Genomic DNA, 41,313 nt, shown 5'->3' with positions numbered 1-41,313 from the left:
AATTGGGGTTCGAGGGATCTTATGACAGGGTTGCGGCGTTCGCGAGGACCTGGAAGGAGGGTCAATTAGACCGGGTCAATCCTGCCAGCAAACGAACAGCTGTCAAAAAGAATTTCACCCCAACCACGCTCTAACGCCTTTTCCAAATGGGTCTTCCGTCTTTTAGATCCGGACGGATCTGGAGCAAGCAGCACGCCGAAATTAATTGGAATGTGTTGCTGGAATAGGTTTTTGAGCGTGACACCGCTATTTCGTTTTAATGGCGTCTCACTAGGATTGCCAGTTTTACTATGGCCTTCATCATAGGTATCAACACATGTCTCGCTGGGATCGAGCTGCTTTTGTCTTTCACCCGCAGTTAATTTAATGAAGCTAGCTGTTTCATACGTTGAGTCAACGCGCCATGCGATGTTATTGTTCTTATTCAACAGCGCCTGTCGTTTGGCTGACATGCGCAGGTTCGATCCCATGATGCCTGGGATAAAAATGATCGGTATCACCTCCGTAGGTGGTATGTGCACGACCTGGGTTCTCTGATCAGCTAGCGGTGTACAAAAGCCACTTGCACATTTTCGTGCGTTAAATGGGTCGATTGGTAAATGCTGGCCGTCTGCCATGGTTTCCTCACTTTTAATCTAGTAATTCGATGTCGTAATGAGCGAAGGCTTCTTTGGTACGGAAGCGCTCAGTCAGCCCGTCGCTACCAGATAGGCCTTCATAGATAGTTCCGTCCTCTACTGTTATGCGGTAGCGCTGGTTGGGTAAAGGCGTTTTGGTTTGTAGATCGCGTAACTGAACCTGCTGATCATGCTCGATGTCGCTGTGTGGCAGCCTGAGTGTTTCGCTGGTGGAGTCGCCAGCGCCTAGCTGGACATACTCCGCGCATTTGACCGTGTAATTGGCTTTGCATTCATCGACAATCTGGCCATCGACATAGCTAGTCTTGGCGCCCTGCGAAATCAGCTGCAGTGTGGGCGCTTCTAAGCGTACGCATTCATTGGATATCAGGTGGATGCGCTTGAGGGATTTGATGATGATCTCACCCTCGTGCGCTTCGATCTGGATATTGCCGGCTCCAGCAATCAGGCGCATACCTAGCCTAGCGGCGAATAATTGCACTGCCTGAGTCGCGCGCAGAAACAGGCTGCGCCCCGCTGAAGCCTGATGGTCGCCTATGCTGCTAGTCTCGAAATTTTTCTGTGTGCCGACCAGCACCGTGTCTGCACTACTGATCAAAACGCCCGCATCGCCATGCGCTGCAATGAGTGGCGCACCACCCATGGTGCCGGTGTCAGTCGCTCCAGCGCTGCTCTGCGCGATGTTGGATGCGCTGTCCCAGTGCTCAATTTTGCTGACCAGATCCGCAACGCTTGCTCCTTGCGCGTGGGCTAGTTCGTGCCCCGTAGCCAGACGGTCCAGCTCTTTGCGCACGCTCTCGGCATCGCGCGTGACGGCAGTTAGCGCCTGCCGTTCAAGCTGTCGACTTGCCCTGCTGCCCGCGACCAGATAAACGCCCTGCCCGCCACGTAAGGCCACAGCCTGATCCGAACGTAGTTCCGCGCCTTCGCCCCGAGGTTCTGCGCTGCCATTCAAACGGGGAGTGGTGAGGTAGCCGAGATTGAGTTCGCTCGCGCCATGATCGCTGGCCAGTTGTGCACTGATCTGCCCTTCCGTGTCATCCAGCCTTAGCTGATTGCCGCGCGTTCCACCTAGCTCGCGACTGCGCAAGCCGGACAGCGCCGCATTGCCCGGTAGTGTACCGGTGCGGCTGAAGGCAGGCGGTGGCGCCGCGCCGTTGAACAGTTGGCCGATGATGACGGGCTTGTCCGGATCGCCGCCAAGAAAATCCACCAGCACCTCGCTGCCGACACGTGGTAAATGCAGTGCGCCACATTGCGCAAGATTGCCCGCACCATCGCCTGCCCAGTTAGAGACTACGCGCACCCATGCCGAATCCGACTCGCCGTCACTAGCGCCTATCCCGCCAGCATGTTGATGATCTTCAGCGCGCGTGGCTGGAAAGCGGATCTTCACGCGGCCGTATTCGTCGCACCAGACCTTGTGTGGTTCCGGTCCGACTACCATGGCACTCTGCAGGCGTGGCTGTGGCATATCGGCGCGCACGTCGTAAGCTGCAACGATCGGCGTTCCTCGGCGCACGCAGCGAAAGCGCGTCAGGAAGCGCAGGGGCTGGCCGTGCTGCTGAAACACACGATAGCGGCCAGTGCTCCAGCCGCTGTCCGCGAACAGGCGGGCGATACGTTCATTCATTTCTTTGGGCAGATTATTGTCGGCCGCAATCTCCTGTGCGGAAATGACGAATTCGCGCTGTTCTACGGCATGACTGTCCAGTTCCGCATGACCGCATAGTTCTACCCATGTGCCCACTGCCAGATCGCGTACGGTACCCTCGCAGCGAAAGTGCTTGGCTGCGTAATCATGGCTATGCAGTTGTAGCGCTGTCTGACTATCGAAATCTGCCTTGTTGTCACTCCAATGCGGCGCTTGTACCAGATGGCTTTGCAGTTCATCCGCCAGTCGGCTGCCTAACTCACCCTGATCACTGGCGCTGGCGGCGGCGCTGCGCATGTCGTCGCTTGCGGATGGTTGCAGATAGTCCCAGCTGAAGTTGTGTACCTGTGCGCTTTGCAGTGTTCTAACGGCGCTCCATCCGGTGATGGCATCGCTCTCCATGGTGGCGAGGTCGCGCTGGAATGCTACGGTACCAGCCACATTGCGCGGTAGGCGCATGCTGTCATCGAACAGCGCCAGCGTGTGCACAGGCATGCCGGAACCATGCAGGTGTGCGGGGAGATCAGCGTCGCCAAGGCCGGACTGGAAATACCACGCGATACCGCGTCGCTTCATGAGTCGGCGTATGAAGCTGGCATCCGATTCATTGTGCTGGAAGGTGAATTCGCGTGCCGGATGATCGCGGCTGGCCAGTACGCTATCGATCTGCAGCGCAAAGCTACCACGCATGACGCTGATCTTCTGCTGCCATTCGTTCACCAGCGTGGTGATGATGTCGAGTTCGTTCATATTGCGGAACACCCGTGTGTTCAGGCGTCGCTCCATAATCTGCAGGGCATCGGTGATAGTCAGTTCATAGGTGGCCAGTGCGCCGTCGCTTTCGCCGCTGGCCGCGCTGGCAACAATGCCGCAAATGCTACGCAGCTCACCCGTTGCCGTGACGATCTGGATTTCTGCCGGTACGCCGATAAAGTCTTTGAGCGCAAGCATGGCCGTGTCGGCGACGCAGAGCAGATGATAGGTATGGCCGTCAAAAATGGCCTCGTGGCCGACTAGCCGCTGCGGTAATAGCAGATCGTCGTGTACGCCATCGGCCATGGCCAGTCGCAAACGCAAGGGGCGCTGCGCCGATGTGAGGCGCGTGAACATGTCGTACAGACCAGCAATGGCACTGTCCAGATTCATGGGGCCTCCCCAGTTACTATGGTAGCGAGCGCGTAGCGCATGGCCCCGAAGTGGGGGCCGCGTGCGCGCAGTCCTAGATGGTAGCCATAGCCGAGAGCGGTCTTGCCGAGACGGCATTGACAGGCTTCTTGCTGCTCCAGAAAGAGCAAAACTTCGCACTGAAGACTGCTCAATTTGAATACAGAAATAAAGCACTTCAAAGCGCGCCATCCCTCCTGCTCCGGCAGCAATTGCATGTATTGCTGTCGCTTCAGTGGGCCGATAGTCAGGCGGATGCGGCGCTGGAAATTGGGAATCCGGCGGCCAATAGTGAGTGTCCGGCCAAGCCTATGTTTCCGGCTACCCAGTTGAAATGCTTCCTCGCTGCGCAGTCGATAGTGGTCAGGCAAAAACTGGCTAACTTCGATCGGCAAACGGAAGTAGTCAGCGAGCGCAGTCCGGAGTGCGGTGGCTGATGTCGCGGGGCGTTGCAGTATCGCTGCATAGCTGGCGATGGCTGCATCGGGTATGCCGCCTAGCTGCCCTGATCCGGCAGGCACTCCGGTAAATGTCATCAGCAGGGGCAGTAATGCCGGCTTATTCTCCGCTGTGTTGGTGCGGAAAATGCGGCTACGGTTGCTGGCGATATAGTGCAGTTCGATAGACCTGTGAAACAGCATATCGTAGAACGCCTGTGTGCTTTCCATGCGTCCTATGCTGTGCGTTTCCATCAGTCGATAACTAGCAGCATAGGGTAGTTCGCCGGTCGAGCCGAACAGGCTGGGTAGTGTGGGCGTGAGAGTGATTCTGGGTAGCTGGTCTGCGCTTTTCCCGGTAGCAGCGGCGTAGTCGAGCGCAATACCATCGACCTGGCTGGTGGCAAAGCCAAGCCGGATACGGCTTTGAAAGCGGATACGGCTGCTTAGCCGGTCACTAGCACTGTGCCCCAGCCAGCTGTCGAGCAGCCTCACCGCCTGCACGAATTCGAAGCGATACGGGGCACGTGCGAGCCGCGCTATTACAGTATGTTCTGGTAGCCGCTGCGTGCTGGACATAGCATCAGTTCCTTGCCGGTTTGTGCGGATCGCAAGCTTAGGCGAACAAAGGTGTTGAGCTGGGTACTCAGGCCGAATAGGTGATCAAGTAACTGGCTGAACAGATACAGGCCACTGGTGTGATACGCATCTTCATTGACGGTGATGGCTATGCGCATGCCGAACAGATAGCCACGGGTTGCGGCGCTGCGGTAAGGCAGAAAATCTGCACTGGCATTTAGGGCAATCAGGCCAAGGATCTGGCTGCGTCTGACGGGATCTTGTACGGGGTCATGCAGTACCAGCATTTCTTTCAAAGGTGCGAGATCGGGATGTAGCAACGTTTGCTGGCTGCTGGCAAGGTGGGAAATCAGACGCCAGTAGTCGGAGGCTGCAATGCGGCGCGGCGGAGTCGGCTGACGCAGCATGCGGATGGGATAGGCGCCCTGCCCTTTGGTCAGCTGCAAATCGCCATCGGCATGATTTAGCGGCAGACGTGCGCATAGGTCCCGATTGGTACAAGTCAGGTCGACGGAGACGGTGCTGATATCCGTATCCAGCGGATCGAGTGCATGGTCGACAAAGGCAATCCGGGTTTCATAGCCGGGGCTAATCTCTGCCAGATGTTCGTCGCGACGGGCGAACCAGTGGCGTCCCGTCTGATCACTGGCTTTGCCATGTTCGAGCGAATAGTAAGGATGGTATTCCTCCATGCGGATGCCGCTGCGTGATGTCTTCACCGCAGTAACCCGATCGACGCTGTAGATTTCGTAGTCGGCCGGATGCTGGGCGTGGGCCAGCAGAAGGTATTCGGATTTGCTGTAATCCTGATAGACGGGGCAGGCGCTGATGGAAAACAGATTCACCACGGGCGTGCAGCCGGTGAGCAGGTGATGCGCCGCGAGAGGCATCAGGGTCAGGGCGCTTGCGCTGCTATGCCTATCTTGTGCGAGCAGAAAGTGCAGTGTAAATGTCTGACAATTCGCTGCTAGTTGCGGCCGGATTTCGTCTAGCACGATATCGAAGAAATTGTACTTTTCCGGATAGGCAAAATATTCCAGTAACAGCCTAGCCGTAGGGTGGGCTCTGGGCTCATCTGGTGTAGCAGCCTGATCTTCGGCAAAGCCTACGGGCCGCAACGGGAACTGTCTGAGCGCGCGCCAGTTCGGGCTCTCCGATGCTTGCAGGTAGACGGCGGCACAGCGCATGAACAGGCTATCGCGCAGCGTCGCAGCAAAGGCGGGATCGGCATCGATAAACAGGCGCAGATAGGGCAGCGTGCAGTCCGGCCCGGTAGAAATGGTCAGCGTGATCTCCCCGCCTAGCGGCTCCGTCGCCACGATGCCCGCGGGTAGGCTGATCTGCTGCCGGAAGCTGGCCTGCTGTATCTGCGCCGAACCCAGTTGGAGTTCGTAGACGGTGCGGAACTGGCAGCGCGTATGGCCTATCCGTGTTGATAGCAGTGTGGTGCCGCGCGGGATCACACTGTTTGCCGGCGATGCGGCCTTGCTGCAGTCGAAGTACGCGATGGTGAGTGGCGGTAGTGGCCGCACGGCTTGTGGATAGATGACGGAAAGCAGGTCGCTGGGTAGCTGTTGCTGGCTTTTATCCAGACACTGCTGCGTGCGTGCATTGGTAAAGCTGATGGCATCAAGCAGGGCACGGGTTTGCGGATGCTCGGCGCTGCCACTGCTCAAGCCGAGACTGGCGGCCTCTGCTGGGAAGCGCTGGGCGAATTCGCGCGCGATGCTCTGCTGATCGATACGCTCGCGCTCGTAGCGGTGCAGCAGTTCCGTGAAAGGCGAGGTCATACGCTCAGCCACCGACTAGGCGAACAGTGTAGTGCTGTGCGGCAGGTTCCAGCACGCCGCCAAACTTTACCGGCGTGGTGTCAGATGCGTCTCTCAGTTGTGCCTGCAGGATGAAGCCGAGCCGGTTAATCGAACTGGTTTCTGCGTGCAGTTGAACCTGCAGTTTGGTCAGACGGGGTTCGTGGCGCTGTATGGTCCGCTGGACGGCGGCGCAGATCGCGCGGCGGTCGGGTTCGCTGGCGATGCACAGGGCTGAGAAGTCTTGCAGACCGTAGCTGAGGATAGAGGTCTGTAGAGCGGGATGGCGGCTGAGTAGCGTATCAGGCAGTGCCTGCCGTGTGTTCAGCAGATCTTCCAGTGCGCGGGCAATCGCGTTTTTCTGTTGCTGCCGGCTCCATGTGTGATCGGCCGGCGCTGCGTCATACAGCACGGCCCACAGATCTGCTGCAACAGTGTTTGCCATCTGCCCACTCTCCCCGAAACGATGTTGCACCGAGCCAGAGACAGATTATTCGCGTTGTTTCCTCTTCTTAAGTTGTGAATGCTCAATAAATTGGCTTGCCGTATCAGCGGCGCGCCGTCAGCAGCACCAGTGCAATGCCACCGAGGATGGCCAGCGAGGCGGCGATCAGGCGCATGGTGATGGACTCGCCCAGAAACAGGATGGCACCTGCGGCAGCGATCACGGGCACGCTCAGTTGTACGGTCGCAGCCGTGGTAGCTTTCAGGTATGGCAGCGCGGTGTACCAGATCGCGTAGCCGACACCGGAGGCCAGCGCGCCCGACAGCAGCGCATACAGGTAGCCGCTGGCATCGTAGCGGGCATCGTGCAGCATGACCAGACTGAGCAGGATGGCCATGGGCGCTGCGCGCAGGAAATTGCCGGCTGTGACTTTGAGCGGATCACCGCCCGCTTTGCCGCGCAGCGAATACACGCCCCATGCCACACCGGCACCCAGCATCAGCAGCGCTTCCGGCAGGGGCGGCGCGGACAGCCCCGGCAGCAGCAAGCCCAGCAGCCCCGCCGCTGCCAGTAGCAGGCCAGCCATCTGGGCAGGACGCAGGCGTTCGCCGCGCCACAGGCCATAGCCGATCATGCTGGTCTGCACGGCGCCGAACAGGATCAGTGCACCGGCCGCGGCCGGCAATTGTCGATACGAGAAGGAGAACCCGACAGCATAGGCAAACAGAGCCAGTGCCGAGCGCCAGTTGCCCTGCCCCGGCTGGGGGCTGGCACGCAGGCGTACCAGCAGCCACAGCGTCAGCGCGCCGGACAGCATGCGCAGCGTGGTAAAACTGGCAGCGTCGATTTGCGTGTGTGCCAGTGCTGCACGGCATAGCAGGGAATTACCGGCGAAAGCAGCGAGTGCCAGCAGAGTGAGGATGGCGAGACGGGCAATAGGCATGGGCGACCCCGGAGTCGGTAAGTCGCCCAGTATGGCTTGCCTATTGCGTCAGCACAATAGAGCGCAGGCGGGTTTTATTCGCTCGCTGCTGTGAACGATCAGTAGTTAATGAGACAAATTGCCCGTTTTTGGTTGCTTTCATCCAGAAGTTTATGACACAAATTTCAGGAGTTATTGAGACAGTTTGCTAGGCCGATTGCATTTCACGAATAGACGCGAAGCGATCATAGAGCTCTCTGTTCGTTTACGTGCTGAATTGACTAACTCCGATTGACCCTCCCTCCACTGTCTTTCGAACGCCGCGACCCTGTAGTTAGACCCCTTGAATCCTAAATTGATAAGCTCCTCGTGGAGCTGCCTAAGGCTGCGTCTCTACTTAGGGGATTTGGCCGCCTCGGTTTTGAGCCAGCCTGAAAGCTGGAAGGCGTATGGATCGGTGGCGCTGGTGGTTTGGCTCCGGATAGGCGGGCTCGGTGATTTCCGAGCGCAGATAGCGCCGGACGGTGTTGCGGGAGATGCCGAGCCTTTTGGCGATTTCCCTGAGCGGGATCTGGTCTCGAAGGTGGCAGCGTCTGATTATTCCTAGTAATGCCACGTCAAGAGTAAGCCAAAGACTGAGGTTAGCAAACAAGAAGAAAACGATGACTCAAAGCTCATCGTCATCCTCACTAGGATCCTCATCTACATAGTCCAAGTCGTTGGCTCCAACCTCACTTAGGCGCGCCAGCAAAGCACTAAATGCCATGTCTTCTTTCAGGTTGTCTTTTTCATACAGGTCTACAATCACCAAAATCGGGTTGTAAATTAACACGTATTGCATTTCGCTCGCTAGACCGGCGCGCACATCAATAAATCCGATCTCCTTAAGTAGTCGCATCCGAGCGCGCCATGTAATCTCTCCTCGCGGCCCGCCGAAGCCGGACTCAAACGCTAACTCACGGTCACTTCGAATTTCGACAATTCCTTCGTCATAGACACGGCACCAGAGAGCTAAATATGTATTGAACAAAGGAAAGCCTTTACCCCCCAGCTGGTCCATCACACGGCCGATTAGATTCATGGTTCTGGGAATTGTGGTAAAGCCAACTCTTTCCTTGCGTAACCAAAGCTGAGCATCCTCTACTTCAGGCCACAAGCGGTCACGCAGCGCGAGACGCTTATCTTTAGCGGAGCGGACTTTTTTCTTGACCTTAAGTTTGAGCATATTCCCTTAGTTCTGTAAGTTTGTGGTAGATTCTACCTTAATTCCACAAGATAAAACAACGAAAATTGAAGTGTACGGATATTTATACATACTATAGACCTATAAGAATCAATAACTTAAATTACTCCACGTACTCCATGTACTTCATGTACTTCATGTAATCCCTAGTTCTCTATGTATCAACGCATTGCTTGACAAAATCGTGGTGATATGCTACGCCCAATAACGCACGAAACGCTTGAGATCTCTGAACAAGACTCGTTCTTAGTCCACAATTGGTTGGTCGAAGAAAGCGCAACAATCGTGATACCCCCAGTTCTTTTGCTTTGGCAAAAGAACACTAAAAAAGCCCTGATTAGGGCTTTTTTTTTGCCCCAAAAGAGAATATGGCAAAATTTACAAAAAAGCCACTATCAAGCTCCGAACTGTATCAAAAACTAGTAGATAAAAATTTGTTAGTGCAAGATGGTGACAAGAGCTTAGTGTATGAAAGTTTGGAGCGCATTGGCTATTATCGCCTCACCGGCTTTTGCATTCCATTTATTCAAACGCCCCCGGAGAAGCCAAAATCCTTTAAGGCGGGAATATCTATACACACGATCCTAGCGACTTATCACTTCGACACAGGCTTACGGGGCATAGTATCGCTAGCACTTCAGAAAATTGAAATCGCTTTAGCTGTGAGCATTTGCAACACTCTTTGCGTCAAACATGACGCACGCTGGTATGCAAAGGAAGACCTCTTTACTAGTAAAGACACGCACGACAAGATTTTCGCAACAGCAGCCAAGTACATAAAGTTCGATGTAAAAAATTATGTCGGGGAACATAACAATCCAAACGAATATCTTAAACACTACTATGGAAAATACCACGAACCTAGACTACCTCCCGCATGGATGCTAAGGGAGTGTGCAAGCTTTGGCTTCTGGTCGCACGCATTTAAAGGACTTAAGAAAGAACACCGAGATAGCATTTCTATTCATTGGAAATACCCGAACAGAAAGCCCATTCAGTCTGTGGTATTCGAAAGTTGGCTTCACACCTTGACCGTATTTCGAAATCGCTGTGCTCACCATAATCGCATCACATACACAACGTTACCCTACAGCCCCAAGACACCAGATAATGTGCCAGCATCCGAACGATTTCCTAAACTTGATGCAAATGGCAATGCTACAACAAATGATTTACGTACATTCCTGTTGATCATTGATCTCCTACTACGAACTGTAGCGCCAAACTACGACTGGAAAGGGTTATTGCGCGAACAATTTACTATCGCGGCAGCAGCGGGGGTGGTGATCCGTGATGCAACCGGGTTCGATTATGATTGGCAAAATGATACCTTCTGGAACGACTGGGTGCCGCTGAGTACCACTAAGGCATGATACGTGATATGCATGCTGGTCGGGCCAAGTGCCGCATTCATAGACAAAGTCGAGCTGCATAATTACCCGTCCTGTGGGACCTCGCAAAGTTAGAAATGGCGGTGGTACGTGTCATTACTGCAGCGTCCTGTAGTAGATGAAGCCTTGACTCAGACGGCAGCAAATGCCGATTTAGCATAAAGAAGCTTCTGAACTAAATTTACGGTTCAATTTGTAAACAAGCCCGTCAACCCAGACTCAGTGGCCAAGGTAACTGCAACGTCTGTCAAAAGTGCTGCTTTTCGATTCAATCGGCCAGATTCTGAATCCGCCGAAAACACTCCTGCGATCCACCTAGCCTGAGACAAAATTGGATCGACGGGCTCCCGATGAGCCCTATACTGGTTGGATATCGGTAATCCCCCACTTTTAATCCTGGCGATGAGTAGAGGCTATGCGGCGATTGCCAGTTTTTTGCGCTAGCTTCCACGCAGTCGACGCAAAAATCTTGCGAGAACACCTCGTTGCTCGACAGGTTTGCTGTCAACTGCTGCCGTAGTCTGTGCAATTCTTTGATTGCTTTCCTTAGCGAGAGCAAGCCGATCTCTTTGATCACGCTTGATAACTGCGTTAATCGCTTTGTTCGACATATCACCAGCGTCAATCACTAGATTGTTTTTTATCCAATAATGCGATCGACAAGCATACTTCCAGTTGCCAATGGATGGAAATAAGCTGATTGTGCCAGTTTGCCGATTCTTTAAAAGAGTCCACTGCGCCCTGTTAAGGGGCGTAAAGATCTCTTCACCACATCCACAGCAACATAGGTGGCCGGCGGTTTCGAATTCTTCGCTAATGTAAAGCACGCCGTCATTTAGCGCCTCCGGCACGTGCTTTACATATTCTGGTCGCAAAGTTTTTATTTTCATTATCCCGCCTTTAGTTGACTCCACGAGAGCGTGTACTTGAGCGAGTCGTAAGGAATCTCTTCCGAATAAAAGTCAAGATATTGCTTGTACTTGACAATGGCGAGCATCGCATTGATCGCATTCAGTTCTACCAGCTGGATGTTATTGTACACTTCATCGTTTTTGTCATCGGCGACGGGTAAACTAGCTAGAGCCTTTGCTGCATTTTCGTGGTGCGGGTCAACGAAAGTTACTCGTGCTCTTCCCAACAATTTGACATCTTCCGGAATTTTTTCCACACCGATTCCGACATCGATGAAGGGTATTTCCTTGGCCATTAAGTGGTTCGCTATAAACCCTCGAGAAGGTCCGTTATCGACAGCGATAAAAACGAAGTCGCACTCATCAAGCCGCTGGATGGTATTGTCATCAATCATGAATGGGAAACTCTCGACACCGCCCCGTAAGTGATGATAAACATCTCTTAGGTATTCCGTCTTATGCAAGCCAGCAGTGACAAGGCCACCGGGTATTGCTCCAGGCAACCGGAAGGCGTTATGTGGCTCGATCACATCACCATCAAAAAGGTGTATCTTTGCAACCGGCGTCTTTGCCAGCGCATCTAGAATATATGCACCTGTACCTCCCAAACCGATAATTGCAACTTTATTGACTGCCAATTTGCACTCGTACGCATCCAGGCCAGCTCGTGCAATTGAAGTGTTGGGATAATGAAATACGGACGGTTGTATGTTCTCCTTGAACGAGCGCTGCCCTGACGCCGTCGCCGAAGGGTCAATGGCTGCAACGAACCTCTCGAGCTTACGGATATAGTGTGTCATCTTGACGAAGACATCTGTTCCCATCAATACCTGGGTTTCAGGATCGGGATAATTAGAGAAGCGGCAAAACACCTTCCGTCCTGCAACGATCTCTGGACTTGACATCGCGCCTCCTGCGTGGATGGCGTTCTCGAGTGACTTTCCGTCAGCCATATGAGGCATCGAGCCTGTGAACCAAACGGTATGATCTCCCGTGTTGGTGACGCCGTCGATAATGGTGTACGCCGATATCAACGCACCCCGGCAAACTTTCATTTCGGCGGAAATATATGGGATGTTGTCGACGATGAGATGATTCCCGTCAACTAAAACCTGATATTCAGCGTCAAGCAGACGCTGAATATCATGGTTAGGAGCGGTTTGATTTGCCGGCATCGAAACGCATCCCATTACGCAGTTTTACGCTCTCGCCTGGCGCCAGAGTCCCCTTTTCGTTCCCGTGTGTCCAGTCGACGTCGAAGAGGCCGAGTTCTTGCCCGTCTGTATCGATGTTCGCAAGCCTAAGCACTTCTTCAAACGAAATGCTCGGCCCAACTACCTTGCGAGGCCGCGACTTAATGAAAATTTCATATTCCTGTTCATGCTTAATGTCGTTCGACATATGTATTCCTTTTGTTGTTTGATTAGCATTGTTACTCGATGCCAGTCCACGTTGCAATGCCAAATAATGAGTCGTCTATATTGGAGATCATTAACTGCGTGCGTCAAACCCTCGCCTTAAGGTCCGGGTAGGAGTGTCATATCGCTGGCGCAAAGAAATTATAGCTCAGATGGAAGTAATCGGTTAAAATTCAGTAATATAAATTTACCAGACAACACAGGTCATTGATTTACAAGGAATTAAGTGGAAAATTTTCCAAAAAAAGAGTTGATGAAAGTTATCCAGTCGGGGTTTGATGGGTCTCGAAGCGCTTTCGCGCTGGCAGTCGGCCGGTTCGCGACGAAGCTAAAGGATGTAGATCTAGCGTTTGCGAAAGAGATTGCCCAGTTCCTCTCAGTGGACAACGTCATGCGTGGTGCAGGTGACTTCGCTCCAACACCTGTGGACGTCGATTCACGTATGGAGCTAGTTGAAACAATTTTTCCAGTCATTGTCCCCAAGCGTCCTGTGTTCGGCGGAACTGTTCAGGATGTTCTCGATGATGTGCTGCGCGAATGGCAGAGCCTAGACCTTCTTATTAAGGAAGGCTTGGCGCCGGCACGAACGCTATTGTTTTGTGGGAAACCAGGCGTGGGCAAGACCTTAGCTGCCCATTGGCTCGCACAGGAACTCAAGTTGCCGCTGCTTACGCTGAACCTAGCCACTGTTATGAGCAGCTATCTCGGCAAGACAGGTAACAACGTACGTGCTGTGTTCGATCATGCGATGACAAGACCATGCGTGTTGTTGCTTGACGAGTTCGACGCAATTGCGAAGCGCCGCGATGACGACAGCGACGTCGGGGAACTCAAGCGTCTTGTCAACGTGCTCCTCCAAGCCCTCGATGAGTGGCCTGCCAATGCGCTGTTGATTGCTGCAACGAACCACGGCGAACTTCTCGACCCTGCGGTCTGGAGGCGATTTGACCACGTCGTCCAGTTCGAGCCGCCGTCGGCTCAACTGATCGACGACTATCTGCTGGACATTCCTATGACTAGTGAGGTGCGCAAAAACCTTGCCTCTTTTCTACAAGGAGAATCGTTCAGCACGATTGGGCAGTTAATCCACGCGTCACGCAAGGCCGCGCTGCTTGATAATACCCAGCTGGTACCGACATTGATTAAGAACGCCGTTCGCACACGCATGAGCAAGGGGGCAATGAGTAAACCAAACGAAGGAACCATGCTGCTCATGCATCTGTCAGGCAAGTCACTGCGTGAAATAGCGACTGCCGTCGGTAAGACACATCCAACTGTCAGCCGCGTTATTAAACGTTACCTAGGGGAGTAATCATTTATGGCAGCAACGAACATTATCTTAGGTTATGGCGAAACGTTGACGCGTCCTCACCCGCTTAAACGTGGACCGGGCGACAAAAAATACCCATATGAGATTGGCGTCCAGCGTCAATGGCTAGGTGAGCAGCTCGACCTGATCGCGAAAGTGCGACAAGCCGAGTCGTTAGCTCTCAAACCCCGAGGCGAATCCGTTGCTCGCTTTACGCTCCACCCCGCATTCTTGGCAAAGACATATCATCCCAACGCCCTACTTCAGGCAAGTGGCCTGCGCTGTGTCGGTAGTCGTTCCGCGATGGTGAAGCCCAGAAACGTCGCCAGCACACGACAAAAGGCTGGCGAGCCGAACTTTACGGCGGCATTATACGTAGCGGGAGACGACGGCGCGTTCACTCGTCTAGCGAACATGCTGCAGTCATCTAGAACGGCGCAGACGCACCAGCTTGCCTTCTGCAGATTCGAGATGATGGAAACGTTCTCTGCTAAGGACAAGGACCTTGTCACTCGCCCTGCGGATTCCAAACCCCTGCTCGAGGTTGTGCTACATGCGTCGGAGGGCGATAACGACATCGTTGACGCCTTTGCCGAGTACGTCGCTTCGCTAGATGGAACTGTCGATGTGGCAAGGGTACTTGTGATCTCTGGACTGACATTTGTTCCAGTCCGAATTGACCCGAATGCGGCGCGAGCTCTTGCCGCTTTTCATTTTGTTCGCGCGGTGCGTGTCATGCCTTCGCTGCGTATTGGAGGACGCGACATGCGCAGCTCGAGCGCACCTGCTCCTCTGCCTCCTTTCATGCCCGCAATCAACACTGAACTCAAAGTCGCAGTGTTTGATGGCGGCCTCGGCCATACTAATCTTAGTCCATGGGTGAAAGAGACGGTGTTGTTAGGGGCAGAAGCGACATCTGCCGCGTATCTCAATCACGGGAACGCTGTGACTAGTTCATTGCTGTTCGGTCCGATCGACGAGGCTGCGACTCACTTACCGCAACCGTATGCAAATGTGCATCACTACCGCTGCATTAGTCCGGACCTGCAGGCTCCATCGGGTGTTCCTGATGCTGACCTTTACGACGTGTTAAAACACATCGATCAGGTTCTCAAAAACGATAAACCTAGCTTCATCAACCTTAGTATCGGGCCCTATATGCCGATAGAAGACGACGAGGTGCACCCGTGGACTGCATTGCTCGATAGCCATCTTGCATCTGGCGATATCCTTGCCACTGTCGCAGTTGGAAACGATGGCGAAAAAGATTGGCCTGAAAGTCGCGTCCAGCCGCCGTCGGATATGGTGAATGCGATCGCGGTAGGGGCTTGTGATACAAAAAGTACCAATTGGATGCGCGCGCCCTATAGTTCTCACGGTCCCGGACGTACCCCGGGTATGGTCAAACCGGACGGTGTCGGTTTTGGCGGCTCTGATAATGAGCCGTTCGTGGTCTACAACGCATTAACGGGGCAATACTCTCACACAACGGGCACAAGCTTCAGCTCTCCCGCTACCTTGCGTACGGCGATCGGCGTCAAAGTATCGCTGAATTCCCCTCTGAGCCTTCTTGCCGTGCGGGCATTGATGTCGCACCATGCGAGCCGCCCCAAAACTATGTTGATGAGCCATGTTGGCCACGGCCGTTTCCCGCAGAACGCGGAGGAGGTGCTGACATGTGACGACAACGAAGTGCGCGTGATCTATCAAGGCACGCTAAAAGCTGGAGAGAACCTGCGCGCTCTGATCCCGTTTCCAACACTCCCCTTAAACGGTAAGGTCACGCTACGCGCGACTCTGTGCTTCGCGAGTCAGACCGATCCCGAGCATGCCATCAATTACACACGCGCTGGTCTGACTGTAATGTTACGCCCCAAGCACAACAGGAAGGAGACAATCGCATTCTTTTCGTCGTCAAAGATGTACACGTCTGAACTGGAAGCGCGTATAGACGACCAGAAATGGGAGACTACTCTAAAGCATGAACAACGCTTTAATGCCGATACTCTACACGATCCCATGTTCGACATAACGTATGGCGCGCGAGAAGATGGTAAGAGTGTGGACAACAAGTCGCTTCCTCCGTTGCCATATGCTATGGTCGTCACTGTCTCGGCAGAGGATACTCCCGGGGTCTACAATAATATACGGCAGCGCTATCAGACCTTGCAACCTGTCGAAGTGCATCCAGATATTCGTATCAAGACCGCGTCAGGGCAATCGTAAGAAGGTAGAAGTTACATTATTTTGTGATTGATGAGTAAGAAGACTCTTCATTATTTAGTATCGCAGACCTACCAGTGATTCACCTGCCAAGCCGCTACAGATTATTGTAGTCGATTGGATGAGTTTTCCCTTTGCCCGAGGTTAACGGGCATTGTCGAAACAAACGTCTGTCTATGACAGATTTTCTCGAAGGGAACGTTGGAAAGCAGTTTATGTCTTTGCGGGCGTTATGTCTTTCGCTTCTGCTTGGAATACTGCATTTATAATTAATCTCAATGCTCCATTTGCAGAATGAAAAAGTAGAAATGAAGAAATCAGAAAGATTGATGCTAAATCAAAATCAGCAAAGCCGGTAAAGTACGTACCATCAAAAAATAACTGCAGATACAATCCTTTTAGTAACGCTAAAGATGTACTTCCAGCAAATCCAAAAGTTGCAATAGAAAAAATGGCATCCGCATATTTACCGAAACTTTGATAAATCACGCCACTTTCGTTATTCACATTCAAAGTCGAAAAAAATCTTTCTGAAACAACACCGACGATAGAAAATAACCATAATAGTACAGTTGGCCAATTAGATTCTAAAATTATTTTTACAACTCTTTTGGCCTCTTCCTTATTGGAAAAAATTACCAGTCCCAAGACTAAAAGAAAAACGACAACAAAGAAACGCAGTGGGCTAAAATTTTTTTGAGTCATACGCGGCTCCGATTGAACTCATTGACCTCTGCATCTTCCTTCTTATCTTGCTCCTTACCAAGCAACGCACCTATCAATCCTCCTGCAGCCACACCCATACCTCCGCCGAGTGCGCCGATCACCCCTCCTAAAAACATCCCCACACTGGTATTATCAGATCCCTTTTCCGCGACAACCTGATCCACGTAGTAGCGCTTCCCATTGACATTAAATACTTTTGTTCCGAGATTTCGTGCTAAATCTTTTTTTGTAGGAGCGATAGTTCGCAGAAATACTTTTTCATTTCCTTCCTTATTTATAACATAAAGTTTCATGGCATTCTTTCGTATATAAAATTTATTTAAAAATTCAAATTTATATTATATTTTTAGGCTCAAGACATGTATAGATTATTTCTAATTTGTGGAAATTCTATCTTTAGTTTTTAGGTGTGGACACCCTAATATATTTGGTCCCTAAATACATCCCCATCTTTTCGGAAAAGTCCGCAATGAGCAATTCGAACGCCGCATTCCTATCGATACTATGGATTAAAAGGCAACATGAACTCTTATCGGCATGTTTTGCAAACGTGGTTGGATGCAATTTTTTTACGTATCTCCAGCCCTACTGCCTAAACTGCTAATTTCCCGGATTTGAACTCAGAGCCCTTGGCCATCGTCGTCAAGAGGATAGGGGCCCTCTTGTTGGTATGCGCAGACATTGCAATGTTGTGATGCCTCGTGCGTGCGATGTGATCTATGCAGTTACTCATACGGTTATTCTTGTTAGTCGTTTACAAATATTTAATATCTGGCCGATACCATTTGAACCTTATTTGATTGAAAAATCTAAATTGTCGCTACACCAGCGAGAATTATGCATATTGCTATTATTAAAATACTTTCAACATCCTTACTGACATGCAGCAAAGGATCCTCATCAATTTTTCCACGGAATGACAAGAGCCACAATCGCGCAATCCAAATGAAAAAAAACGGAATTATAAAAAATAATGGCATTGGTGACGGGTAGAGCTTCGCCACATCTCCCGAGTTGTAATACAACATTAAAACTAATGTTGAAATTACAGCACAAGCTATCCCAAATATTGCGACTGGAATGCTATCGGAGGATAAATAACCTCGGCCAGGAACGTTCGATAAATTTTCTGATTCCAGTCGCAATAGTTCATTGTGACGTTTTAACAGTGCCAAAGATAAAAATAAGAAAAAAGAAAATGACAGTAACCAGAAAGAGATATGAATTCCGGTAGCCGCAGCCCCGCCGATCATCCTAATTGTGTACAAGCCACCTAGTACCGCCACATCAATAAGTAGCATTTTTTTAAGCTTCATTGAATAGAGAACGGTCAACACAAAGTATAGACCTACAATTTTAAATAGCTCTCGTTCACTCGATGAGGCTAAGAAGAGTCCAACACCACCTAAAAACATGCTTGCAAAAATAGCATTTTTTCTTGAAACTAGACCGGCAGCAATTGGACGAAATTTTTTTCTAGGATGAGTGCGATCATGCCTAATATCGAGTACATCATTTAAGAGATACGCACTAGAAGCGCACAGACAGAAGGAAACAAAAGAAACAATACATTTACCCCATAGATAGATATTATGGGAGTGTGCAGCAAGCAATGGTATAAATACCAAGGTATTTTTTAACCACTGACGAGGGCGCATGGCACGGAAAATTACAAAAGCGAATTTCGCCGATCCGCCACCCAACGCTATTACTTTTTTCATGGGATTAATTTTCTAAAATAGTAATTATATTTTTGAATCTTATCTTGATATAAGAAAACATGAAAATATCATCAAAACAACCCCACATAATTTATAAAATGTAATCGATTCTGAAAAAAATATATAGCCGAAGATCATTACATTTAAGACAGTGAACATTGTCATTAATGGATACGCGACAGACATTTGTAAATTTCTTAATGCTTGGCAGTACAACCAAAAGCCTACAGCATAACAACCTACAGCTCCACATAAAAAAAATATTCGATTGTTAAACGGCGGAGTAGACGAATACTTCATCATTAAGGTTGCCAGTGCACTGCAAAGCCCTGCTGTTGCACACCACAACAATCCCATCCTGAATAAATTGAAATCCATTTGAAACGGCATCATTTTCTCCGATCCTCTCGCATATGAAACCTAGCGTAAACAGCAATTGGAATCATGAATGGGTATAGGCTCCAGATTGCACGTCCATCGACACGAACAGAAAGTGCAGCATATAGGATAGGTGTCGACATCAGAATTATTAAACTTTTTAATGAATTTAATTCTGATGGGATGTGTTTAAATCCTAAAATAAGCAGCGGTACAACAACTATTGCAGCACTTAGTATGGAAAGTACAGCACGGGTATCATGCATTACTGCCAAGATGGTATTTAAACTCGGAACCCAAACATAACTTGGTAAGCCGGCGAAGAAGTACCATCGGACATATATTAGCCAAGCTACCGCTACAGCTATTGCACCAATATTGAAAATGAACATTTTTCGTTGAAAAACCAACAGCCAAACTAACAGCAAAATATTTTCTTCTCGGATCGCTGTTGCGATTAAACCTGAAAATAGGGATAGCCAAGGTTGACCAGTTAAAATACCGACCACAAATATAGTTCGCGCGCAGATTGCTCCTGGATCAGTTAATAAATATGACCCATACCAAAAAGTAGGAACTGATATTATCAATAAAAGACCTGCGCAAATTACTTGTTTACAATTTCCGCCAACCTTATTTACCGAGTAAGCTAAAAAAACTGATGAAATACTAATTGATACCCAGTTAACGCTGGCAAAAACATTTCGTAAATCCCCTGGTATGTAGGCTGCTACTGCAGGTATTAATAAACGATAAGGAAATGGTGCACGAAGCTCAGAAAATTGAATTTCACCTCTAAGAAATCTTGAGGTGTTAAAGTAAGCGAGAGAATCCTCAACGGTGAGTCCCCAATGCGGCTGAAGAACTAAAAAAGCGCATAAAAAATAAAGTAAAGATAATACTGTCCAAGCTATTATTTTATGCTCTGAATTAAAAATCGAAATTTTTTTTGATTGTTTTTGATGCATAATAATTCTTTATAATAAAGATAGAAAATTAGAATTTAAAAAATGCAAGTATTATCTATTTTTGGCTGTTAAGAATTTAAATATAATATATATAAAATCAATACACTCTAAAAATCGCTAATTAATTTTAATATCATAACAGATTGCTATTGGCTAGCTGTGTTGAAATATCAATTTTTTCAGGAATGACATCAGACAAAGGTGCTTCCGAATTAAAACAGATCAACACAAGGTATCCGATTGGTTTCCTTGTGGAATTAATTGATGTAAAAAACAAATTTTGTGAGATAAAATTATTCCAATTTTTAACTTTACTTGCGGCAGCTTAGCAAGAGTCAACTAAGTGTTACATTTGGTGACTTTTATGACAATTGTTTTTTTTGAAAAATTTTAATTGACTTTTTTGACAACAGTGATTAATTTTACAACGCCTTCTCTCAAATTAGGCGCCGGAAATTTCACCTTCATGAGGAAATTATGAAAATTAGAAAAACGATGGTCGTACTTGCTCTTGGTATGACTGCCGCATGTTCTGTCCATGCACAAGCTGTCCTCAATGCAGAGACGAATATTGAAAAAAATGGAAACATCGCTACTCGTTCAGGACACTACTCCTTAGTGGTGCAGGGCGATGGGAATGTTGCAATTTACTACAATTCTCCACCAGCGACAGTTCCAACGGGGTTTCAAACAAACACAAATAGTGGTGACCACCTTCGCATGCAAATGGATGGCAATCTCGCTTTGTACAAGAGTAACGGAACTTGGGCCTGGAACTCCGGTACAGGTGGACATCCCTATAGCATGGGTTATAAACTTGTTCTTTTTGAAACCGGTCGACTGGCAATTTTAGATGCTAACAACGCGTTAGTTAAGGAAATTGCAGGAGTTGATGCGCATGCGAATAACGGTGGTTTCCCCGTCTATTATCCGTTCCGTAAAGGCTCCCCTTGCGTCGATGGACTAACCCCGTTGATGCAAGACGGAGTTCAGGCTACTCGATGGGCAACAGCAAATGGTGGCACTATCGGATATTGTGGATCGCCGTATTGAGAACTGAATAAAGTCTAAAATTGCACATTCAATTTTGGGTGTGCAATTTATATTTTCTAGGTGGCGATATTGCGAAAAATATTAATATTAGTGATTCTCACAATTGTTGTACTCTGTGTTTTTCAAAATCGAGACGATATTTCATTTGCCGGCCTTTCAACGAAATCAGAGGCTTCCATTGAAGGACCCATCGTAAAAACTACTCGGGAAAGTATTCGTAATTCCAACCCCTTACTTATCTCGCCTTTTGGCGCAGGTTCATTTGTAGAAGAAAATAAAGATGAATTAATAAAGAAGAGAAAAGAGAGAATGCTTCGGGATGGATTCTCGGTACCGGATAAATACTTCAATATGAGCATTCAAGAATTGACCAAGCTTGGTAATGCTGGAGATACCTGCGCTTCTATTCAACTTGCAGAGCGCTATTGGAACGAAGCTGCCTTCATGCAATCCGAGGTCGGAATGGATTTCAGCGAAAATCCACGCAGTATTGCACTGCGCTATTTTGTGATGGCGACACAAGGCGGTGCCGGCAACATTCCTGAGATCGTCGCTAATCGGTTGTACGAGTCGAAAGACGATGTCGTTAATGCCGCGGCTTGGGATATGGTTGCGCAACGATTTTCAACTTCAGATGGCATGGGGAACAGCCGCGCAGTTCGATCATTTAAGGATATGAATTACGAGCAAATCAATGAAGCCAACTTACATGCAGCCGAAATAGCATCACAAATAGGGTTTGTTTGGTGAAAGTCGATAGTGAACATCTACCAATTTCGATATATGTCTCCACAATTTATTGATTGAATTTTAAAAAAATGCCACGGGGATGATTAATTGCAATGTCGACACTCGAAAGGGTATCGACAGGCATCGCCTTTATCTAGGTAAGCAAAAGGTTAGCTAATTGAGCATCAAATAAGGAATTTGCTTTTGTCCTTACCTTCGAGCCATTTAGGTGCGCGTCCACGGCCCGTCCAAGTGTTCCCGGTTGTCGTGTCTTTATATTTGATTTCTACAGGTTTGCGAGGACTCTTTAAAGACTTAATGCCGCCGCCAATATCCGTCAGCGTCAATCCAAATTCTTGCATGATCGCTTGGATTTGTGCCAGCGCAGCTGACACTTCTACGCGGCGAATTTCTTCAGCCTTGGCCTGTAACTCTACAATTTGCTTCTGAATATCCTGATAAGAAGTCGACATAGTTGGCTTTCCTAATAAATAGTGCGCTCATATTGTACACGGGATGGTTGCAATTTTTTGCAAGTTCCACATGTCCGTGTGCGATCGAAGCTAGGTGGAGTACGAAACCCAGACTTGTTCCTTCTCTTTTTTTCTAGTACTCAATCAAGAGCCAAAACTAAGTCCGCCTAGGGGGCTCAGAAACTTAATACAGCGGTTTATTCATGCCTCTGCGGTTTTTAGCGTCCTGACTTCACGCGATATAAGGATGCCGAAGCCTGTACTAACGACAGTAACTATCGCAAGGATCATAGAATTCGAGATATTAATGCGCCATACTAAGGAAGTCATGTAGTAATTACGTCGCGTTAATATTGAATTGAATCAGAGCCTAATATTCGTGTTTAGTACTTATGCAATCTTGCCGCTGCCTTGCGTTGAATTCAGGGAGACCATCATAACGTGATGGTCTAGAAAATCTAGTGCCATACATTATGCGTTACGATCAAATTTTGTTTTGTGATTCTTTGAAAATTCCCTGACATCAAACATTAGTGATGAGATAATTTATTCATTCTATTCAATACGAGTTTTCAATGGGAATTCGCAAAATACCAAAGAATCATCTAACCGTCACCGGCAGCTTCGCAAGCCGCAAGAACGGAAGTATGGGCAGCTTCGAGTCTCTATTGGAGAAGGAATACATGATGCTCTTAGACTTCGATGAAGCAGTCGAAAGTTTTGAGGAGCAGCCGGTCAATATTCCTGTGCCGGGTGTACCGAGAGGCTATATCCCTGATGTCCTCGTGCATTTTTATGCGAACGCCGCCACTGGACACGTCCGTAAGTCCTTTCTTACCGAAATCAAGCATACGGGTGATCTCAAGAAAAACGCTGAAAAATATGCGCTCAAATTTGCTGCGGCAGAACAGTACGCCGCTGAACGCAACTGGGAGTTCGGGCTCACCACGGAAATAGAAATCCGCACTGTCCGACTAACCAACATCAAATTTTTGAGGGAATATCGCAATATCGTCCCCGACGAGGAGAGCTGCATAAAAATCCTTGATCTCGTCGACGAGATGGAGGGTGTAGCTTCCCTTCCGCGCTTGCTCCTGCGTTTGGCCGTCAACGATGAAGAACAGCTGTACTGGCTCCCAATTATCTGGAACCTAGTACTTATGCGACGACTAATCATTAATCTGGACGCCGCGATCGACAGTGACGTCCTATTCAAATTGCCGGAAGCCGCATGAGCAACAAAAACAAAGAACCAACGCAACTTTGGTTGAAGGAAGGCGCGACCGTAGTCGACAACGGTCGGGAGTATGTCATTGTGGCGTTGGCGGACCTCAACCTGGTGCTCGCCAAGGAAGTGGCGTCGGGTGAAAAGGTGTTGCTCAGAATTGGCGATCTCGGACCACCTAGGAAAATTGGTACTCCGGAGAATACTTCTCAAGCTAAGCCGGATCTGTGGGAAATATCTGACGAGGAATGGCGCGTTGCCGAAGAGAGGAGGCGCCAGATCGCGCCTCTTCTAGATCGTCCCGTCTATCAACACTCTGGCGCCAAAGCCGATAAGATTGCAACAGAAGCATGTGTCAGCAGGGCCACAGTCTACCGGTGGGTAGCAGCGTTTCGCGAAACTGGTTTGCTTTCCTCATTATTGCCCAGTCTCAGTGCTCGAGGTGGCAAGGGCAAGGGGAGACTACCCGCGGAGGTAGACGCGATCATAATGGATTGTATTGAGAATTTTCACGATACCGAGCAAAACAGATCCATTGCAAAAACAGTGGAAGAGATCAGACGGCGGTGTTCCAATGCCAATCTCCGCTTACCTGCGCTCAACACGGTTCGAATACGCATTGACCAATCTAACGGCCGCGAGCGCGTGAGAAGTCGCAAGGGTGAAGCCGTAGCCCACGACCAATTTGATCCAATCAAGGGCGTGATTCCCGATGCAGAATGGCCACTAGCCTTGGTTCAAATCGATCACACCTTGCTGCCTGTCATCATCGTTGACGATGTTCATCGTAAATCTATTCGCCGAGCCTGGATTACACTGGCTATTGACGTCTATAGTCGTGTCTGCCTAGGGATGTATCTGACGCTGGACGCTCCATCAGCGATGTCCGCCGGGATGTGTATTTCGCACGCGATCATGCCTAAGGACCAATGGATATCTCGGCTCGGTTTAACAGCTGCTGCTGATTGGCCCTACTGGGGTGTCATGGGCATTCTGCATATGGATAACGCACGTGAGTTCCGCGGCGATATGCTTAAATTTGCTTGCAACGAATATGATATCGATCTCCATTTGCGGCCGGTAAAAAAACCAAGGTACGGAGCGCATATAGAGCGGTTGATGGGAACGGTGTCAGAAGGCCTCAAGACGGTAAAAGGGGCGACGTTTTCAGGGCCTGACGAAAAGGGAGTTTATGACGCGGAGGGTAACGCCTGCATGACTTTCGGAGAATTGGAAAAATGGATGGTCCTGTTTTTCGCCCGGTATCACAGAAAGGTGCACAGCGGCATAGGTACTACTCCACTCACCAAATGGCGTGAGGGATTGCTGGGCACCAAAGGTAAGCCGGGACGTGGATTGCCTGCACGACGCCTCGACAATGAAACGCTCCGAATTAATTTCATGCCATTTATTGAACGTACGGTGCAAAACTATGGAGTGGTAATCGACGACGTACACTATTACCACGATGTCCTTCGGCCCTGGATAAATTCTATGGATCCGCAGTATCCGCGCCACAAGCGAAAATTTCGCTTTCACCGGGATCCGCGTGACATCGGTCAATTGTATTTTTTTGATGAAATTGCAGGGCGTCATTTTTCGATCCCTTACAGGGACACAAGTCTGCCACCGGTAAGCATTTGGGAATTGCGCGAAGCACATCGGCGTGCCGACGAAAAGGGCATCTCACACGAGGACGAAAAGGCCGTGTTTGCACTGCTCACCGAACAGCGCATCCTTGAAGATGATGCCGCCGAAAAAACAAAATCGGCACGGCGTGCGGCGCAGCGCCGCGCTCAACATGCGAAGGCCCGCAGCGAAACGGCAGAAGCTTTACCCCAAGCCAGTAAATCGGCACCCAGTGCCCTACCTCCGGCCGTGCGTGGCTATGATCCGGATGCAGTACTACCACTCGATGATGATTAACACACCTATACCAGATGAAGGTAATTACCAGCATCTTAACGATGCCGCACGTGCGCTGATCGATCAGTCGGATAAGGCTCGCATATATGCAATTCGGGCCGGGGCTTGGCTTGGTTATAGGGATGCGAAACGCATCCTCGAACGCATGGAAGAACTGTTGGAATATCCGCGCATCACCCGCATGCCGAACATGCTTCTGGTTGCGCCGTCATTCAACGGGAAGACTTCCATTCTGAGCCGCTTCATGTCGCTGCATCTGCCCGACCTCGATCCTGCCGGCGAAGTGACGATCTGCCCTGTCGTGATGGTTGAGGCGCCGCCCAAGCCGGACATATCGGACTTCTACACGCGCATCCTGGACGCATTGATGACGCCATACAAGCCAACGGCATCGGTCCAGGAGAAGTACTCTCAGATCAAGCGATTGTTTCGACAAATGGATGTTCGCATGTTGATCGTGGACGAAATCCACCATCTAATTGCAGGTAGCCTGAACCGTCAGCAGGAATTTCGCAATGCGCTTAAAAGTCTGGGCAACGAAACGATGGTCACCATGGTCGCGGCCGGCATAGAGGATGCCTATAACGCATTTAATACCGATCCTCAAATGTCCAGCCGTTTCACACCCGAGACGCTGCCCCTATGGAAGGCCAATAACGAGTTTGGTTCCTTATTGGCGACGTTGGAACTTCGTGCTCCCCTCAAGCAGCCATCGAATCTTAAGGATCCGCAAATGATGCTTGCGATTCACACCCGCAGCGAAGGCACGCTCGGCGACATGTGCGACCTGGTCAAGGAGCTGGCCGTCGATGCTATTCGGTCAAAGACCGAGCGGATCACGCTGGACCGTATCGGCTCCCTGTCGTGGCTGCCGCCATCCAAACGAAAGCAGTTCCGAAGACTCTAATCGCCGTGACAAAATTCTCCTCCTCGCTATGGCCGATCCGCTACAAGCCACTACCGGACGAATTGCTGTCCTGCTGGCTCGTCCGCCTGGCACATGGACATGGCATGAAGGTTCAGACATTTTGCAACGTGATCTTTGGCAATTACCGCCAGATCTGGAACCGCGATATCGATCGATTGGCACCCCCATGGCTTATTAACGAACTAAGCCTACGAACTGGCACGCCGCTGGCGGTGGCGTTTGGCACGACGTTGCGATCCTATGAAGGAATTCTATATCGAAGATTCAGATCATCGGGATCCTTGCACTGGATCCTCGTGCTTCAGATGTATCACCGGAAACGAAACGGCCATGGGCTGCAATTCTGCCCCACTTGCTTGGCAGGGGATACCATACCGTATTTCAGGAAATGTTGGCGGATTGCTCTAAACACCGTATGCACAGTACATCGAACCATGTTGCTCGATCGCTGCCCAGCCTGTGGCGCTGCGGTCGCGGTTCATCGCCTTGACATGAGAGAGCAGGATCTGGATGTAGCCGGATTCATGTCATGTTGTCATGCGTGCGGACTCGATCTGCGCACCGCGCCGACGGCGGTGCCCCCTACATACGATGTGCAAACAACCATGCTGCTTCGTCAGGCAAGCCAGGCGTTAGCGCCCGCACGCGAAATGTGCAGCGCATGGAACCTCGATTCGTATTCGGTAATGCACCAGCTATGCAGGACAATGACCGCGCGCTACGAACATGCCCGTCTCAGGCACTTCGTCTTGGATAAACTTGGATTTGCAGATATTCATCTAACCGACGGGCACACTTCGTTCGAAATGCGACCGATTGAGCAACGCCACCATCTCATGCAATTGTGTGCATGGCTATTTGTAGACCTGGAGCCGCGTCTTTGTGCAGCATGGTACTCGGGCGCGATCCGGTACAACCTTCTCCTAAAAGACTTCCGCGATGCACCTGTCTGGTATGTGGATATCGTAAGCAAACTCTCTAACTGGCGTGACCGGGGTCGCTTGAGCCCCACTATCCTCGCGAACTAGCGGAATTTCAACCACGATGCCATACGCCGCAGTTGTCATGTTGCGGTCAAAGCTAGTGGCTTGCTCTTTCAAATCGAGGTTGCAAAACGGCCTAACAGCTAACATATATATATGTTAGCATAGTGGTAGCCAAAATGTTCAATCCCTTACCTCTTGGAGAGAGTCATGCGCATGTCGGAACGCGGTCAAATACCAGACGCGGTGGAATACACGGTCGTGCAGTATCTTGAAGAGCTCGCTTTCGCCGCACATCTTTCGCCTGCACAACGGGGCGCAATGATGACGGCTGCAAAGAAGCGCCTCAAAGCTCACATCGTCATGCAGTGGCTGACCCGGATCGCGGTCGAGCATGATTTAGACATGACGCCGACGATGGCGTTCAGCCTAGTAAAGGCGTGGATCGGACGTTGCGCCGCGCGCCCCGCGATTGCGGCGAGGTTTGGCGTACCCGGCCGTAGCGCGACAGAGAAAAGCGCGCATCGGGGACAAGTGCTCGAACTTGCCAATGCTTACAGAGACGACGTGTTGAGCGACATCGATGCAGCGCTGGCGCAGGCCCAGCAGTCATAAACGATAAGTGCACTACCCCGTGTTCGGGGCGGGCCGGGCACGCCATCAGTTTTCTAGGAAGAGTCGTGCTGCTTTGACCAGCAGCGACGACTTGCTCACTTGGCCATTCAGGACGATATCGTCAGTAAAGCTGCGCAGAAACATGCTCGTCACAGGCTGCTCGATCTGCTTTACCGGCGAACCATATTCGTCCCATGTGAGGATATTGTACGTCCGGCACTGTGCGGAAAATACCGACTGCGGATTGCCTTTTGGTGATACAAAGTAGCGAAGGTCCGGGCCCTTTTCCTGCAGGAAGATGTGGTGGTACTGTTCGCGCAATCGAGGTGTGACATAGTAGGGCAGAGGATTTTCCTGCGGCGCAGTCAACTTGCGAAGTGTGTCGCCAGCTTCGTGAAATTTCTTTACGTTGTCGAACGCGACATTGCCGAGAATCTGAGGCACCCGCGCACTCGTGTACGAGGTGAGCAGTACCCGAGTTGCGCAGTCATAAAGATAGAAGCTTCCGTCGTAGAGTTTCTCGAGTGGGCGCAGCATGGGAAATGCAAAGAGCAGTTCATCTTCGCTGCCAAACGTAAGTTGATCATCCAGTGACAGTGTCCCGTCTGCAAATCGGCACGATAAAGTGGATGCAAAAAACATGTTTTCCGGCTTGCGGACATAGACCAAACGGTAAGACCCCGTCGGCATCTGGCTGAGACCAGAAATAGCTTTGCGCTGCAGCACGGACTGCTTCAGCCATAGTTCCTTGCGAACTTTCAACAGGACGTGTGAACTGATCGGGCTTTCATCGTGCGCGGAAAGCTGCTCAGGTAGATCGATGCCCTGCATAACGACATTCCGCGTTCCAGTGAAATGGGCTATTTTCATGCGGGTGTATAAATCGAAGCTGCAGTTCTTGTCTTGCTTATGGATGCCGTACGCCTGCCAAAAGGTATTGAACTGCTTGCCGGTGATGGCATCGACGATGCTTGAGCCATTGCGCCCCACGCTCTTGTTAATGAATACGTAGCAGTTCTCATCAGATAGAGAGTCGTAGCTGTTGAGCGTTGTTGCGGGGACGATCTCGCAGGGCGCAAGGGCCTTGCGGAGCTGCCCGTGAACGCTATCCCTGGCCGCGTCCGAAGGATACGGTCCGTAATTGTCGACGATAATGGTTTTGGATACGGAGACGTTGGCGGCGGCGGTCACGAACTCGTCCCATATCGCCGTGGCCTGAAACGAATCCCGGACGGCATCGACCTGAATTCTATCGAATAACCTGGTCACACAACGGGCAACCAGCGTATGCGCATGGTTCTGGCATCCACGATACCCCCTCTGAAAACGCATGAATTTTTTACGCCCGTACTGGCGGGCATCGAGCTTCTCGCTCGCGACGTACACGTTCTCCTGGGTCCGGATTGTCATGACCGTTTCCTCCACCGCCGCCTGTAATGTGGATGCGGGCGTGGCGAGGAACGTTTGATTATGAAGTGTGGTGACAAGCTCGTTATTGGTCGAATAGTAGAAGCGCGCCTCGAATGTATCAATCAGCACGCGACCGTCTTTCTTGCGCGGATACACATCGGTACCCAAGTAGAGCGCTGCGTTGTAGTACACGTTATCGATCTCAAACTCTTGCGCCACTTGGTCTAGAAGTCCAATTTTTACATGCAGTCCGATTAGCGCCTGGACCAGTCGATGCGATGGCACGTCGGCTGCTAAAAGCGATCCGTACAGATTACTGTCTGCAGGCGCCTTGTCGGAAAGGAAAAAAAAGTAAAACATGCTATCGACTCGAAGAAACTCGTAGCGAATGATGGCATTGGCCGAAAGCTCTAACTTCTTGCGCAGTATCTTCCGCGCCTCGACATGCACTCTCGCGAAATACTGCTCCGTTACTTCACCCTTTGTGCGCGGAATATCACGGCACAGGTAGTCGATGTGAATCGGCCCGGTATCGAGCTCCAGGAGTTTTTCGACCAGCACCTGGTCGGACAAAGGAATCCGCCAAATATTGGTGGCGGCCGCTGGTGCTTCCGTGATCGGCAGGTAGGCGGGGACGGCAGTAGTCATGGTTTCTTTGAGGTCGGAGTGAGCATTGCAGTCAAGCGCCGGTTCAGGACGAGCCGGTCGCTCATGGTGCTTTCAAACTTCTTGTCCTTGATGGCGGCATAGCCGCTCTCTCGTTTGAGCAGATTGAGGTAGTATGCGCCCTCTCCATCGGCTTCCGGCATGATGTTCAGCGGGTTGCATTCAACGCGCGTATTGAGGTACACGAACTTGATCTCATCATACCGTTGCCCGAGCAAATCACTGATCAGCGCCATCTTCCTTTTGGCTTCCGCGTGCGTCTTTTGTGCCAGTGCGGTCTGGTCGAATGAGGATGCCCAGTTTTTCGCGTCGATACAGATCAGGTTGTTATCCACCTCGACGTAGCGGTCGAAAAGTTCGTAGCAGGGCGCGGATAGCTTGCCGAACACGGCTTCCAGTGACAATGCGTCCTGACCGATCTGCATCAACAACCCGTCGAGCAGGTATTCCCCAACATTCCCTTTCAGGAGTGGCAGGATTGCGGGCAGCGGGACATGGCTGCGGAACGCCTCGTCCTGGAAATCGACCAGTTTCCAGAACCGCGTCCAGAATTCCCCTTGTCGATCGTCGATATCCTTGTCGAACTGGGGCAGTACCTGCCGTTGCGGTCGGTAGAGCGTCGTGCCGCCGATAATGTCAGTCAGCGCGTCGCGTTGCTTCTTGACGCAGAACGTGACGTTTTCGCAGCCACTATCACGCTGTATGAAAAATGAGTCGATGATCGCACTGCGATAGGCGCTGGAAGCGACGGTCGGATTTTTCTTCAGATCGGCCATCCACTTGGCAGGGTCGAAGATGGAGTCAATAGATCGCAAAGCTTCGTTCAGGTCGGCAGAACTTGGCACATTCGTGCGAGCTCGTTGGATTTCCGACCGCAGAAACGCCATGAAAAATTGCTCGATACGCTGCTCGCGCTCTTCCACATCCTTCTCAAATGACGCCCGCGCTGCCACAGAAGGAAACGAGTGCGCCCGTGCGAGCCCCTGACAGTAGTTGCGCAAGCTGTGATTGAGCAGCGACATCGAACCGAGCACAACATCGTTTCCAGCGCGCCCCAGCTGCTCGAACTGCATCGTCGCAACGTCGAGCAGGTCTGAGCAAATGAATATTTCAGAGACAAGCAGACTGTCTGCGCGTTCCACCCTACCAAGCGCCTGCATCAGGTTCTTGAACAGGCTCATTTCATGCTCACGCATTAACACAGCGTAGTTCTCGCCGGTTACGAGATTCACGTCGAAATCCTTGAGAAACTTCACCTGCTTGCTGTCTGCGTAAAACTTCATTAAGGTCAGCCAGTTATCAAGCGAATTTAAGCCCGTTTCGGGCTGCACCACCTCGCTGTACAGCGGGCTATTGACCAGGACCAGTCGACTAAAGTCTTCCCGAAACCCGGTACCCTCGTATGTTACAAAATAGTTCAGACCGGTACCGGCGCTGCTATATGGTGCGATGAACACCAAGCGCTGCATGTCGGACGACAATGCGGTAAAGTCGCGCACATTGAGTCTCTTCGCAAGGTCCGAGTGGAAGAAAACGAGTCGCAGCGACACTCCATTGGAAAAAGGCATGAAATCGTAGATATCGTTTTCGCCCTTTGCTCTACGCTTCAGCACACGACACTTGTACTGACAGTTTTCTAAATATTTGCTGAAAAGCGTACGGATGCGCCCCGACAGTGACAGGATGAGCGTATTCTTGCCGTCGTAAGCGGCCAGCATGATCGCTTCGAGCTGACGCATGAACTCGCGCTTTTGGTAGCGATGGCGCCGCATAGTCAAGGAAGGATCGAGCTTGTTGGCCCACACTTTGAGTAGCCGCGTTACTTCCGGATCAACAGGGTCCGGTGTGATGCTCATGCCCTCTACCGGGAAAGGGTGGAAGGTGGCGCTTCGAATGGAAGCCCTTGCATCGCGCAGGCCTTCCAGGATTGGTATGTCCTGCTTACCGCGCCGGATCACACTGAAACCAAGATTATCGGCACCTTGTTCACCATAGTGCTGCAAGACATTGTGGTTGTAGTTGCCGTTGTAGATCGACTGAAAGCCCGTTGTAGCGCTAAGGCAGTACACAGCATTGCGCGTGTTATGCGCCATGCGCATGAGTGAAACCTCTGGCAACTCCCGCAAGAGATCCATGCGGAAGTCGGCGTAGACGAACTCGTTGAGGCGCGGATCCTTGAAATGAACGGATTTGCGTGGCTCAATAGAAAATACTGTCTTGGGCTGGAAATATGTGAAGAACCTATTAACGATCTGGTCCTCGTCCATGCTGCGGTCAAAAAGATTTTTCACTTCATACCGGTGTTTCAGCGCACGCAAAATAAACAGACGAAGCGATGTATTCTGGCTACCGTCGCCTTCCGATCCGAGCATACGCAGAAAATCTTCACTGGGGATTTCCGATGCAGCCGCGAGCAACGCCATCAACAGCTGATAGAGATCGTACAGCGTCGCGTTTCCATCCTCGCGCGATCCGAAGTAGATCTGGCAGTATGTATTGCCATCACATCCGCGAAGTCGAATATTTTTCAGTGCGCCTTCGTTGAAAAAACGTTTTGGCGTAAAGCTGAATACGTTACGGGTCACGTTGATGACTTGCTCAACGTCGCGCTTGTCGATCTGCACATAGCCAATATTGGACTCGAAAAGCGCTATGACCGAGGCCATTGTCTGACCAGGCGACAACTCGCATTTTGACGCCAGCAACGCCTCCACCCGTGCAAAAAAATCTCGCGCAACCTCGTACAGGGGCCTGTCCAAGCCCGTCAATCCGTTGCCACCACCGATTGACTTGTATACCCGACACACCGTCGATAAGACGTGAGGTATGTTAGATGCATGGTCAATCAAGGAAATCTTGCGGTCGCTAGCCAATATTTTGTAAGCCTCGTGCTCCTCGTCGACGACGACGGTGAACGCGACTTTGGCCTGGCGAAATTTGTTATTCTCATCTTCGATGAAAAGCTGTTCTCTGAGAAATACGCGCTGATCCGAATCACCCAGGGCCACTGCAGCGCTCATGACCAATCCGTCCTCATGGCGACTGCCACCAATGAGCTCATAAAAGTCGGCCAACTTGGCCACATGCTGTCCTGCCTTTCCGACGCCTAGAATAGGCATCTGCGTGTCGAATTTCTTTGTCGTTGCAAGAAGGATGCAAGGTTCGTGTAGCGCGCACTCCAAGGGAAAGTACCGACTGACGATTTCGAACCGCAGCGGGTCGAGTTTACCGATGCCGCCGCGTAGCTTTGCAATCGACGTGTAGTTGCCATTCTGGTTGAGTGCGGCAAGCGCCGCATCCTTTAGCAGGTTCAGGCATCGTCCAGCCAGCGACTGTAACTGCTTCCTCAGTAACGCCTGATCCACGAAATCGACTACGGTTGCCAGCTGATTATTAGTTGAGTCGATCTGGTTCAGCGTTGCCTCCAGCCGAGCGAGATCTGGACCGATATCCGCGGCCTTTTTCCCAGCCTTGAACCAGCGGTGATATTTGTCCCGGTTCGATTCTTTGCCCACCCAATCGTTGAAATCAGGGTTGGTGAGGTCTTCGCGCGACAGTATTGGGAGAAACGGCACACCGATGCGCTCTGCTCCGTCCACCAGTTTTCGGTCGATATCGATCTGGGCTTTTTGCGGCGTAATGAACAACAAATTTCGGTGACGCAAGTCGGGTTCGGCGCACCGCGCATTGTTTAGGAATTGATCGAACACGGAATAGCTCTTCCCGTACCCGGTGCCGTCAGTCGACCGAATAATAGCTGGCAGTGGGTGACCGGTCGCGACGTAAAAATGACCGGCGAGGATGCGTTGTTCAGTGATTCTATCGAGGATTTCCCGAGGGGCTTCGCGAGCCGCCACCAAACTCTTTACAGGTAGGGCGCTGAAGGCATCATATTTGCTATCAAGACGCAGCTTGCCATCGGGCGCCGCTTTCGCTATGCCGCAATCGTACAAAATTTTCTGGAAGTTGCGTGCCGTGCGGTGACCTGACGACGACAGCCGAGAGCACAAGTCGATGACATCCTTGCAGCCGGCGCCGAAGTGGCCCGGTATGCTATCGATAATCTCTTTTATCTCCGCATCACTTGGGGTAGCGTAGGTCGGGCCGACCTTGTAGTTATCGATGCGGATATTGTCGCTCTGGCGAAAGAAAATGCCTGTCCGTAGACTCGTGTGCTTCTGACTGACAAATTTCATTTCGGCAAGTTGATACAGAACAGAACTGGCGTCGCAATCGAGTTCGCCGAAGGCTTCGTGAATGTTTCGAATGACATGCGAATCCTTGGTTATTTCGTACTCCGTAGAAGTAAGCTCGTCCAAGTGTTCGCGCGCGACTTCGAAAAGCCGTTCCTTCCTTACTATGTCCCATTTTTTCGGTCTTGCCAATCCCATCTCCTTCGTGTCCGGAGCGCCATGAGGCGGTCCTGTTAAGTGGTCAAGTGTTACGGATCAGCCCAGAATTTCCCGAAGCAGTCGGGTGCAATCGCTGATGTTCAGGTTTTCCTCGCTCGGCAGGTGAAGATAGTGGCCTCCCGCCTTGTTTAGGGTTTCCCAGACGTCATCAAGATTCCGTCCATTTGTTGGGTACACCTTGATGTAAAGGGGCGAGCACTCGATAAGTACTATGCTCACGTGGACTCGGCCGCGCGTCACTCCAAATACCGATGCACGACGCAGTCGCAAGATTTCGCCTTCACTACCGACAAACAACCGTAGGTCGATTTCGCCGTCTGCGTCTGAAAGCGCAGTAATGGGCACCGTCCACCCGTCTTCATCGCTATCTGTCAGGAGATCGATATGCAAACCATCCAACATGACAAATGCTTCGATCGCCTCGCGCAAAAATGGCGGGATGCTGCCGCGCTTTCCCGGATCAGTATTGAGCAGCACGTCCAAATTCACTGAACGGATTCGTTGCTCAGAACCTGGCTCCCCTACAGCGGCCAGCGTGACCGCTTTCCGTGCGCCGCCACCTGCGCGGCCAACATCATCGGCGCTGGCTAACACTTTATCTTTCCAGACAGTCTTTTTCTGCAAGTCGGGAAAGCGGGGCTCAAGAAAGACCTGGACTGTCTTCGGTGCCAGGCTATTCGACGCGTCCTGCTCTACTATTGCTTGATCGGGCGAATCAACGGCCGAGCTCCGTATGGGCCCATTGCTTTTGTGCCGAGAAAAAGCCCCATTTGCACGAGAAGACCCGATGTTCACCCTGTAGCGCAATGAGCGAAATGGAAACGGATGAGAACAAGATCGAACGTTGTACACGATGAAAGTGGCCTTGGTCTGATCTCCGAACGACAACCATTTGCCGGCAGCAATCAGCGTAGTCTCGCCTTCAAATGGGAAGAACGCTTGTGGATATACATTCTGATTGGCCAGCGACGCCTTCAATGCGGAAGTACCAATATGCAGTGCTGCACGCCAAGCTACAGGATCCAAGTGAAGTCGCCCCAAGTCGGCAGCAGAGGCGCCAGATATCCGCTCAGCAAGTTCCAGCACAAGACGACCAGTAATCTTGTTATATTGAGGATTTCTGTAGAGCGTTTTTCGTTCGAGCGGCGGTAAAAATAACGAAGTGATCAGATTGCTGGAAGACCCAAAGTAAAAGCGGATCAGCTCGATGCATGGAATGATAAGCCGGCGGTTCTCTGGAAGGTCCACCATCACGCAGTATGAGTGCGTGCACTGAATGTGCCATGGATGTTCCGTCAGCGGCAGCAAGAAACCTTGTTCATCCAGGTTCAAGCCTGCTTTGATCAAGCTTATCGTCGAATCCTCAATCCGCAGGTCGGTGAAAGTCTCCAGCTGGTAATCCGGGCTGGCTTCCAATTTACCGTCGCGCCAAATGTCGCCGATCCGCAGAAAAGGGAGGGTGCCGGCGGAGATCCAAACCTTACGTTGAAATTTTGCCGGCGATGTCGAATCCGGGGAGAGAAGTACGAAGGGGTCGTTGTGGAAGTTGTTATTAAGTACCCGAGACAGGTGTACTAACAATGAAGGCTGGGTCCGGCGAATCGAGCGGTTCGGAAAGGCTAAGTCGCCGAACCAGTCGATCCGCCAGGATTTCCCGTCCCTCGGAAGGACAGAAATAGATGGTAAGTCATTGTTTTTCAATGATTTATCAATTCAGAATTGTCTCGCCACTTCTAAATTTGTCTCATTTACTTCTGGATTGTCTCAGCAACTACTGATCGTTCACAGCTGCGAGCACGTCGTGCGCCTGCACGTCGGCGTGGTAGGAGCTGCGCACCATGGCGCCCACGGCGGCGTGCTTGAAGCCCATTTTGTAGGCTTCTTCTTCGAACATCTTGAACACGTCCGGATGCACGTAGCGGCGTACTGGCAGGTGGCTGTTCGATGGCGCCAGATACTGGCCGATGGTCAGCATGTCGATGTTGTGCTCGCGCATATCGCGCATCACCTGCAGGATTTCTTCGTCCGTTTCGCCCAGACCGACCATCAGGCCCGATTTGGTTTTCACGTCCGGATAGCGCTCTTTGAATTCCTTCAGCAGCTGCAGCGAGTGCATGTAGTCGGAGCCAGGACGGGCTTCCTTGTACAGACGCGGCACAGTTTCCAGATTGTGGTTCATCACGTCCGGCAGGCCATCGGCGAAGATGGTCAGCGCCTTGTCGAGACGGCCGCGGAAGTCCGGTACCAGCACTTCGATCTGGGTTTTTGGCGACAGCTTGCGCGTCTCGGTGATGCAGGAAACGAAGTGGCCGGCACCGCCGTCGCGCAGGTCGTCGCGGTCGACCGAGGTGATCACCACGTAGTTCAGGCGCAGATCGGCAATCGTCTTGGACAGATTGATAGGTTCGTTCTCGTCCAGCGGATCAGGACGGCCATGGCCCACGTCGCAGAACGGGCAGCGACGCGTGCACTTGTCGCCCATGATCATGAAGGTGGCCGTGCCTTTGCCGAAGCATTCGCCGATGTTCGGGCAGCTGGCTTCTTCGCACACGGTCACCAGTTTGTTCTCGCGCAGCACGTCCTTGATTTCGTAGAAGCGCGACGAGGTGGAGGCCGCTTTGACGCGGATCCATTCCGGTTTTTTCAGACGCTCGACCTGTTCGACCGGCACGATCTTGATGGGAATGCGCGAAGTTTTGCTTGCGCCTTTTTGCTTTTCGCTCGGGTTGTAAGCGGGGGCAATCTTGGTATCGGTCTCAGAAGTCATAAGCTGCGTGCCCTCGCGGGCCAAGTGGAGTTATTCGGTTGCTGCGGGTTGCGTCGGCTGGGCCAGAACGCGGATTAATTCTTCGGCCAGTTGCTGCTGTACCTCGGCCAGTTGCGCCGTGACGCCGACGCTGCGCATATCGACCGTTTCCAGTCCGGCATAGCCGCATGGATTGATCCAGGAAAACGGTGCCAGATCCATCGCCACATTTAGCGACAGGCCATGGTAGGTACAGCCGTTGCCGCGCACTTTGAGGCCCAGTGCGGCAATTTTGGCGCCCTTTTTCGCGCCATCGGCCATGTAGATGCCGGGCGCGCCTTCGACGCGCATACCGTTCAGATTATACGCCGCCAGCACATTGATGATGGCTTGCTCGATGCGGTAGACAAACTGGCGCGCATACAGCTTGCCGCCCGGTTTGTTGCGGCGCAGGTCCATCAGCATGTAGATCACCACCTGACCGGGGCCATGGTAGGTGACTTCGCCGCCGCGGTCGGTCTGCACCACGGGAATTGCGCTGGCGCCAGCCAGCAGGTGGCCACGGTCGGCGCCCAGACCCAGGGTGAACACGGGCGGGTGCTCGACGATCCACAGTTCGTCGCGGGTGTCCGGCGTGCGGGCATCCGTGAAGCTGCGCATGGCGGCAAACGTGCTGTCGTAATCGGCGCGGCCGAGGTGGCGTATCAGTGCCGGCTCGGTGGTAGTTGGAGACGTCATCCCGCCATTATAAATCACGGGGCCATAAAACGCCCCGCAAGGCGCAGCCTGTCTAGCTTTGCGGGTGCGGGCGACGGGCTGCACAAAAAAGCAACAAGTGCCGCTTAAAGTGAAAATTATTCACAAGCGTTAACTTGCTGTTTACCTAAGTATAGAAGTATATTTTGTCGTCTTTTGCTAATTTTATTCACAAAGTTATCCACAGCATGCCGACCTGATGAGCGACGCCCGCTTGCCCAATTTTTCCGCACTGCGCGCCTTCGAGGCGGCGGCCCGGCACGAGAATTTCTCGCGGGCGGCGGAGGAATTGCATCTGACCCATGGCGCGATCAGCCATCAGGTGCGGGCACTGGAACGGGAACTGGGGCTGGCGCTGTTCGAGCGCCATGGCAAGCAGGTAAGGATTACGCCGCAAGGCGCGCAGTACGCGCGCCAGCTGGCCAAGGCGTTTGCCGATATGGCAGCGGCCAGCGCGGCGCTACGCCGTAGTCCCGTGCATCAGCGGCTGACGATCGCCGCGATACCCGTGTTTGCGGCACGCTGGCTGGCGCCGCGTCTGGGCGGTTTTATCGAGCGTCATCCGGCCATCAATGTGGTGCTGCAGACGGGCGAGCAATGGCTGGCCGATGGAGTCGATGTGGCGATACGGCGCGCGGACGGCGCCTATCCGGGCTGGCTGGTGGAACCGCTGATGGTCGAGCTGGAAGGACAGGTAGTGAGTCCCCACTACCGCGATGATGGCCGAGGATATGTGATGTTGATGCCTGCAGTGGCCGAACAGCGGGCACAAGTGCAGGCATTCCGCGACTGGTTGCAGGAACAGGTGGCGCAGGCCGGTGATTAGCCCGCGCCTGCAGCAGAATTACATGACGATCTTGACCATAGGGTGGCCGGACAGCTCGGTGTACAGCGCATCCAGCTGTTCGCGGCTGGTAGCGCGCACTACCACGGTCAGCCCCGTGTAATTGCCTTTGGCCGATGGACGGACTTCCATCTTGCCTTCGTGGAAGCCAGCGTCGTGCTTTTGTACCACCTGCACGATGGTGGCGGCGAAATCGATATGAGTCGGCCCCATCACCTTGATCGGGAAGTCGCTCGGATATTCGATGAGGGACTCTGACGGCGGGATCGCTTGCATAGGTATTCCAATCAATAAAAAACTGGCAACACCAACGCGGTGCCGCCAGCCTCTATTGTAGCCAATTCGGCGTAATCGTCATGGCTGGATCTGATTTCGCTTCTCGCCCCGCTCGCGCCCTTCTTCCTTGCGCCGTTCCTCGCGCTGATGCTGGCCGCTGTCTTTCGGCGCAGCGGCCGGTATGGCAGCGGGCGGCGGGCTAAAGACGGGACGAGCGGGCGCTGGCATTGCGGCCGGAGCGGGTGCCGGCATCATTACTGGCGCCGGTGCTGGCGCGCTGCGCACGGGTGGCTGCATCGGTGCTAGCTGGGCGGCGGGCGCGCTAGGCGGTACTTGCAGCGGCACGGGGGCATCTCGCCGCTCGTCCTGCTGGCGCGCCGGCCGGCGGCCATCTTCCTGCAGGCGGCTGTCGCGGCCATAGCTGTCCACGCGGTTGACGCGCTCGTTGCGCTGGAAGCTATCGGCACGGTCGTTGCGTTCGTTGATATCCATGCTGTTGCGTTCGAAGCGCCCGCCCCGTTCGTTGCCATTAAATGGCTGCGCTTGCACAGGTACGGGCTGGCCCACTGGCTGCGCTGCCGGCTGCACGGGCGCAGGCTGGCTGGCCGGTGGACGCGGCATGGCGGGCGGCTGGCCGACGCTGGCTACCGGGGCCGGTATTGCGACCGGCAACGGTGCAGGGGCAGCGGCCGGATTGCTGGCGCCACGGTTACGGCCATCGTCGCGGTAGTCGGGACGTTGGCCACGGTTATCCTGTCCCCGCTCAGTCCAGCGGCTACGGCCATCTTCCGGTGCGCGGGGTGGCTGGGTGCCCGTCAGGTTGCCGCCGATGCCCGGCTGGATGCTATTTACCGGGCCGTTGACAGACAGCGCGGGCGCGGCGCGTGGTGGCACGCCATGGGGCTGATGGCGTTCGAACTGTTCGCGCGGCAGCACGCTCAGGCCATCGCGACGAGGTGGCTGGTTATTGTTCGCTGGCAGGGGCGCCAGCGGACGGCCATGGTGTGTCCAGCTCAGGCGCTGTTCGCGTTCGGCCGAGTGCCGGTAGCTGGGCACGTAATGGTCGCGCGGGGTGAGCGGATACCAGCCTATGCCGGGACGGTGGTTGGGGCCGGGACCGTGGCCATCAACCCAGCCCACCAGTGCCGGTGCCCATGCAGGGCGGCCATGGGGGCGGCCCGGGGCCCAGCACCAGCGCCGGTTCACCATCACCCAGCGGCCATAGTGCGAGGGTGCATAGCCCCAAGGCGCGTTATCGATCCAGGTCCAGCCCCACGGCGCCAGCCAGATCCAGCGGCCGTCGCGGTACGGCGCCCAGTCGGCGCTGACATTGCGTGGCGTCCACAGCGGGCCGTATTCCGCGCTGTCGCTCCAGCTACCGTTGCGGTCGAGTTCTTCGTAGCCCGTCATGCCGTTGGAGACAAAGCGGGTGCTGACGCTGCCATCACTATAGCGTTCGCGTTCTTCGGCCCAGCGGTCAAAGCCGTCTGTCTGGGCCAGCAGGGTGCGCACATCATTGCTGTTGATTTCGGCCGCGCGGCCGCTATTCAAGGTGAGCGAGGCACCGGCGCCGTTGACGCGGGCGCTGCCGGCCAGCACGCGGATCTGGCTAGTATCGGCTAGCCGCTCGGCATCGACTCGCAGCAGGCCCGGCTCCAGCAAGGTGATGCGGGCCTGCGGTGTAATCAGTTCGAAGTTGCGCAGCAGCTCGGGATTGCGTAGGCGGATGCTGACGCTGCCATAGTTGAGGCGCAGACGCAGAATGTCGTCGTCGAGCTCCAGCACTTCCACATCGGAATCGCCATCGACCCGCACTGCGGTGGAACCGGCGCGGATGTCGCTGCGTGCGCCACTGGCGGTGTGGATATGGTTGCCCGCTACTACCGGCCAGTTCAGGCCGGCGGGCACGGCGTCGGTATCGCCGCTCAGGGTGACCAGGCCTTGCACGGCGGCGACACGGCCCACCATGGCCGGCAGGTCGTCCTGTGCCAGTGCGGGGCCGGCCAGTGCGGCCAGTAGCAGAGTAGAAATGATGCGACGGTTCATGGCAGCGCTCCTCGTTGATGTAAGGATTAAACGCTGTGGCAGATAATCCGCCTACTGCGATTACAAGGCCTTACAAATTTGCCATGCTCTCAGGCGGCGGCGCCGCCCCGTTTGACGAAGAACAGTGCCGTGCCGACGGCCATCAGCAGGCCGCCGAATACGCGGTTCTGCTTTTTCACGGCATGGGCATCGCGGAAGAAACGCTGCATGGACGAGGCCAGAAACGCATAGCTGTGCATCACGATCAGGTCGATGCAGCACATGGTCACGGCCAGAATCAGCAATTGCGG

At 52.4% G+C, this 41,313-nt stretch carries 35 protein-coding genes (1 of these 35 running past the window's edge); 11 read left to right on the top strand and 24 right to left on the bottom strand.

Translation table 11 applies throughout. The features are described 5' to 3' along the window. Window positions 1-65: 65 nt before the first annotated feature. The 8 genes from ABNT42_RS00955 to ABNT42_RS00920 form a co-directional block, all read right to left on the bottom strand. Window positions 66-617 (bottom strand): hypothetical protein, encoded by a 552-nt coding sequence (locus ABNT42_RS00955; protein WP_348692769.1) that lies wholly within the window; start codon window positions 615-617, stop codon window positions 66-68. A 13-nt stretch (window positions 618-630) separates the two neighbouring features. Continuing rightward, on the bottom strand, window positions 631-3,438 hold the full coding sequence (locus tag ABNT42_RS00950) for a type VI secretion system Vgr family protein (protein ID WP_348692767.1): 2,808 nt from the start codon (window positions 3,436-3,438) through the stop codon (window positions 631-633). Beyond that, window positions 3,435-4,472: a type VI secretion system baseplate subunit TssG gene (gene tssG / locus ABNT42_RS00945; RefSeq protein ID WP_348692764.1), complete on the bottom strand. Its 1,038-nt coding sequence runs from the start codon at window positions 4,470-4,472 to the stop codon at window positions 3,435-3,437. Before tssG ends, ABNT42_RS00950 begins: the two co-directional genes overlap by 4 nt. Next, window positions 4,436-6,262, bottom strand: a complete 1,827-nt coding sequence (gene tssF, locus ABNT42_RS00940; protein WP_348692761.1) for a type VI secretion system baseplate subunit TssF — start codon at window positions 6,260-6,262, stop codon at window positions 4,436-4,438. Before tssF ends, tssG begins: the two co-directional genes overlap by 37 nt. Window positions 6,263-6,266: 4 nt before the next feature. Then, window positions 6,267-6,725: a type VI secretion system baseplate subunit TssE gene (gene tssE, locus ABNT42_RS00935; RefSeq protein ID WP_348692759.1), complete on the bottom strand. Its 459-nt coding sequence runs from the start codon at window positions 6,723-6,725 to the stop codon at window positions 6,267-6,269. Window positions 6,726-6,828: 103 nt separating this feature from the next. Next, complete coding sequence (locus ABNT42_RS00930) at window positions 6,829-7,668, bottom strand: DMT family transporter (protein WP_348692757.1); 840 nt, start codon at window positions 7,666-7,668, stop codon at window positions 6,829-6,831. Between the two features lie 376 nt (window positions 7,669-8,044). Continuing rightward, a complete protein-coding gene (locus ABNT42_RS00925; RefSeq protein ID WP_348692780.1) occupies window positions 8,045-8,263 on the bottom strand; it encodes a helix-turn-helix domain-containing protein in 219 nt (72 codons plus the stop codon). Window positions 8,264-8,314: 51 nt separating this feature from the next. Beyond that, window positions 8,315-8,872 carry a hypothetical protein gene (locus ABNT42_RS00920; RefSeq protein WP_348692755.1) on the bottom strand — a complete coding sequence of 186 codons (558 nt, stop codon included), beginning with the start codon at window positions 8,870-8,872 and terminating at the stop codon, window positions 8,315-8,317. 386 nt (window positions 8,873-9,258) lie between these two features. Between ABNT42_RS00920 and ABNT42_RS00915 the strand changes: the two genes are divergently transcribed. Continuing rightward, window positions 9,259-10,263 carry an Abi family protein gene (locus ABNT42_RS00915; protein ID WP_348692752.1) on the top strand — a complete coding sequence of 335 codons (1,005 nt, stop codon included), beginning with the start codon at window positions 9,259-9,261 and terminating at the stop codon, window positions 10,261-10,263. A 458-nt stretch (window positions 10,264-10,721) separates the two neighbouring features. On the opposite strand, the gene ABNT42_RS00910 is transcribed toward ABNT42_RS00915, so the two are convergent. From ABNT42_RS00910 to ABNT42_RS00900, 3 genes are read right to left on the bottom strand one after another with little or no spacing between them, the layout of a single operon-like run. Further along, on the bottom strand, window positions 10,722-11,171 hold the full coding sequence (locus ABNT42_RS00910) for a DUF6527 family protein (protein ID WP_348692749.1): 450 nt from the start codon (window positions 11,169-11,171) through the stop codon (window positions 10,722-10,724). After that, window positions 11,171-12,367 (bottom strand): ThiF family adenylyltransferase, encoded by a 1,197-nt coding sequence (locus tag ABNT42_RS00905; protein WP_348692746.1) that lies wholly within the window; start codon window positions 12,365-12,367, stop codon window positions 11,171-11,173. Before ABNT42_RS00905 ends, ABNT42_RS00910 begins: the two co-directional genes overlap by 1 nt. Next, window positions 12,342-12,593 (bottom strand): multiubiquitin domain-containing protein, encoded by a 252-nt coding sequence (locus ABNT42_RS00900; RefSeq protein WP_348692745.1) that lies wholly within the window; start codon window positions 12,591-12,593, stop codon window positions 12,342-12,344. The genes ABNT42_RS00905 and ABNT42_RS00900 overlap by 26 nt, the downstream gene beginning before the upstream one ends. A 243-nt stretch (window positions 12,594-12,836) precedes the next feature. Between ABNT42_RS00900 and ABNT42_RS00895 the strand changes: the two genes are divergently transcribed. After that, window positions 12,837-13,922, top strand: coding sequence for an AAA family ATPase (locus ABNT42_RS00895; protein WP_348692742.1), 1,086 nt, complete (start codon window positions 12,837-12,839; stop codon window positions 13,920-13,922). Between the two features lie 6 nt (window positions 13,923-13,928). After that, window positions 13,929-16,145 carry a S8 family peptidase gene (locus ABNT42_RS00890; RefSeq protein WP_348692740.1) on the top strand — a complete coding sequence of 739 codons (2,217 nt, stop codon included), beginning with the start codon at window positions 13,929-13,931 and terminating at the stop codon, window positions 16,143-16,145. Window positions 16,146-16,355: 210 nt separating this feature from the next. Here the strand turns inward: ABNT42_RS00890 and ABNT42_RS00885 are convergent, their stop codons facing one another. The 4 genes from ABNT42_RS00885 to ABNT42_RS00870 all read right to left on the bottom strand — a co-directional run bounded on the left by ABNT42_RS00885 (window position 16,356) and on the right by ABNT42_RS00870 (window position 19,935). Further along, on the bottom strand, window positions 16,356-16,847 hold the full coding sequence (locus tag ABNT42_RS00885; protein ID WP_348692738.1) for a hypothetical protein: 492 nt from the start codon (window positions 16,845-16,847) through the stop codon (window positions 16,356-16,358). Further along, window positions 16,844-17,161 carry a hypothetical protein gene (locus tag ABNT42_RS00880; protein WP_348692735.1) on the bottom strand — a complete coding sequence of 106 codons (318 nt, stop codon included), beginning with the start codon at window positions 17,159-17,161 and terminating at the stop codon, window positions 16,844-16,846. Before ABNT42_RS00880 ends, ABNT42_RS00885 begins: the two co-directional genes overlap by 4 nt. A gap of 516 nt (window positions 17,162-17,677) precedes the next feature. Next, window positions 17,678-18,589 (bottom strand): UbiA family prenyltransferase, encoded by a 912-nt coding sequence (locus ABNT42_RS00875; protein ID WP_348692733.1) that lies wholly within the window; start codon window positions 18,587-18,589, stop codon window positions 17,678-17,680. Window positions 18,590-18,978: 389 nt separating this feature from the next. Beyond that, complete coding sequence (locus ABNT42_RS00870) at window positions 18,979-19,935, bottom strand: hypothetical protein (protein ID WP_348692730.1); 957 nt, start codon at window positions 19,933-19,935, stop codon at window positions 18,979-18,981. A gap of 477 nt (window positions 19,936-20,412) precedes the next feature. Here ABNT42_RS00870 and ABNT42_RS00865 point away from each other — a divergent pair, with 477 nt between their 5' ends. Next, window positions 20,413-20,988: a hypothetical protein gene (locus ABNT42_RS00865; protein WP_348692728.1), complete on the top strand. Its 576-nt coding sequence runs from the start codon at window positions 20,413-20,415 to the stop codon at window positions 20,986-20,988. A gap of 69 nt (window positions 20,989-21,057) precedes the next feature. Continuing rightward, window positions 21,058-21,738, top strand: a complete 681-nt coding sequence (locus ABNT42_RS00860; protein ID WP_348692725.1) for a hypothetical protein — start codon at window positions 21,058-21,060, stop codon at window positions 21,736-21,738. A gap of 164 nt (window positions 21,739-21,902) precedes the next feature. On the opposite strand, the gene ABNT42_RS00855 is transcribed toward ABNT42_RS00860, so the two are convergent. Next, window positions 21,903-22,190: an H-NS histone family protein gene (locus tag ABNT42_RS00855; RefSeq protein WP_348692722.1), complete on the bottom strand. Its 288-nt coding sequence runs from the start codon at window positions 22,188-22,190 to the stop codon at window positions 21,903-21,905. 575 nt (window positions 22,191-22,765) lie between these two features. Here ABNT42_RS00855 and ABNT42_RS00850 point away from each other — a divergent pair. The 5 genes from ABNT42_RS00850 (at window position 22,766) to ABNT42_RS00830 (ending at window position 27,867) form a co-directional block, all read left to right on the top strand. Continuing rightward, a complete protein-coding gene (locus ABNT42_RS00850; protein ID WP_348692719.1) occupies window positions 22,766-23,425 on the top strand; it encodes a TnsA endonuclease N-terminal domain-containing protein in 660 nt (219 codons plus the stop codon). Next, window positions 23,422-25,341 (top strand): helix-turn-helix domain-containing protein, encoded by a 1,920-nt coding sequence (locus ABNT42_RS00845; RefSeq protein WP_348692716.1) that lies wholly within the window; start codon window positions 23,422-23,424, stop codon window positions 25,339-25,341. Before ABNT42_RS00850 ends, ABNT42_RS00845 begins: the two co-directional genes overlap by 4 nt. Next, window positions 25,313-26,248, top strand: a complete 936-nt coding sequence (locus ABNT42_RS00840; RefSeq protein WP_348692714.1) for a TniB family NTP-binding protein — start codon at window positions 25,313-25,315, stop codon at window positions 26,246-26,248. Before ABNT42_RS00845 ends, ABNT42_RS00840 begins: the two co-directional genes overlap by 29 nt. Window positions 26,249-26,703: 455 nt before the next feature. Then, complete coding sequence (locus tag ABNT42_RS00835) at window positions 26,704-27,297, top strand: hypothetical protein (RefSeq protein ID WP_348692712.1); 594 nt, start codon at window positions 26,704-26,706, stop codon at window positions 27,295-27,297. 165 nt (window positions 27,298-27,462) lie between these two features. After that, entirely contained in the window at window positions 27,463-27,867 is a 405-nt protein-coding gene (locus ABNT42_RS00830) for a hypothetical protein (protein ID WP_348692709.1), read from the top strand. A gap of 45 nt (window positions 27,868-27,912) precedes the next feature. Here the strand turns inward: ABNT42_RS00830 and ABNT42_RS00825 are convergent, their stop codons facing one another. The 5 genes from ABNT42_RS00825 to lipB all read right to left on the bottom strand — a co-directional run bounded on the left by ABNT42_RS00825 (window position 27,913) and on the right by lipB (window position 37,839). Further along, the gene (locus ABNT42_RS00825) at window positions 27,913-29,925 is read right to left on the bottom strand and encodes a hypothetical protein (protein WP_348692706.1); all 2,013 of its coding nucleotides are present in this window, start codon (window positions 29,923-29,925) and stop codon (window positions 27,913-27,915) included. Continuing rightward, the gene (locus tag ABNT42_RS00820; protein WP_348692703.1) at window positions 29,922-34,328 is read right to left on the bottom strand and encodes a hypothetical protein; all 4,407 of its coding nucleotides are present in this window, start codon (window positions 34,326-34,328) and stop codon (window positions 29,922-29,924) included. The genes ABNT42_RS00825 and ABNT42_RS00820 overlap by 4 nt, the downstream gene beginning before the upstream one ends. Before the next feature lie 63 nt (window positions 34,329-34,391). Then, window positions 34,392-36,056: a hypothetical protein gene (locus ABNT42_RS00815; protein WP_348692700.1), complete on the bottom strand. Its 1,665-nt coding sequence runs from the start codon at window positions 36,054-36,056 to the stop codon at window positions 34,392-34,394. A 70-nt stretch (window positions 36,057-36,126) separates the two neighbouring features. Next, window positions 36,127-37,122, bottom strand: coding sequence for a lipoyl synthase (lipA, locus tag ABNT42_RS00810; RefSeq protein WP_348692697.1), 996 nt, complete (start codon window positions 37,120-37,122; stop codon window positions 36,127-36,129). Window positions 37,123-37,152: 30 nt separating this feature from the next. Continuing rightward, the gene (gene lipB / locus ABNT42_RS00805) at window positions 37,153-37,839 is read right to left on the bottom strand and encodes a lipoyl(octanoyl) transferase LipB (RefSeq protein WP_348692694.1); all 687 of its coding nucleotides are present in this window, start codon (window positions 37,837-37,839) and stop codon (window positions 37,153-37,155) included. 217 nt (window positions 37,840-38,056) lie between these two features. Between lipB and ABNT42_RS00800 the strand changes: the two genes are divergently transcribed. Then, window positions 38,057-38,683 (top strand): LysR family transcriptional regulator, encoded by a 627-nt coding sequence (locus ABNT42_RS00800; RefSeq protein WP_348692691.1) that lies wholly within the window; start codon window positions 38,057-38,059, stop codon window positions 38,681-38,683. A gap of 18 nt (window positions 38,684-38,701) precedes the next feature. On the opposite strand, the gene ABNT42_RS00795 is transcribed toward ABNT42_RS00800, so the two are convergent. The 3 genes from ABNT42_RS00795 to ABNT42_RS00785 form a co-directional block, all read right to left on the bottom strand. Continuing rightward, entirely contained in the window at window positions 38,702-38,977 is a 276-nt protein-coding gene (locus ABNT42_RS00795; RefSeq protein ID WP_155435681.1) for a DUF493 family protein, read from the bottom strand. Between the two features lie 78 nt (window positions 38,978-39,055). After that, complete coding sequence (locus ABNT42_RS00790; RefSeq protein ID WP_348692689.1) at window positions 39,056-41,023, bottom strand: DUF6600 domain-containing protein; 1,968 nt, start codon at window positions 41,021-41,023, stop codon at window positions 39,056-39,058. 89 nt (window positions 41,024-41,112) lie between these two features. Beyond that, window positions 41,113-41,313 carry the final stretch of a LysE family transporter gene (locus ABNT42_RS00785; protein WP_348692686.1) on the bottom strand. Its footprint extends 441 nt past the window's final position, so the window shows 201 of its 642 coding nt (coding positions 442-642); its start codon lies beyond the right edge, outside the window — the gene reads right to left on this strand; its stop codon occupies window positions 41,113-41,115.

The sequence above is a fragment of the Duganella fentianensis genome (assembly GCF_964031615.1).
GTDB classification, from domain to species: Bacteria; Pseudomonadota; Gammaproteobacteria; order Burkholderiales; family Burkholderiaceae_D; genus Rugamonas; species Rugamonas fentianensis_A.
The sequence above is the reverse complement of the archived record's forward strand: the minus strand, read 5'-3'. Positions and strand labels throughout refer to the sequence as shown.

Coding starts and splice junctions, on each gene's coding strand:
- ABNT42_RS00955 (WP_348692769.1), bottom strand. CDS start 617: ATGGCAGACGGCCAGCATTTACCAATCGACCCATTTAACGCACGAAAA.
- ABNT42_RS00950 (WP_348692767.1), bottom strand. CDS start 3,438: ATGAATCTGGACAGTGCCATTGCTGGTCTGTACGACATGTTCACGCGC.
- tssG (WP_348692764.1), bottom strand. CDS start 4,472: ATGTCCAGCACGCAGCGGCTACCAGAACATACTGTAATAGCGCGGCTC.
- tssF (WP_348692761.1), bottom strand. CDS start 6,262: ATGACCTCGCCTTTCACGGAACTGCTGCACCGCTACGAGCGCGAGCGT.
- tssE (WP_348692759.1), bottom strand. CDS start 6,725: ATGGCAAACACTGTTGCAGCAGATCTGTGGGCCGTGCTGTATGACGCA.
- ABNT42_RS00930 (WP_348692757.1), bottom strand. CDS start 7,668: ATGCCTATTGCCCGTCTCGCCATCCTCACTCTGCTGGCACTCGCTGCT.
- ABNT42_RS00920 (WP_348692755.1), bottom strand. CDS start 8,872: ATGCTCAAACTTAAGGTCAAGAAAAAAGTCCGCTCCGCTAAAGATAAG.
- ABNT42_RS00915 (WP_348692752.1), top strand. CDS start 9,259: ATGGCAAAATTTACAAAAAAGCCACTATCAAGCTCCGAACTGTATCAA.
- ABNT42_RS00910 (WP_348692749.1), bottom strand. CDS start 11,171: ATGAAAATAAAAACTTTGCGACCAGAATATGTAAAGCACGTGCCGGAG.
- ABNT42_RS00905 (WP_348692746.1), bottom strand. CDS start 12,367: ATGCCGGCAAATCAAACCGCTCCTAACCATGATATTCAGCGTCTGCTT.
- ABNT42_RS00900 (WP_348692745.1), bottom strand. CDS start 12,593: ATGTCGAACGACATTAAGCATGAACAGGAATATGAAATTTTCATTAAG.
- ABNT42_RS00890 (WP_348692740.1), top strand. CDS start 13,929: ATGGCAGCAACGAACATTATCTTAGGTTATGGCGAAACGTTGACGCGT.
- ABNT42_RS00885 (WP_348692738.1), bottom strand. CDS start 16,847: ATGACTCAAAAAAATTTTAGCCCACTGCGTTTCTTTGTTGTCGTTTTT.
- ABNT42_RS00880 (WP_348692735.1), bottom strand. CDS start 17,161: ATGAAACTTTATGTTATAAATAAGGAAGGAAATGAAAAAGTATTTCTG.
- ABNT42_RS00875 (WP_348692733.1), bottom strand. CDS start 18,589: ATGAAAAAAGTAATAGCGTTGGGTGGCGGATCGGCGAAATTCGCTTTT.
- ABNT42_RS00870 (WP_348692730.1), bottom strand. CDS start 19,935: ATGCATCAAAAACAATCAAAAAAAATTTCGATTTTTAATTCAGAGCAT.
- ABNT42_RS00865 (WP_348692728.1), top strand. CDS start 20,413: ATGAAAATTAGAAAAACGATGGTCGTACTTGCTCTTGGTATGACTGCC.
- ABNT42_RS00855 (WP_348692722.1), bottom strand. CDS start 22,190: ATGTCGACTTCTTATCAGGATATTCAGAAGCAAATTGTAGAGTTACAG.
- ABNT42_RS00850 (WP_348692719.1), top strand. CDS start 22,766: ATGGGAATTCGCAAAATACCAAAGAATCATCTAACCGTCACCGGCAGC.
- ABNT42_RS00845 (WP_348692716.1), top strand. CDS start 23,422: ATGAGCAACAAAAACAAAGAACCAACGCAACTTTGGTTGAAGGAAGGC.
- ABNT42_RS00840 (WP_348692714.1), top strand. CDS start 25,313: ATGCAGTACTACCACTCGATGATGATTAACACACCTATACCAGATGAA.
- ABNT42_RS00835 (WP_348692712.1), top strand. CDS start 26,704: ATGTTGCTCGATCGCTGCCCAGCCTGTGGCGCTGCGGTCGCGGTTCAT.
- ABNT42_RS00830 (WP_348692709.1), top strand. CDS start 27,463: ATGCGCATGTCGGAACGCGGTCAAATACCAGACGCGGTGGAATACACG.
- ABNT42_RS00825 (WP_348692706.1), bottom strand. CDS start 29,925: ATGACTACTGCCGTCCCCGCCTACCTGCCGATCACGGAAGCACCAGCG.
- lipA (WP_348692697.1), bottom strand. CDS start 37,122: ATGACTTCTGAGACCGATACCAAGATTGCCCCCGCTTACAACCCGAGC.
- lipB (WP_348692694.1), bottom strand. CDS start 37,839: ATGACGTCTCCAACTACCACCGAGCCGGCACTGATACGCCACCTCGGC.
- ABNT42_RS00800 (WP_348692691.1), top strand. CDS start 38,057: ATGAGCGACGCCCGCTTGCCCAATTTTTCCGCACTGCGCGCCTTCGAG.
- ABNT42_RS00795 (WP_155435681.1), bottom strand. CDS start 38,977: ATGCAAGCGATCCCGCCGTCAGAGTCCCTCATCGAATATCCGAGCGAC.
- ABNT42_RS00790 (WP_348692689.1), bottom strand. CDS start 41,023: ATGAACCGTCGCATCATTTCTACTCTGCTACTGGCCGCACTGGCCGGC.